The following is a 47,933-nucleotide window of genomic DNA, read 5'->3' as shown; positions in this document are numbered from 1 at the left end:
TGCGTTCCACGCCCTGGGTGATGGCCAGCAGGCCGGCGAGCGCGCCGACGGTCTGCCAGTCGACCAGGCGCAGCCAGTCCATGGGCGCGCGCGGGCGCAGGAAGGCGAACAGCACCGCCACGGCGACCAGCACCCACAGCAGGCCGTTGCCGCCGCCGCCGTGGTCGGGCGCTGCCCCCGCGCCGGTGTCAGCGGACGGCGAGTTCACGAAGCTCGCGCTTGAGCACCTTGCCGATCGCGCTGCGTGGCAGCTCGTCGATGAAGGCGAGGCGCGCCAGGCGCTGTGTCTTGCCGACCTGGGCATTGGCCCACTGCAGCAGTTCCTCTTCGCTCGTGGCGTCGCCCTCGCGGCGCACCACGAAGGCGGCGGGCGTCTCGCCCCACTGCTCGGAGGGCACGCCCACCACCGCCACGTCGGCCACCGCCGCATGGCCGCGCAGCACGGCCTCGAGGTCGCTCGGGTAGATGTTAAAGCCGCCGCTGATGATCATGTCCTTCTTGCGGTCGAACAGCGTGAGGAAGCCGTCGGCGTCGAAGCGGCCCACGTCGCCGGTGCGGATGAAGCGCTTGCCGGTGGCGTCGAACCACTCGGCCTCGCGCGTCTTCGCGGGCTGGCGGTGGTAGCCGGTCATCATGCCGGCCGAATGGCCCACCACCTCGCCGGCCACCTCGGTGTCGCCGCGCGGCAGTTCGTTGCCTTCCTCGTCGATCAGGCGGATGTCGCTGCCCTCGGCGGGCCGGCCCACGGTGTGCAGCTTGGTGGGGTTCAGGTGCGCCTCCAGGATGCAGGTGCCGCCGCCCTCGGTCATGCCGTAGAACTCGACCAGCCCGCCGGGCCAGCGCTTGAGCACGTCGGCCTTCAGCGCGGCGCCGAAGGGTGCGCTGGTGCTGAACTTGTGCCTGTACGAAGACAGGTCGTGCTCGTCGAAGCGCGGGTGCGCCATCAGCCGCTGGTACTGCACCGGCACGAGCATGGTGTGCGTCACGCGGCGCTGCTGTGCTAGTTGCAGGTAGCCCAGCGCGTCGAACTTGGGCATCAGCACCACGCAGCCGCCGAAGGCCAGCGTGGGGAAGAACACCACCAGCGTGGTGTTGGAATACAGCGGCGTCGACAGCAGCGTGACCGAGTCGGGCCCGTACTCGTACTTCGCGCCGCGCTGCACGTGGGCCCAGCGCATGCCGTGGCCCTGCACGATGCCCTTGGGCTCGCCCGTGGTGCCCGACGAATAGATGATGTTGAAGGCCCAGCCCGGCTGCACGTCCACAGGCTCGGGACGCGCGCCGGCGGGCGCCAGCCATTCGTCGATGCCGCGGCCGACCTGCGAGCCGTCGAGCGCCACGCGCGCGATGCCGCCTTCCTTCGCGGGGCCGATCACTTCGGCCGCCGATGCGTCGCTGAACAGGATGCGCGCCTCGGCATCCTCGATCATGCGCGCCAGGCTCGCGGGCGCGGAACCTGGGGCCAGCGGTGCCACCGCGACGCCCGCGCGCAGCGCGCCCAGGAACACGGCCGCGTAGTTCACCGACGACGAGGCGCAGATCGCGATCGCGTCGCCGGCCTTGAGCCCGTCGCGCTGCAGGCTGGCCGCGACGCGGTCCATCAGCGTGTCGAGCGAGCGGTAGTCCAGCGTGCGGTTCGCGTCCGACAGCGCGGCGTGGTCGGGCGTGTGTTGCGCGTGGAGGCGGACCAGGTCGGCAATGGCGCCGAAACTGCGCTCCATGGCGGCTTGGACGGCAGGGTGCGTTTGCAAAGTCATCTCTTCCTTCTTCTTGGCCAGCCGGCAGGATAGCGAAATGCTCCCGCTTCCAGCCAGCGCCTTGGCGACCGCGCGGCTGCAGGACGGCGCGCCGTCAGTTGGCGCTCAGGAAGGCGGGAACACGATCCCCGGGCGCTGTCCGCCAAGCAGCGGCGGCGCTTGCCGTCACCAACAGGGAGCTACCGTGCAGATCATCTGGACGATTCTGATCGGCTTCATCGCCGGGCTCCTGGCCCGCGCCATGCTGCCAGGCAACAACTCGATGGGGTTCATCCTCACGGCGGTGCTCGGCATCGCCGGCTCGCTGGTCGCCACCTATGCGGGGCAGGCCATGGGCTGGTATGCGGCGGGCGCGGGAGCGGGCTTCATCGCCTCGGTGGTCGGCGCGGCCGTGCTGCTCGGGGTCTGGCACCTCGTGAGCCGTTGAGGCAGTCCGTTCCCGTTACAAGGAGTCATCCATGGGTCTACTCGACATCCTCCAGCAGGCCATCGGCAACAACGACAACGCCGAGGCCCACATCGACCAGGTCGCGCAGCACGCCTCGCCCGGCGAACTGGGCGCGGGGCTCGCCGCGGCGATGCGCTCGGACCAGACGCCGCCCTTCGGCGACACCGTGGGCCAGCTGTTCGGCCAGTCCTCGCCGGCACAGCAGGCCGGCGTGCTCAACCAGATCCTGGCCACGCTGGGCCCCGCGGCCGCCTCGGCGCTGGCCGGCGGCGTGCTCGGGCGCATGCTGCAGCCGGGCCAGACGCAGGTCACGCCCGACCAGGCCTCGCAGCTCTCGCCCGCGCAGGTGACCGAGATCGCCACGCATGCCGAGCAGCAGCACGCGGGTGTGATCGATGAGGTGAGCCAGTTCTATGCGCAGCACTCGGGGCTGATCAAGACGCTGGGTGGCGCGGCCATCGCCATCGCGCTGGCGAAGATGAAGGAGAACGCGACGCGCGGTTGAGCCGTGTCGCTGGAGCGCCTCATCGGTTTCGCGCACTCGATTCCGCGGTGTCCCGAGAAGAGGCCGCGCCGGACTTTCTAGCCGCCGGCGTCCAGCGCGAGGCTGCGCAGGTTCCAGGCGTGCATCGACGCCGCGCGCAGCGGCGTGTGCTGCGTGGGAAAGTGCACGAAGTGGCTGTCGCCGGTGGCGTAGATCACCGGGGCGTCGAGCGACAGGGCATCGACCACCTGCGCCTGCGTGATGAGGCCGCGCGCCCTGAACGCGTTCGCGAAGTAGGTCTGGTCGCCGCCGTTGGCGTGGATCGACGAGCGGTCGGGCGCATTCTCGATCTGCCGGCAGACGTCCTCGACCAGCGCATGCATAGCGGGCGTGTTGCGCACGCCGACCACGCTGGAATTCATGTTCCACGCCGTGTGGTCGTTGCCCACCAGGGCTTCCCGCCCCTCGACCAGCGGCTCCATGCGCAGCGACTGGTTCATCGCGATGATGTCCGCGTCGACCCACAGCAGGAACTCGTGCTCCGCGAGGTGGCGCCGCATCACGTGCGGCTTGGCCCACGAGCCCGTCAGCCCGTTCGCGAACTCCGGCACCTTGCGGTAGAGGTGGTAGCCGTAGCCATGGCGCAGGCAGTAGCGCGCGAAGCTCTCCTCGTGGATGCGGCCGTAGCTCGCGATGTGGTGCGTGTAGATGCTCACGAAGGCGATGCGCGCGCCGGGGTTCAGGTGCAGCTCGTCGCCGTCGGGCAGCGCGGCTTCGGCGAGCGCAACGCTGGGCGGCTGCTCGCCGGCGGCCAGCGCCGCGGCCTCGTCGACCAGGTTCTGCACGCCGCGGAAGTCGTAGTCCAGCGTCGGCGTCCACCGGTTGGCGGGGCCTGCGCGGTGCCAGGTGGGCGCGTCGCTGGCCACCAGCGGCCGCACGCCGCGGATGGAGTCGTGATAGCCGCCACCGGGCCAGCTGGCCTGCACGTTGGGGTAGGCGCCGTTGGGCAGCGCCAGTCCGCAGGGGCGCGGCGGAAAGACATGCGCGACCAGCGAGTTCTCAGGCTGCTCGTCGTCTTCCAGGATGCGCACCGCCCAGTGGGAGACATGGTCGACCAGCTGGCGAAGCTTCTCGCGCACCTCGGCCGTGTTGCGCAGCAGGAGCATGCTGGTGTTGCACAGCGCGTCGTCGTCGGGCTGCGCGCTGACCAGCGCGTCGATGCCCTCGAAAGTCTCTTCCAGCGCACGGGGCTCGTACACGACCGCGAACTGGTCGAGCACCAGCAGCAGGCCGCCTTCGGCGATCCGCGGCAGGTGGTGGTAGATCGCGTGGTAGCGGAAGTAGACCGGCTGGCGCGGGCCCCACACGTGGGTGCTCTCGACGACGTGGTGCGCGTAGCCGTGCCGGCGCGCATAGGCCGCGTGGTTCTCGACTAGGCCGGGGACGGGGCGGGTCGAGAGGGTGGTCGGGACGGTGGCTGGCATGTCGTCGGATGCTGGTCGCCCGGGGCGCGGGCTGCTTGCCGTACGGCATCGATGATGTATCCGATTTCCTCGTCGTCGAGCATCGGGTAGAGCGGCAATGCGAGCGAACAGCCGGCCAGCCTTTCGCTGTGCGGCAGGGCACCACGGTCGCCGTGCCAGGGCTGCAGCGCCTCGTGCAGGTGAAGCGGCTGCTCGTAATAGATGCGGGTGGCGATGCCTGAAGCGGCCAGCCGGGCCGCTACGTTCCCGCGCTCGAGTGGTCCGGGCAGCTGGACGACGAAGTAGTTCCAGGCGTGGCCGGCCGAGTCTTTAGGAAGGCGCATCGGCAGGTCCGACCAGGCCGCGAGATAGCGCGCGGCAATGGCGCGTCGCCGCGCCAGGCTCGCGGGGAAATCGTCGAGTGCGGCATGGAGCAGGCAGGCCTGCAGTTCGTCCATGCGGCTGTTGTGCCCGAGGCAGCGATGAAGGCCGTCACGGTAGCCGTGGTTGCGCAGCAGCCGGGCCTTGTCCGCGTGGCGCGGGTCCTTGAAGGCCAGCGCACCGGCGTCGCCGGCGGCGCCCAGGGTCTTGGTCGGATAGAAGCTCATCGCGGCGGCATCGCCCCAGGTGCCGGCGTGGCCTGCCGCGGTGGCGTCGCCGTCCCGGGCTCCGAGACACTGCGCCACGTCCTCGACCAGCAGCAGCCCCTCGTCGCGGCACCAGTCGGCAAGCTCGGGCAGGCCGCCCGCATCGCCGAACAGGCCCACCGCCAGGATCGCGCGCGTGCGAGGCGTGCGGGCTTTGCGGAAATCCGCCGGCATGGGGATGAAGTCGTCAGGCGCGCTGTCGACGAAGACCGGCCGCGCGCCGGCGGCGAGCACCGCTTCCGCGCAGGCGACGAAGGTGTAGGCCGGCACAAGGACTTCGTCCAGCGCGTCGCCGCCGCCCGCGCTTCCGATGCCGAGGCTCTTGAAGGCCAGCAGCAGTGCCTCGGAGCCCGATCCCACGGCCACCGTCTCGCGGCCTTGCAGCAAGGCCGACAGCCGCGCCTCCAGCGCCTGGACCTGCGGACCGAGGATGTACGTGCCGCTGCGCAGCACGCCGGCGAGGGACTGGGCCAGGCGCGCCGCCGTCGGTTCGGCGGAAGCCGCCGGCCGGAACAGCGGGATCTTCATGCGTGCAGTATCTGGCAGGCGCGGGTGACGGCCGCCAGCCCATCCGCGCCGGACGCGATTCGGCTGGGCTCGCCCAGCACCGCGCGCCGGAAGCCCCGGTACTGGCGCGCCAGGGCGTCATCGCCGCCGGCTGCCGCTGTCGACGCCGCGCCGCGCAGGTCCAGCCATTGCTCGCGATGGCCGTCGCACAGCTGCAGCCGGGCCGCGGGCAGGCTGCCGTAGCCGCTCTCGAACTCGGCGACGAGCGCATCGAGCCGGACGCGGGCGCGCACGCCGTGCGCATCGACATGCAGCGCGAGCAGTTCCAGCGGCGCCTCGGCGGGAATCGCGCACAGCCATGCGAACAGGTCGAGGTCGTGCACCATCAGGTCCAGCACGCTGTCCCTGGCCGTGGCGATGCGGGTCGAGCAGCGCCGGAACCGCATGAGCGGCTGCGTGCCCCGGCCCCTGCGATGGTTCGCGGCCGCATTGCGCAGGCGGTGCAGGAGCGCCTCGTCGAACACCGGGTTGAAGCGCTCGATGTGCCCGGTGCCGAGGGTGACGCCGCACTGCCGCGCCGTGAGGATCATCTGCGCGCCTTCATGCCGGTCGATGCACAGCGGCTTTTCCACCAGCACGTGGCAGCCGCGCCGCATCAACGCCATCGCGACTTCGGCATGCGCATCGTCGCAGGTGGCGACGGTGGCCGAGGCGATGTCCTGCGGCATGTCGTCCAGGCTGGACAGCAGCGGCAGTGCGGCAAGTTCGCCGGCGGCGCGGGCCGATGGCGAGCAATCGACCAGCGCGCGCAGATGGAAGCCTGGCATGGAGAGGAGCTTGCGGGCATGCACGCACCCGAAGCGGCCGATGCCCACGACCGCATGGGAAAGCGCCGTATCGGCGGCCAGCGGGACCGGTTCGTTGACGATGGGCTCGGAGGCTGATTCGGCGATGGTCGCCGTGCTGCCGTCGTCGCTGGAGGGCGTCGTGAAGATCATCATCGCGGCGTCTTCGCTGGCTGCTGCGTCAGGTCACCGGCGCGTGGCGCCGCGCAGTCGATCGGCCACGGCCTGCAGGTGGGAGCCGCGGATCACGTGCTTGTAGACGCCGGCTGCAACGCGCTCTTCGCCGAAGACTTCGAAGGCGGGCTTGCCCGCGGGTGGCTGCGCCAGTTCGTAGCGTGTGGGCTGCGCGGCGAAGAGGCATTCGCGGCCATAGGCCTGGGCGCCGAACTCGGCGATGAAACCCGCGAGTTCCTGCTCCAGCTGGCCGCCGAAATGGCGCGCGTAGCCGTGCATGTCGTCCAGCTTGGCCTGAAGCTCGTTCGCGTCGAGCTCGACCATGACGTGGCGCTCGGACGCCAGCCGTGCTGGCGGGCTGGGATGGCCCACAGTGGGATAGCCGAGCGAGACGACCTCGCGGCCGCGCGCTGCGGCCTGCGCGGCGACCTGGTTGGCCATCAGGCGGCACATGTCGTGCGAAGGGTTGTAGTCTTCCGCTTCGTCGGCAACGATGCAGTCGATGCCCCGCTCGACGACGTGCGCGGCCAGTGCATCGACCCATCGCGCGAAGAGGCTCGTGTCGCCTTCGAGAAGTGCCCGGTAGATGTCGGCGTCGGCGACCGGCTGCACCACCTCCGGAATCCAGCGGGCACCGGCGCGCGAGAGGTTGTCGACCGTCGGTTCGAGGCGCGCCACGCCGGTCGATCCGGCGCCGTTGGTCAGTACCACGAAGTCGGGCCGCTCGTTGCGCAGCCACTTCCACAGCAGCAGCTCGTGCCCCGAATGGGCGGCGATCACCAGTGCCTTCATGCCTGCGATCCGCCGGGACGAACCAGGGTGTAGATGCGGCGCAGCGGCCCGGTCACCCGCCATGACTTGCTGGCGTAGACGTCGCGCAGCTGCGCCTGGAGCAGGGCGAGTTCGGTGCGCGCCTGCTGCAACTGCCGCTCGGCTTCGGCCAGCCCTGCGTTGAGATGAGCACTCGCTTGTGCCGCCTGCGACGCTTGCGCAGCCTGGGTGGCCATGTGTTGTTCCGCCTGGCGCTGCGCCTCGGCCTGCATCGCCTCGATCCGGCCCTGGTACATGTGCTGGTGGTCGTTGAAGGACTGCTGCAGCCACGCGACATGCTGGTGCAGGGCTGCGATGCTCAACTGCGTCGCCGAGGGATTGCCGCGCCGGATCCAGTCCTGCATGTAGCGGGCCATCTCGTCCGCTCGCTGGCCGGCGGGAATCTCGATCACCGGACGCTGCCGGACCATGCGCTGCACGCAGCTCTCGAGTGCGCCGAGCGTGGCGTCCAGGCTGCCGTGCGTGCGCATCCATTCGCCGGAGCTGGCGGCATCTTCGGCGTCGTAGCGGTCGAGTTCGGCGCCCACGCTTTCCCGCGTGATCGGACGGATCAGCAGCGCCCGGCCGAAATTCCAGCGCCGCGCGTGGGCGATGGTGGCGGCCGTCACCATCTCGCCCATGCCCCAGGCCGGATCGAGCACCACCACCGCATTGCCGGTGCACAGCGCCTCGGTGGCGCAGCGGCCCTTGCCGAAGACGATGTCGTAGCGTCCCAGCGCGTCGGCCGGGTCGGGCAGGTGGTTGCCGGTGCCGCTGCCGATCACGTCCAGCGACAGCCCACGCTGCACGCAGGCGGCGCGGATTTCCTCCAGCTGTGCGTTGTGCGAGGCGTAGTTGCTGAAGAGCAGCGCCGTGCGGGGCCGCTGCGGCAATGCGGCGCGCCTGGGAAAGCGCGCGAGGTCGACGCCGTTCTGGATCAGCTCGATGCGTTCGCGCGCGATGCCGAATTCGTGCACCAGCCGCTCCGCACAGTTCTCGTCGACCGCCACGTGGCGCACGACCTGCGCGAACTGCGCGGGCCGCCCGTGGTCGTCGCTGCGGTCGTGGCAGATCGTGATGACCGGCACGTCATGGAAGTGCAGCAGGGCGCGAACCGTCTCTTGGTGCGTGTTGCCGACGATCACGTCTGGGCGCGCCGCCATGTCGGCCAGGTCTGTGACGCAGGCTATGGAGGCGAAGCGCAGTTCGTTCGCCATGTCGCCGAAGGCCGTCGCGAAGATCGTGACGGCGTGCCCGCGGCGACGCAGCCACATCGCCAGGTCGCGCGTGAACATCTCCGCGCCCGTGCGGTGCAGCAGGTAGCACATCGCCAGCAGGATGTGCAGGGGCTTGCCGGACTGCGCGGAGTCCGGGGTGGAGGCGGCCTCCGGAGGGCTCAATCGAGCGCCGGCGCGCCGGCCAGAACGTGCTCCGCCTGCTGATCCGCGTGATAGCTCGACCGCACCATCGCACCCACTGCCGCGTGGCTGAAGCCCATCTTGTAGGCCTCTTCCTCGAACATCTTGAAGGTGTCGGGGTGCACGTAGCGGCGCACCGGCAGGTGCGAGCCCGACGGCGACAGGTACTGGCCGATGGTCAGCATGTCGATGTCGTGGGCGCGCATGTCGCGCATGACCTGCAGGATCTCCTCGTCGGTCTCGCCCAGGCCGACCATGATGCCGCTCTTGGTCGGCACGCTGGGGTGCAGCGCCTTGAACTTCTTGAGCAGGTTCAGGCTGAACTGGTAGTCGCTGCCGGGGCGCGCTTCCTTGTAGAGGCGTGGCGCGGTTTCCAGGTTGTGGTTCATCACGTCCGGCGGCGCGGCCTTGAGGATCTCGAGGGCGCGGTCGTCGCGGCCGCGGAAGTCGGGCACGAGGATCTCGATCTGCGTGGTGGGCGAGAGCTCGCGGATGTTCCTGATGCAGTCGACGAAGTGCTGGCTGCCGCCGTCGCGCAGGTCGTCGCGGTCGACGCTGGTGATCACCACGTACTTCAGGCGCAGCTTGGCGATGGTCTTGGCGAGGTTGATCGGCTCGTCCTTGTCGAGCGGATCGGGGCGGCCGTGGCCCACGTCGCAGAACGGGCAGCGGCGCGTGCACTTGTCGCCCATGATCATGAAGGTGGCGGTGCCCTTGCCGAAGCATTCGCCGATGTTGGGGCACGAGGCCTCTTCGCAGACGGTGTGCAGGTTGCTCTCGCGCAGGATCTGCTTGATCTCGTAGAAGCGCGTGGTGGGGCTGCCGGCCTTGACGCGGATCCAGTCGGGCTTCTTGAGCACTTCGCCGCTTTGCACCACCTTGACGGGAATGCGCGACAGCTTGGCTGCCGCCTTCTGCTTGGCCAGGGGGTTGTAGGTTTCGGCGCTTTGCGCCTCTCTCACTACGGGTGCGGGGACGACTTCGGTGGTGCTCATTGGTGTGTCAAGGCGCCAGGAAGGTGCAGAGCTTCTGGCCCAGCACCGCGGCGGCTTCTTCCCATGTGGTTTGGATGCCGATTGTAGAAAGATCGACCGTCTGCAGCCCCGCGTAGCCGCAAGGGTTGATGCGCGAGAAGGGTTCGAGGTCCATCCGCACGTTGAGCGCCACGCCGTGATAGGTGGCGTGGCGGCTCACCTTGATGCCCAGCGCCGCGATCTTGCCGAGCCCGCGGAACGGGTCGGCCGCGGGCATCGGGCCGGTCAGCGCCGCGTGCGAGAACGGGTCGTCCAGCCGCACGTAGATGCCTGGGGCGCCTGCCACGCGGTGGCCCGTGACGCCGAAGTGCGCCAGCGTGCGCAGCACCGATTCCTCGATGCGGTAGACGTATTCCTTGACGAAGTAGCCCGCGCGGCGCAGGTCGATCAGCGGATAGGCCACCACCTGGCCGGGGCCGTGGAAGGTGACCTGCCCGCCGCGGTCGGTCTGCACGACGGGGATGGCGCCGGGGTTCAGGATGTGGTCCTGCCTGCCCGCGATGCCCTGCGTGAAGACCGGCGCATGCTCGCAAATCCATAGCGCGTCGGGCGTCTCGGGTGTGCGCTCCAGCGTGAACTGCTTCATCGCCGCGAAGGTGTCGGCGTAGTCGACGCGGCCCAGAGGGCGCAGTTCGATGGCGGGGACGTCGATGGCGGCTGTGGCTGTCATTGCATGGCCTGCCGCGCGGACGGCTCCCGGATCAAAGCACGACCTTGACCATCGGATGCGAGGACAGCGCGCGATACAGGTCGTCGAGCTGCTCGCGGCTGGTGGCCGTGACGGTGATGGTCACGCCGAGGTAGTTGCCGGCCTTGCTGTCGCGCAGCTCGACGGTGGTGGCGTCGAAGGTGGGGTCGAAGCGCTCGGCGATCTGCGTGACGGCGTGCACGAAGCCGTCGACCTTGGCGCCCATCACCTTGATCGGGAACTGCGAGGGGTACTCGATCAGCGATTCCTTGCGCGGATCGGGGATCGAGGTGGTTTCGGTGGCGGGGGTGTTGCTGTCGGTCATGCCGGGGCTCCGTGTTTCTGCTCTTGCTGCTTGCGCGCGTTGTGTACCTTGGCCTCCTGGTAGGCCTCGTACAAGCTCTCGTAGATGGGGCCGGGGCGGCCATTGCCAATAGGCTTGCCGTCCAGCGTGACGACCGGCAGCAGCTCCTTGCTGGCCGAGGAGATCAGCACTTCGTCGGCGGCAAACACTTCCTCGCGTGAGATCGGGCGCAGTTCGAAGGGAATGCCGAGCGTCCTGCTCATGCGCTCGAAGAGGCCGTAGCGGATGCCCGTGAGCACGAGGTTGTTCTTGGGCGGGCCCATCAGCTTGCCGTCCTTCACGATCCACACGTTGCTCGACGAGGCCTCGCTGAGCCAGTCGTCGCGGAACATGATGGTCTCGGCCGCGCCGGCCTCCACGCTGATCTGCCGCGCGAGCACCGCACCCAGCAGGCTGGTGCTCTTGATGTGCGCCTTCTGCCAGCGGAAGTCGGCCGCGGTGACGCAGGCCACGCCCTTGGCGCGGACGGCCTCGGAGATGGGCGGCAGCGGGTTCACCATCACGAACACGGTGGGGCGGATGCCGCGCACCATCGCATGGTCGCGCGGGGCCACGCCGCGAGTGACCTGAAAGTACACTGACTGCGGCGCCTCGCCTGCGGGTGCGACGAGGCGCATCACGATCTCGCGCCACTGCGCAAGCGAGAGCGGGTTCTCGATCTGCAGCTCGGCAAGAGAGCGGTCGAGGCGGGCCATGTGCTCCTCGAAGCAGAAGGGCTGGCCGAAGTAGACGGGGACGTATTCGTAGATGCCGTCGCCGAAGATGAAGCCGCGGTCGAGGACGCTGATCTTCGCGTCGCGCAGTGCGGTGTACTCGCCATCGAGGTAACAAAGCGTGGCGGGCAGGGCGTCGGTGATAGGGTGCATGCCGGAATTATGGTTGCGCACGCCACGTCGGGCTCCGGTCAGGGAATGCGGCAGCGTTTTGCGTGCGCGACAGCACGGGTGGCGGGACAGGCTGGGTTTTTACTTATAATCAATGGCTTTGTAGAAATTCTGGGTCGTCATCCGGGCTTCATTCGAAATGAAAACAATCGCCCGTCATGACTCGGAGGCCAGAGAAAACGGTGAAGGCCTCGACACGGAATTCAAGCCGCTGACCGCCGATGAGGCGCGTGAGCTGCGAGCAAAGAACCCATCGATCTCCCCTTGGCGGGTGATCGCGGGGCAGTTGGTTGTCGGTCTGGTGGTGGCTCTGGCCGCCTGGGGGCTGACGGGGAGGCAAAATCTGGGCTGGTCCGCCGCATATGGCGCGATCGCGGTGGTTGTTCCATCGGCGGTCTTCGCGCGCGGGTTGACCGGCCGGTTTTCCTCCCTGAATCCGGGCACTGCGGTGTTCGGATTCTTCCTGTGGGAAATGGTCAAGATGGCCTTGTCGATGGCGATGCTGATCGCTGCGCCAAGGCTTATTACGGCGCTGAGCTGGCCAGCAATGCTGATCGGCCTGGTGGTGACAATGAAGGCGGCCTGGTTGGCGGTGATGTTCTCGCCCCGGCGCCGGAAACTGAGAGACGAGTAACGGAATGGCTGCTGAAAACGCTGCGGAACATGGTCAGACCGCGGGTGAATACATCGTTCACCACTTGACGCACCTGCAAAGCTCCAAGCCCGGAGGTGTGGCCGACTTCTCGGTTTTCAACTTTGACTCTCTCTTCTTCTCGATCACGCTCGGCATCCTGGGTTGCTGGCTGCTCTGGCTGGCTGCCCGCAAGGCCACTTCGGGTGTTCCCGGCCGTTTTCAAGCGGCTGTCGAACTGCTCGTCGAAATGGTCGACCAGCAGGCCAAGGGCATCGTCCACAACGCCACGAGCCGCAAGTTCGTCGCACCGCTGGCCCTGACCATCTTCGTCTGGATCTTCCTGCTGAACGCAATGGACCTGTTCCCGGTCGATTTGTTCCCGGCGATCTGGGCCAAGATCTTCCACATCGCCGGCGAAGACCCGCACCACGCCTACCTGCGCGTCGTGCCCACCGCCGACCTGTCGGTGACCATGGGCATGTCGGTGGCGGTGCTGCTGATCTGCATCTACTACAACATCAAGATCAAGGGTGCCGGCGGCTGGGTCCACGAGCTGTTCACCGCGCCGTTCGGCAATCACTGGGCTCTGTACCCCTTCAACTTCGCCATGCAGATGATCGAGTTCGTCGCCAAGACGGTCTCGCACGGCATGCGGTTGTTCGGCAACATGTACGCCGGCGAACTGATCTTCCTGCTGATCGCCCTGATGGGCGGTGCCTGGTCCATGTCGGCCACCGGCATCGGCCTGGCCATCGGCCACATCATCGCGGGCACGGCCTGGGCCATCTTCCACATCCTGATCATCACGCTGCAAGCCTTCGTGTTCATGATGCTGACGCTGGTCTACATCGGCCAGGCCCACGATCACCACTGATCGTCAGTTTTCGTTCTTGTTTTTGTTTTTCTCTTCAACCAAAGTCCTCTAGGAGTCATCATGGAAGTTATTAGCTTTGTTGCACTGGCCGCCGGCCTGATCATCGGTCTGGGCGCTGTGGGCGCATGTATCGGCATCGGCATCATGGGCAGCAAGTACCTCGAGTCGGCCGCACGTCAGCCCGAACTCATGGGTGAACTCCAAACCAAGATGTTCCTGCTGGCTGGTCTGATCGACGCCGCGTTCATTATCGGCACCGGTATCGCCCTGTGGTTCGCAACGGCCAACCCGTTCCTGTCGCAAATCGCCAACCTGCCGAAGTAAGTCTTTCTCGTCGGACCTGCGTCGTCGTTCCCTGGCCCTGCTAGCGAATGGCTTCGATTCAATCCCATAGAGAGGGTGAAAAGTGAGCATTACCGGTACCCTGATCGTTCAGATGATCGTGTTCCTGATCCTGGTCGGGTTCACGATGAAGTACGTGTGGCCGCCGATCGCGAAGGCGTTGGACGACCGCGCCGCGAAGATCGCCGAAGGCCTCGCTGCCGCCGACAAGGCCAAGTCCGAGCTGTCCGCCGCCAACAAGCGCGTGGAAGCCGAACTGGGCCAGGCGCGCAACGAGTCCGCGCAACGTCTTGCCGACGCCGAACGTCGCGCCCAGGCCATCGTTGAAGAGGCCAAGGCCCGCGCGACCGAGGAAGGCAACAAGATCGTTGCAGCCGCACGCGCCGAAGCCGAACAGCAGGCACTGAAGGCCCGCGAAGCCCTGCGCGAGCAGGTCGCCGCACTGGCCGTCAAGGGCGCGGAGCAGATCCTGCGCAAGGAAGTGAATGCGGGCGTTCACGCCGACCTGCTCGCCCGTCTGCAGACCGAACTCTGATAGAAGCCATGGCAGAACTCGCCACCATTGCACGCCCCTACGCCGAGGCGCTCTTCAAGGCGTCGTCGTCCGCGTCCTCCGATCTGGCCGGAACCAGCGCCTGGCTCGAAAAGATTGCCGCCATCGCGGCCAATCCGGAGCTCCAGCAGTTCGCCGACAACCCCAAGGCCACGGCCGAACAGGTGATCGGCGTGGTCGCCGGTGCATTCGGTGCACCGCTGGCCGCTCCTGCCCAGAACTTCCTGTCCGCACTCCTCGAGAACGGGCGCTTTTCGGTGCTGCCGGAAATTGCGAAGCAGTTCCGGGCACTGGCCAACGCGAAGAGCGGTTCGTCCGACGCAGTGGTCTACAGCGCCTTCCCGATCGAAGCCGCGGCACTGGCCAACGTGTCTGCCGCGCTCGAGAAGCGCTTCGGTCGCAAGCTCCAGGTCACGGTTCGGCAAGAGCCTGAACTGATCGGCGGCATCCGTGTGGTGGTCGGCGACGAGGTGCTCGACACCTCCGTCAAAGCGCGCCTTGAACAAATGAAAGTTGCGCTGGCGGCCTGACGGTTTCCAGCCCTCTACTTGTAGCCTCAAAGAAAGAAGGAAAGAGTCATGCAACTCAATCCCGCAGAAATTTCCGAACTGATCAAGAGCCGCATCGAGGGCCTCGGGGTCAGCGCCAACATCCGTAACGAAGGCACCGTGGTGTCGGTGACGGACGGCATCGTGCGCGTGCATGGCCTGTCCGACGCGATGCAGGGCGAAATGCTCGAGTTCCCGCCCACGGCAGACGGCACGCCGTCGTTCGGCCTGGCGCTGAACCTCGAGCGCGACTCGGTCGGCGCCGTGATTCTGGGCGAGTACGAGCACATCTCCGAAGGCGACACAGTCAAGTGCACGGGCCGCATCCTGGAAGTGCCGGTGGGCCCCGAGCTCGTCGGCCGCGTGGTGAATGCCCTGGGCCAGCCGATCGACGGCAAGGGCCCCATCAACGCCAAGATGACCGACGTGATCGAGAAGGTCGCCCCTGGCGTGATCGCCCGTAAATCGGTCGACCAGCCGATGCAGACCGGCCTGAAGTCCATCGACTCGATGGTGCCCGTCGGCCGCGGCCAGCGCGAGCTGATCATCGGCGACCGCCAGACCGGCAAGACGGCTGTGGCGATCGACGCGATCATCAACCAGAAGGGTCAGAACATGACCTGCGTCTACGTCGCGATCGGCCAGAAGGCTTCGTCGATCAAGAACGTGGTGCGCGCTCTGGAACAAGCCGGTGCCATGGACTACACGATCGTGGTCGCGGCCTCCGCTTCGGAATCGGCAGCCATGCAATACGTCGCGGCCTACTCTGGCTGCACGATGGGCGAATACTTCCGCGACCGCGGTGAAGACGCACTGATCGTCTATGACGACCTGTCCAAGCAGGCCGTTGCCTACCGCCAGGTGTCGCTGCTGCTGCGCCGTCCCCCGGGCCGCGAAGCCTACCCCGGCGACGTGTTCTATCTGCACAGCCGTCTGCTCGAGCGCGCAGCCCGCGTGAACGCCGACTACGTCGAAGCCTTCACCAAGGGTGAAGTCAAGGGCAAGACCGGTTCGCTGACCGCGCTGCCGATCATCGAAACGCAAGCCGGCGACGTGTCCGCCTTCGTTCCGACCAACGTGATCTCGATCACCGACGGCCAGATCTTCCTGGAAACCAACCTGTTCAACGCAGGTATCCGCCCCGCCATCAACGCCGGTATCTCGGTGTCGCGCGTGGGTTCGTCGGCCCAGACGAAGATCATCAAGGGCCTGTCCGGCGGTATCCGTACCGACCTGGCCCAGTACCGTGAACTGGCTGCGTTCGCGCAGTTCGCTTCCGACCTCGACGAAGCCACCCGCAAGCAGCTCGACCGCGGTGCCCGCGTGACCGAACTGCTGAAGCAGCCGCAATACAGCCCGCTGTCGATCTCGCTGATGGGCGCGTCGCTGTTCGCGGTGAACAAGGGCTTCATGGACGATCTCGAGATCAAGCAGGTGCTGCCGTTCGAACATGGCCTGCACCAGTTCCTGAAGTCCAGCCACGCCGCGCTGCTCGACAAGATCGAGAAGGCCAAGGCACTGGACAAGGAATCGGAAGCCGAACTGCTGGCCGCCGTCACCGCGTTCAAGAAGTCGTTCGCCTGATCGACGCCTTGACCGACGCAAGAAGGAGCTCACATGGCAGCTGGTAAGGAAATCCGCGGCAAGATCAAATCGGTGGAGAACACCAAGAAGATCACCAAGGCCATGGAAATGGTCTCGGTTTCCAAGATGCGCAAGGCGCAGGATCGCATGCGTGCCGCTCGCCCCTACAGCGAAAAGATCCGCAACATCGCAGCCAACCTCGGCAAGGCGAACCCGGAGTACACCCACGCGTTCATGAAGACGAACGACGCCAAGGGCGTCGGCTTCATCATCGTGACCAGCGACAAGGGGCTGTGCGGCGGCTTGAACACCAACCTGCTGCGTGCCGTCACCGGCAAGCTGCGCGAAGCGCAGTCGGCCGGCAGCGTGGTGGAGTCGGTCGCCATCGGCAACAAGGGCCTGGGTTTCCTGAACCGCATCGGCGCCCGCGTGGTGGCCCATGTGACTCAACTGGGCGACACGCCGCATCTGGACAAGCTCATCGGGCCGGTCAAGACGCTGCTGGACGCCTATGCCGAAGGCAAGCTGTCGGCGGTGTACCTGTGCTACACGAAGTTCATCAACACCATCAAGCAGGAGCCGATGGTGGAGCAGCTGCTGCCGCTGAAGGCCGAGACGCTGCAGGCCGATCCGGCACATCACTCGTGGGACTACATCTACGAGCCCGATGCGCAGAGCGTGATCGACGAGCTGCTGGTGCGCTACGTGGAGTCCCTGGTCTACCAGGCCGTGGCCGAGAACATGGCCTCCGAGCATTCGGCGCGCATGGTGGCCATGAAGGCCGCGACCGACAACGCGGGCAACGTGATCAACGAGCTGAAGCTGGTCTACAACAAGACCCGCCAGGCCGGCATCACGAAGGAGCTCTCGGAAATCGTGTCCGGCGCGGCTGCAGCCGCAGGCGTTTGATTCAGGCAATGCAACAGGCCGCGTTGCTGATCGGGTGCGTTCCGCGCGCCCGGTAACCCAAGGCCTTTTTTAGGGGACTCTGCGCAAAATGAAAAAGATGCTTGCTCTGGTGGCTGTTGCTGCCGCTCTGACCGCCTGCTCGAAGAAGGAAGAGGCGCCTGCGCCTGCACCGGCTCCCGCTGCTGCACCCGCTCCGGCTCCCGCGCCCGCTCCTGCAGCAGCGCCGGCGGCAGCTCCCGCCGCAGCGCCGACGGCTTCCGCCGACCTGCCGCAGGAATGCAACGACTACCTGGCCAAGGTGCAGACCTGCGTCGCTTCGCAAAGCGGTGCTGCAGCCGACGCCATGAAGGCAAGCCTCGACCAGACGAAGGCCACCTGGGCTTCGATGGGCGCCGACAAGGCTGCGCTGGGTCAGGCCTGCAAGGCTGCTTCCGACGCCTTCGCCGCGCAGGCGACGGCCATGAAGTGCTGATGGGAAACTGACAGCAGAACATTCAAGGGTGCCGGCCCCGCCGGCATTCTTGCAAAAGCGGCCCGTTTTGGCACCAGGACGCTTCTGCAAGAACCTGTCGCAAATTTATTGAGATCCATCCAGAAGGAAACGCCATGGCTGAAGGAAAAATTGTCCAATGTATCGGCGCCGTGGTCGACGTGGAGTTCCCGCGTGACCAGATGCCCAAGGTGTACGACGCCTTGAAATTCGAAGGCAGCGCGCTGACTCTCGAAGTTCAGCAGCAGCTCGGCGACGGCGTGGTGCGCACCATTGCACTGGGCTCGTCCGACGGCCTGCGTCGCGGCCTGATCGTGACCAACACCGGCGCTCCCATCACCGTGCCGGTCGGCAAGGCCACCCTCGGCCGCATCATGGACGTGCTCGGCGCGCCCATCGACGAGCGCGGCCCCGTGGGCCAGGAGCTCACCGCTTCGATCCACCGCAAGGCTCCCGCGTACGACGAACTGTCGCCCTCGCAGGACCTGCTGGAAACCGGCATCAAGGTGATCGACCTGGTCTGCCCGTTCGCCAAGGGCGGCAAGGTGGGTCTGTTCGGCGGCGCCGGCGTGGGCAAGACCGTGAACATGATGGAACTCATCAACAACATCGCCAAGGCTCACTCGGGTCTGTCGGTGTTCGCAGGCGTGGGCGAACGTACCCGCGAAGGCAACGACTTCTATCACGAGATGGCCGACTCCGGCGTCGTGAACCTCGAGAAGCTCGAGGACTCGAAGGTGTCCATGGTCTACGGCCAGATGAACGAACCCCCGGGCAACCGTCTGCGCGTGGCGCTGACCGGCCTGACCATCGCCGAGTCGTTCCGCGACGAAGGCCGTGACGTTCTGTTCTTCGTGGACAACATCTACCGCTACACGCTGGCCGGTACCGAAGTGTCGGCTCTGCTGGGCCGCATGCCTTCCGCCGTGGGCTACCAGCCGACGCTGGCCGAGGAAATGGGCCGCCTGCAGGAGCGGATCACGTCGACCAAGGTCGGCTCGATCACCTCGATCCAAGCCGTGTACGTCCCTGCCGACGACTTGACCGACCCGTCGCCCGCCACCACCTTCGCCCACCTGGACTCCACCGTGGTGCTGTCGCGTGACATCGCTTCGCTGGGTATCTACCCCGCCGTGGACCCACTGGACTCGACCTCGCGCCAGCTCGACCCGAACGTGGTCGGCGAAGAGCACTACAACGTGGCTCGCGCCGTGCAGGGCACGCTGCAGCGCTACAAGGAACTGCGCGACATCATCGCGATTCTGGGCATGGACGAACTGGCTCCGGAAGACAAGCTGGCCGTGGCCCGCGCCCGCAAGATCCAGCGTTTCCTGTCGCAGCCGTTCCACGTGGCCGAAGTGTTCACGGGCTCGCCCGGCAAGTACGTGCCGCTGGCCGAAACCATCCGTGGCTTCAAGATGATCGTGAACGGCGAAGCCGACCACCTGCCCGAGCAGGCGTTCTACATGGTCGGCACCATCGACGAAGCGTTCGAGAAGGCCAAGAAGGTCGCTTAAGAAGGAATCACCATGGCAGGCACCATTCATGTGGACGTGGTCAGCGCGGAAGAGTCGATCTTCTCGGGCGAAGCCAAGTTCGTCGCGCTGCCCGGTGAAGCCGGTGAGCTCGGCATCTTCCCGCGCCACACCCCGCTGATCACGCGCATCCGCCCCGGCGCCGTGCGCATCGAAACCGCCGACGGCAAGGAAGAGTTCGTCTTCGTGGCCGGCGGCATTCTCGAAGTGCAGCCGAACGCCGTCACCGTGCTGTCCGACACCGCGATCCGCGGCAAGGACCTCGACGACGAGAAGGCCAACCAGGCCAAGGCCGCGGCCGAAGAAGCGCTGAAGAACGCGAAGAGCGACATCGACATCGCGATGGCCCAATCCGAGCTGGCCGTGATGGCCGCACAGATCGCGGCGCTGCGCAAGTACCGTCAGAAAAAATAAGCTCCTTCGTCGGAGCGCAAGAAGCCGCCCTTCGAGGCGGCTTTTTTTCGTCTAGTGACTCTCCAGAAGCAACCCTATTCGACCTGAATAAGGTCGAAGTTCGGCCTTGTCCGGCTGAAGCCCGCCACCTAGTATTCGCCTTCGTCCAGCGGCAATGACCGCAGGCGCAAGACAAAGAACACCGGAGACAAGGCGCGTGGCACCCTGGAGTGGCATCACTGCGGACGAAATGCGTTTGCTGGAAACGACCTTCTGGTCGGCCGGCGGCTCGCGCCATGCCATGGCGGAGCAGCTGGGCTTTTCCAAGAGCAAGGCCAATGGCCTGATCGCCGGCCTCGTCGACCAGGGCCTGCTCGCCGAAGCCGGCCTGCAGCGCTCCTCAGGCGGGCGTCGCCCCGAAAACCTCCAGCTGCATGCCGGGCTCGGCGTGCTCGTCGGCGTGGACATCGGCGCTACCAGCCTCGACGTGGCCGTGCTGCGGCCTGACCTCAGCGTGCTCGCCCAGCACGACGAACCCGCCGACGTGCGCGAAGGCCCGGCGGTGGTGCTGGCCCGTGTGCGCGTGCTGATGCGCGAGCTGCTGGCCCGATGCGGCCATGGCCCCAAGGACGTGCTCGGCATCGGTATCGGCGTGCCCGGCCCGGTCAACTTCGAGATCGGCCAGCTCGTCAATCCGCCGCTGATGCCGGCCTGGGACAGCTTCTCGATCCGCGACTACCTGCGCGAGGACTACGCCGCACCCGTCTTCGTCGACAACGACGTGAACCTCATGGCGCTCGGCGAGCTGTGGCGCCTGAAGCGCTCGCTGAGTAACTTCCTCGTCATCAAGATCGGCACCGGCATCGGCTGCGGCATCGTGTGCCACGGCGAGGTGTACCGCGGCGCCGCCGGATCGGCCGGCGACGTGGGCCACATCTGCGTCGACCAGGAAGGCCCGCGCTGCCATTGCGGCAACCTCGGCTGCGTCGAGGCGATGGCCGCCGGCCCGGCGATCACGCGCATGGCGGTGCAGGCTGCGGAAGCGGGCGAGAGCGCCGCACTTGCCGAAGTGCTGCGCCAGCACGGCCGCATCGACGCCGTCGACGTGGGCCAGGCCAGCCGCGGCGGCGACACGGCGGCCAACGCCATCATCCAGCGCGCGGGCAGCCTGATCGGGCAGATGCTCGCGTCGGTCGTCAACTTCTTCAATCCGTCGCATGTGTTCATCGGCGGCGGCATCACGCGCATCGGGCCACTGTTTCTCGCTGCCGTGCGGCAAAGCGTCTACCAGCGCTCGCTGGCGCTTTCCACGCGGCACCTGGAGATCCAGTACACGCCGCTGGGCATGCAGGGCGGCGTGATCGGCGCCGGGGTGCTCGCGATGCAGGAAACCCTGAAGGCACGCGGGGTGGCGCCATGACAGATGCGGGTATGAGCGGCAAAGGCAGCGTCGCCGTCGAGTTCGAGGGCATCGTGAAGGCCTTCGGCCCGGTGCAGGTGCTGCACGGCGTGAGCTTCGCGCTCGTGCCTGGCTGCGTGTACGGCCTGCTCGGCGAGAACGGCGCGGGCAAGTCCACGCTGATGAAGATCCTCTCGGGCTATGAGTCGCCCACCGGCGGCACGCTGAAGATCAACGGGCAGCCGCGGCAGTTCGCGAGTTCGCGCGACGCCGAGGCGCTGGGCATCGTGCTGATCCATCAGGAGTTCAACCTCGCAGAGGACCTCAACGTGGCCCAGAACGTCTTCCTCGGCCATGAAAAGAAGAAAGGCTGGCTGCTCGACGATGCCGCCATGGAGCGCGACGCCGCCTCCGCGCTCGCGGCGGTCGGCCTGAACATCGATCCGCGCACCAAGGTGCGCCGGCTCATCGTCGCCGAGAAGCAGCTCGTCGAGATCGCGAAGGCCATCGCCCGCCGCGCACGCCTGCTGGTGATGGACGAGCCCACCGCCACGCTCACACCCGGCGAGACCGAGCGCCTGTTCAAGCTCATCGCCCAGTTGCGCGCCGACGGCGTGACCATCGTCTACATCTCGCACAAGCTCGACGAGGTGGAGCGCGTGACCGACGATGTCATCGTCATGCGCGACGGCCGCTTCGTCGCTCGCGCGCCGACGGCCGAGGTCACGCGCCAGCAGATGGCCAACCTGATGGTGGGCCGCGAGCTGGCCGACCTCTATCCGCCGCGCGACCCCGTCACCACCGCGAGCGCCCCCGCGATGCGCGTGCAGGGCTTCAGCGTGCCCGGCTGGGCGCAGGACGCGAGCTTCGAGGTGCGACCTGGCGAGATCCTCGGCTTCGCAGGTCTTGTCGGCGCGGGCCGCACCGAGCTCTTCGAGGGCCTGCTGGGCCTGCGACCTGCCAGCGGCGGCAGCGTCGAGATGCTCGGCCAGCCCGTGCCGCACGGCAAGGGCTGGCGCAACCCGCGCGACGCTGCGCGGCACGGCCTCACCTACCTGAGCGAAGACCGCAAGGGCAAGGGCCTGCACGTCGATTTCGGCCTGCGCCAGAACCTCACGCTGATGGCGCTCGAGCGCTACGCCCAGCCCTGGCTCAAGCCCGAGGCCGAGCGTGGCGCGCTGGCCGAGGCGGTGAAGGACTACGGCATCCGCACCGGCTCGCTCGACGTCAAGGCCTCGTCGCTGTCGGGCGGCAACCAGCAGAAGCTCGCGCTCGCCAAGGTGCTGCAGCCGAAGCCGAAGGTGGTGGTGCTCGACGAGCCCACGCGCGGCGTGGACGTGGGTGCCAAGCGCGACATCTATTTCCTGATCCAGCGACTCGCCCGCGAAGGGCTCGCGGTGATCGTCGTCTCGTCGGAGCTGATGGAGCTGATCGGCCTGTGCCACCGCGTCGCGGTGATGCGCGCGGGCCGCATCGTTGCCACGCTCGACGCCGACCATCTGACAGAAGAGGAGCTCATCGCTCATGCCACCGGAACCAGATGAGCTAACCCCCAGGCTGCGCGCACTTCGTGTCGCTTCGCCAACCCCCTTGCAGGGGGCAACACCAGCGGCCCGGCAAAGCCGGTTCCGCGGTGTTCCCCGAACGAGCTTCGCTGCGCTCGCTGCCAAGTTGCTATTACATGCCCTGACGAATCGATAAAGACATGGCTTCCCCTACCGATTCCGCTGAAACCACGCACCGCAGCGAGGCTGCGCCGCGCTGGACCGAGCGCTTGCACGGCCTCGGCCCGGTCATCGGCCTGGTGCTGCTGTGCATCGCCGGCACGCTGCTGAACGGCGACTTCGCCACGCTGGACAACGCGATGAACGTGCTCACGCGCACGGCCTTCATCGGCATCATCGCGGTGGGCATGTGCTTCGTGATCATCTCGGGCGGCATCGACCTGTCGGTGGGCTCGATGGCGGCGCTGATCGCGGGCAGCGTGATCATGTTCATCAACTGGGCCGGGCCGGCCTCGGGCTCGCCGCTGCTGGCGGTGGTGATGGGCGCGGTGCTCGCGGTGGTGCTCGGCGCGGTGTTCGGGCTCGCGCACGGGCTGCTCATCACCAAGGGGCGCATCGAGCCCTTCATCGTGACGCTGGGCACGCTGGGCATCTTCCGCGCCTACCTCACGTACTTTGCCGACGGTGGCGCGCTCACGCTCGACAACGAGCTGTCGGACCTCTATGCGCCCGTGTACTACGCGAGCCTCGCGGGCATCCCGGTGCCGGTGTGGGTGTTCGTGATCGTCGCCATCGTGGGCGGCCTCATCCTCAACCGCACGGCCTACGGGCGCTACGTGCAGGCGATCGGCTCCAACGAGCAGGTGGCGCGCTACGCGGCGGTGGACGTCGACCGCGTGAAGATCCTCACCTACGTGCTGCTCGGCGTGTGCGTGGGCATCGCGACGCTGCTGTACGTGCCGCGCCTGGGCTCGGCCTCGCCGACCACCGGCCTGCTGTGGGAGCTGGAAGCCATCGCCGCGGTGATCGTCGGCGGCACGGCGCTCAAGGGCGGCGCGGGCAGCATCACCGGCACGGTGGTGGGTGCGGTGCTGCTCTCGGTCATCAGCAACATCCTGAACCTCACCAGCATCATCAGCGTGTACCTCAACGCGGCGGTGCAGGGCTTCGTGATCATCATCGTCGCGTTCCTGCAGCGCGGCCGGCGCTAGTTCTTTCCCGTTCCGTTCCATCAACCAAGAGGAGACATCCAGCATGACGACTTTCACCCGACGCCTCGCTCTCACGGCGGTTGCCGCCGCAGCGTTCGCCAGCCTGCCCGCGCTCGCCGCGGAGAAGGTCAATCTCGGCGTTTCGATTCCCGCGGCCACGCACAGCTTCATGGGGGGCATCAACTACTGGGCCAACCAGGCGAAGAAGGACCTGGAGAAGGAACACAAGGACCTGAAGATCACCATCAAGACGGCCGCCAACGCGCCCGAACAGGCCAACCAGCTGCAGGACCTCTCGACGGTCACCAAGATCAACGCGCTGGTCGTGTTCCCGTTCGAATCCGCAGCGCTGACCAAGCCCGTGGCGCAGGTCAAGGCCAAGGGCGCCTACGTGACCGTGGTCGACCGCGGCCTCACCGACACCAGCGCGCAAGACGCGTACGTGGCCGGCGACAACACCGCCTTCGGCAGGATCCCGGCCGAATACATCGTGAAGCAGCTGGGCGGCAAGGGCAACGTGGTGGCGCTGCGCGGCATCGCGACCACGCTGGACAACGAGCGCATGGACGCCTTCAACGCGGTGCTCAAGAACAGCCCCGACATCAAGCTGCTCGATGCCAAGTACGCCAACTGGAACCGCGACGACGCCTTCAAGGTCACGCAGGACTACCTCACGCGCTTCAAGAGCATCGACGCCATCTGGGCCGCCGACGACGACATGGCCGTGGGCGTGCTCAAGGCCATCGAGCAGGCCAAGCGCGACGACATCAAGATCATCTTCGGCGGTGCAGGCGCCAAGGGCATGGTCAAGACCATCATGGACGGCAAGGACAAGCGCATCACGGCCGACGTGAGCTACTCGCCCAAGTTCATCTACGACGCGATCAAGCTCACGGCCGAAGCGCGCCTGAAGGGCGAGAAGCTGCCGGCGACGACGATCATTCCTTCGGTGCTGATCACCAAGGAAAACGCGAAAGACTTCTACCACCCGAACTCGCCTTTCTGAGTTCTCCCCCAGGCTTCGCGCACTTCGTGTCGCTACGCCAACCCCCTTCCGGGGGCAACACCTGCGGCCCGGCGAAGCCGGTTCCGCGGTGTTCCCTGAAAGACACGACATGACCGACACACCTCCTCGCAAACTGCGCTACGCCATGGTCGGCGGCGGCCGCGACGCCTTCATCGGCGCCGTGCACCGCAAGGCCATGGCGCTCGACGGGCAGATCGAGCTCGTCGCGGGCGCGCTCTCGTCCAGCCCCGAGAAGGCGCGCGCCTCGGGCCGCGACCTCGGCCTGGTCGACGGCCGCAACCACGGCGACTGGCAGGCGCTGCTGGCCGACGAGCTGAAGCGCCCGGAGGGCGAGCGCATCGACTTCGTGTCGATCGTCACGCCCAACCACGTGCACTTTCCGGTGGCGCAGGCCTTTGCCGAAGCGGGCTTCCACGTGGTGTGCGACAAGCCGCTGGTGCACACGCGCGAGCAGGCCGACGCGCTGGTCGCCACGGTCGCGAAGAAGGGCACGGTGTTCGGCGTCACCTACAACTACACCGGCTATCCGATGGTCCGGCAGGCGCGCGAGATGGTGCGCTCGGGCCTGATCGGCGAGGTGCGCAAGGTCGTCGTCGAATACAACCAGGGCTGGCTTGCGAGCCATGTCGAAGGCAGCGGCGGCAACAAGCAGGCCGACTGGCGCACCGACCCCGCGCGCAGCGGTGCGGCCGGCGCCATCGGCGACATCGGCTCGCACGCCGAGAACCTCGTGGCCACCGTCACCGGCCTGCGCATCGAGAGCCTGTGCGCCGACCTCGGCGCGCTGGTGCCGGGCCGCATGCTCGACGACGACGGCAGCCTGCTGCTGCGCTTCGAGGGCGGCGCACGCGGCGTGCTCGTGGCCTCGCAGATCAACACCGGCCTGGAGAACGACCTGCGCCTGCGCGTGTCGGGCACGCTGGGCACGCTCGAATGGCATCAGGAGCAGCCGAGCCGGCTGGTGCACCTGCCGCACGACGGGCCGCTGCAGGTGCTCACGCGAGGGGCGCCATGGCTGTGCGAGTCCGCGCAGCGTGCGAGCCGGCTGCCGGCGGGGCACCCGGAAGGCTTCATCGAGGCCTTCGCGAACGTGTACGCGGGCGTGGCGGCGGACATCCGCGCCAGGCTCGCCGGACAACCGGCCGATCCGCTCGTCGCCGACTACCCGCGCGTGGAGGACGGCGCGCGCGGCGTGCGCTTTATTGAACGCACGGTGGCTTCGGCGAAAAGCGAATTAAAGTGGACGCCCTGGTAGCGCGCGGCGCGCTGCCCGGGCTGCCATGACACCTCCAGCGTCCGACGCCACGTCCTCCACCCCTTCGTCTTCTGCTGCTGCTGCTGCTGCTGCTGCATCGTCTCCATCGGCGGTGCCGTCATGGCTCGCGGCCCTGTGGAAGCGCAGCATCACGCTGTTCCCCCTGAAGCTGGTCGGCAACACCATCGCCACGCTCGGCTTCTTCCCGCTGTACTTCTGGATCATGAAGAACGCGGGCCAGGCCTGGGTGCTGCCGCTCACGCCCATCGACGGGCTCATCGCCTTCTGGCCGTGGCTGCTGCCGGTGTATCTGTCGCTCTGGGGCTACATCGCGCTGCCGGTGCTGCTGGCCAGGGACATGCGCGAGCTGCAGGGCTTCTCGCTGGGCTGCGCGGCGATGACGCTGCTGGCGCTGCTCGTGTTCTGGTTCATGCCCACGGCAATTCCCAACTTCGTGGTCGAGACCACGCCGGGCACCTCGCTGCAGTTCCTCAAGATGGTGGATTCGGCGGGCAATGCCTTCCCGTCGCTGCACGTTTCGTTCTCGGTGTTCACCTGCGTCGCCCTGGCGCGGCAGCTGCGGGCGGTGGGCGCGCCGGCCTGGCTGCGCGTTGCCAACGTGGCGTGGGCCGCGGGCATCGTCTATTCGACGATGGCGGTGCGCCAGCATGTGCTGATCGACGTGCTGGGCGGCTTCGCGCTGGGCGTGGCCTTCGGCCTCGCCACGCGTGAGCGCGCCGCGGCGGCCGCACCGGCTTAGGCCGATTGCGATATACCGCCGCGCCGGCGCGCGCGGTACAAACCGGGCATCGTCGTCCAGTGCCCGGGGGAGCCTGCCATGAACATCCGTCTTTCCGCCGTGGTGGCCTGCGTGGCGGCCGGTGCCCTCGCGGGCCCCGTGCTCGCGCTCGACTTTCCCGCACGCAAGCCCGGCCTCTGGGAGATCCGCACGGGAGACGGCACCGGCAAGGACGCCGCGGCCGGCCACACCATGCAGCAGTGCATCGACGCGGCCAGCGACAAGGCGCTGCGCGACATGGGCCAGGGCATGGGCAAGGACATGTGCTCGAAGCAGGAGCTGAGCGCGGACGGCGGCAGGCTGGTCATGGACTCGGTCTGCAAGATCGGCAACACCGTCGCCACCTCGCACGCGGTGATGAGCGGCGACTTCAGCACCGCCTACCGCATGGAGAGCAAGTCGAGCTACAACCCGCCGCTGATGGGCCGCGCCGAGGGCCACAGCGTGATGGAGGCCAAGTGGATCGGCCCCTGCAAGGCCGACCAGAAGCCTGGCGACATGGTCATGCCCAACGGCATGAAGATGAACGTGCTCGACATGGCGAAGAACCGCCCGAAGCGCCCCTAGGGTAGGCGCCCGCCCACAACGCTTTGCGCCCGCCGCGCGGCGGCGCCAAACCCCGGCAGCGCCTACGATGGCGTGCCATGCCTCCCGCAAAGCAGGAAGAAGACCTCCTCGTCGTCGCCAGGCCCGAGGGCCTGTACTGCCCGCCCGGCGATTTCTACATCGACCCGTGGCGGCCGGTGGCGCGCGCCGTCATCACGCATGCGCATTCCGACCACGCGCGCGCCGGGCACGGGCACTACCTCGCCCACACCGACAGCGCCGGCACGCTGCGCGCGCGCCTGGGCAGCGACATCGCGCTGCAGACGCTGCCCTACGGCGAGGTCATCGAGCACCACGGCGTGCGCGTCTCGCTGCACCCTGCCGGCCATGTGTTGGGCTCGGCCCAGGTGCGGCTGGAGCACGGCGGGCGCGTGTGGGTGGCCTCGGGCGACTACAAGACCGAGCCCGACGGCACCTGCCCGCCGTTCGAGCCGGTGCCCTGCGACACCTTCATCACCGAATCGACCTTCGGCCTGCCGGTCTACCGCTGGCCCACGCAGCCGGTGCTGTTCGCGCAGATCGACGCCTGGTGGCGCGCCAACGCCGAAGCCGGCCGCGCCTCGGTGCTGTTCTGCTATGCCTTCGGCAAGGCGCAGCGCATCCTGCACGGCGTGGACGCGAGCATCGGGCCCATCGTCGTGCATGGCGCGGTGGAGCCGCTCAATGCCGTCTACCGGGCGGCCGGCGTGGCATTGCCGCCGACCTTGCGCGTGGGAGACGAAGGCGTCGATGCCGCGCTGCTGAAGCGTTCGCTGGTGCTTGCGCCGCCTTCCGCGCAGGGCTCGCCATGGATGAAGCGCTTCGGCAACTACGCCGATGCCTTCGCCAGCGGCTGGATGCAGCTGCGCGGCGCGCGCAGGCGGCGCGGCGTGGACCGGGGCTTCGTGATGTCCGACCACGCCGACTGGCCCGGGCTTCAGCAGGCCATCGCCGGCACCGGGGCCGGGCGCGTGTTCGTCACGCATGGCAGCGTGCAGGTGATGGTGAGGTGGCTCACCGAGAACGGGCTCGATGCGCAGTCGTTCAAAACCGAGTACGGCGACGAGGACGATCAGGGGGCTCCTTCTGTCTCCGAGGGAGAACCAGGGAAGGGGGAAACAGCGCTCGATGCGGACGCCGGCAGCCCCCATCCCGACCTTCCCGCAGAGGGGGAAGGAGAGAAACCATGAAGGCCTTCGCCGCGCTCTATCACGAGCTCGACGCCAGCACGTCGAGTCTCGCCAAGCAAGCCGCATTGCAGCGCTACCTGCGCGAGGCCGATCCGGCGGATGCGGCCTGGGCCGTCTACTTTCTCGCGGGCGGCAAGCCGCGCCAGCTGGTGCCCGTCAAGCTGCTGCGGCTGCTCGCGCAGGAGGCGGCGGGCCTGCCCGAGTGGCTGTTCGACGAGAGCTACGACGCCGTGGGCGACCTGGCCGAGACCATCGCGCTGCTGCTGCCGCCGCCCACCGACGCGCACGACCTGGGCCTTGCCGCATGGGTCGAGCAGCACCTGCTGCCGCTGCGCGATGCTGCGAAGAACGCCCCCGACGAGCTTGCCGGCCGCCTGCGCGCGCAGTGGCGGCAGCTCGCGCCCGAGGAGCGGCTGGTGTACTTCAAGCTCATCACCGGCGCGTTCCGCGTCGGCGTTTCGAAGCTGCAGGTCACGCAGGCGCTCGCGGCGGTGGGCGGCATCGACGCCAAGCGCGTGGCGCAGCGGCTCATGGGCTACACGCATATCGGAGGAAGGCCGCGGGCCGCCGACTACCAGGCGCTCATCGCACCCGAGTCGGGCTCCGAGCAGGAGCAGAAGACCAGCGGCCAGCCGTACCCCTTCTTCCTTGCGCATCCCTTCAACCTGCCGCTGGAGCAGTTCGACGCGGTGCTGGGGCCGCCCTCGGACTGGATCGTCGAATGGAAGTGGGACGGCATCCGCGCGCAGCTGGTCAAGCGCGCGGGCGCGGCGTGGGTGTGGTCGCGCGGCGAGGAACTGGTGACCGAGCGCTTCCCCGAACTCGCCGCGCTCGGCGAGGCGCTGCCCGACGGCACGGTGCTCGACGGCGAGATCGTCGTATGGCGTGAAGGCCGCGTGCAGCCCTTCGCCGAGCTGCAGAAGCGCATCGGCCGCAAGACGCTGGGCACCAAGCTGCTGCGCGACATACCGGTGGTGCTGCTGGCCTACGACATCCTCGAATGGGAAGGGCGCGACCTGCGCGCGCTGCCGCAGTCGGAGCGCCGCGTGCTGCTCGACGAGCTGGTCGGGCGCATGGACCATCCCTCGCTGCTGCCGAGCCCCGTGCTCGCCGGGGCAGACTGGCCCGACCTCGCGCGCCAGCGTGAAGCGGCGCGCACCATGGGTGTCGAAGGGATGATGCTCAAGCGCCGCGACGCGCAGTACGGCGTGGGCCGCACCAAGGACGTGGGCGTGTGGTGGAAGTGGAAGATCGATCCGCTGAGCGTCGACGCGGTGCTGATCTACGCGCAGCGCGGCCACGGCCGGCGCGCCAGCCTCTTCAGCGACTACACCTTCGCCGTGTGGGACGGCTCGCCCGGGCAGGAAGACCGCAAGCTCGTGCCCTTCGCCAAGGCCTACTCGGGCCTCACCGATGCCGAGATGGCGCGCGTGGACGCGATCATCCGCAAGACCACCGTCGAGAGCTTCGGGCCGGTGAAGAGCGTGAAGCCCACGCTGGTGTTCGAACTCGGCTTCGAAGGCATCGCGCGCAGTACGCGCCACAAGAGCGGCATCGCGGTGCGCTTTCCGCGCATGCTGCGCTGGCGCGAGGACAAGCCGGTGGACGAGGCCGATACCCTGCAGACACTCGCTGCGTTGTTGCCCGCATGAGCAGCAAGCCGCAAGCCCAGTCTTCGCTTCCCGCCCCTCCGGGGGAGGGCAGGGGCACGCGGCGTATCGAGAAGGCGCTGCCCGGCGACGGCCGCGTGCCCCCATCCCGACCTTCCCCTAGAGGGGGAAGGAGCAAGGCGGTCAAGGCTGCGCTCGATGCGTGGTTCGTCGAGCGCGGATGGAAGCCGTTCAAGTTCCAGCGCGAGGTCTGGAAGGCGATCGCCGATGGCAGGTCGGGCCTGCTGCATGCCACCACCGGCGCGGGCAAGACCTACGCCGTATGGCTCGGTGCATTGCAGGCCTTCGTGCGGGCGCGCAAGGCCAACGCGCCCGCAACCGCACGGCCAGTTGCCGATCCGCTCACCGTGCTGTGGCTCACGCCGATGCGCGCGCTGGCGGCCGACACCTTGCGCGCGCTGCAGCAGCCGCTCGAAGCCCTGGGCGCGGAAGTGCATCCATGGAGCGCCGGCGCGCGCAGCGGCGACACCACGTCCGCCGAGCGCAGCGCGCAGAACCAGCGCCTGCCTACGGTGCTCGTCACCACGCCCGAGAGCCTTTCGCTGCTGCTCGCGCGTGCCGACGCGCGCGAGGTGCTCGGGCATGTGCGCATGGCGGTGGTCGACGAATGGCACGAACTGCTGGGCAACAAGCGCGGTGTGCAGGTGCAGCTGGCGCTCGCGCGGCTGCGGCGCTGGAACCCGGGCCTCGCGGTCTGGGGCATGTCGGCCACGCTGGGCAACCTGCACGAGGCGATGCATGCACTGCTGGGCCATGAGGACGGCGTGCTCGTGCAGGGCCAGGTGCCGAAGAAGCTCGTCATCGATTCGCTGCTGCCCGGCGTGGCCGAGCGCTTTCCGTGGGGCGGGCACCTGGGCCTCACGATGCTGCCGCAGGTGATCGAGGAGATCGCTGCGAGCAGCACCACGCTGGTCTTCACCAACACGCGCTCGCAGGCGGAGATCTGGTACCAGGCGATGCTCGAAGCCAAGCCGGAGTGGGCGGGGCTCATCGCGCTGCATCACGGCTCGCTCGACCGCGAGGTGCGCGAGTGGGTCGAGCTGGGACTGAAGAGCGGCGAGCTGAAGGCGGTGGTCTGCACCTCCAGCCTCGACCTGGGCGTGGACTTCCTGCCGGTGGAGCGCGTGCTGCAGATCGGCTCGCCCAAGGGCGTTGCTCGGCTGCTGCAGCGCGCGGGCCGATCGGGCCATGCGCCGGGGCGGCCTTCGCGCATCACGCTCGTGCCCACGCACAGCGTGGAGATGGTGGAAGGCTCGGCCGCGCGCACCGCCATCGCGGCCGGCCACATCGAGGCGCGCCACACGCCCGAGCAGCCGCTCGACGTGCTGGTGCAGCACCTGGTGACGGTGGCGCTGGGCGGCGGCTTCGTGCCCGACGAGCTGTACGAGGAGGTGCGGGGCACGGCCGCCTACGAAAACCTCTCTCGCGAGAACTGGCAGTGGTGCCTGGAATTCGTCGCGCAGGGCGGACCGTCGCTCGCGGCCTACCCCGACTACAAGCGCGTGGTGCCCGATGCCGAGGGCGTCTGGCGCGTGCCCGATGCGCGGCTCGCGCGGCGGCACCGCATGAACATCGGCACCATCGTGAGCGACGCGAGCATCTCGGTGCAGTACGTCGGCGGCACGAAGATCGGCAGCGTGGAAGAGAGCTTCGTCGCCCGCATGAAGCCCGGCGACTGCTTCCTGTTCGGCGGTCGCATGCTCGAACTCGTGCGCATCCACGACATGACGGCCTGGGTGCGGCGCGCGAGCGGCAAGCGGGCCGCGGTGCCGCGCTGGGGCGGCGGGCGCATGCCGCTGTCGAACACGCTGGCCGACGCGGTGGTGCAGCAACTCGCGCAGGCCGGCGAGGGCCGCTACGACTCGCCCGAGCTGCAGTGCGTGCGCCCGCTGCTGGAGATTCAGCAGCAGTGGTCGGCGCTGCCCACGCCGCAGACGCTGCTGGCCGAGACGCTGAGCACGCGCGAGGGCGCGCACCTGTTCCTGTATCCCTTCGCGGGCCGGCACGTGCACCTCGGGCTCGCGAGCCTGCTGGCCTGGCGCGTCGCGCAGCACGAGGCGCGCACCTTCTCGATCGCGGTCAACGACTACGGCTTCGAGCTGCTGAGCGCGACCGAGGTCGACTGGCCCACGCTGCTACCCCAGGTGCTGACGCTGCCCCAGGGCAATGGCGAAGACCAGCGCGCGGCGCTGCTGCACGAGGTGCTGGCATCGCTCAACGCGGGCGAGCTCGCGCAGCGCCGCTTTCGCGAGATCGCGCGCGTCTCGGGCCTCATCTACCAGGGCTATCCGGGCGAGAAGCGCAGCAGCAAGCAGCTGCAGGCCTCGTCGTCGCTCTTCTGGGAAGTGTTCCGCAAGTACGACCCCGGCAACAGGCTGCTGCAGCAGGCCGAGCAGGAGCTGCTGGCGCAGGAACTCGAGATCGGCCGCCTGCGCGCGAGCCTCGAGCGCATCGCCACGCAGCGGCTGGTGCTGAAGCCGCTCGTGCGCCCGACGCCGTTCTCATTTCCGCTGATGGTCGAGCTGTTCCGCGAGAAGCTGTCGAACGAGAACGTGGCCGACCGCATCGCGCGCATGGTCGAGCAGCTCGAGAAGGCAGCGGGCGGCGTGGTCACGGCCGGCGGCGTGGAGCGCGTAAAAGGAACGCTCGCCTTCGGGCAGGAAGGGCCGGGCAAGCCGCCGAGGCCGGTGGGACAGCGGCGCGACCGCAGGCGGCCGTCGCGCCCGTCACGGCCGCTGCCGCCGCTCTGATGCGAGGGTCAGCCGGCGCCGTGCGCCTTCACCCACCGCACGATGTCCGCCGCGCCCATCGCGCCGGCCTGCCGCGCCACTTCGCGGCCGCCGCGGAACAGCGCCAGCGTCGGGATGCTGCGGATGTTGAAGCGCGCGCCCAGCGCGGGCACCGCCTCGGTGTCGACCTTGGCGAGCCGCACGTGGGGCTCGAGCTGCGCGGCCGCCTGCTCGTAGCCCGGCGCCATCTGCCGGCAGGGACCGCACCAGGGCGCCCAGAAATCGACCAGCACCGGGATCTCGTTGCGGGAGATGTGGCGGTCGAAGGTGGCGGCATCCGCCAGTGCCGTCGAATGGCCGGTGAACAGCGGACGATGGCAGCTGCCGCAGTCGGGCGCGCTGCCCAACTGCGCCGCGCGCACGCGGTTGGTCGTGTGGCAGTGCGGGCAGACGATGTGCAGCGGGGGTGATTCGGTCATTGCAGGCATTTGGGGGCTCTGGAGGGCCTTTGCAAGGCAATCGCAGGTTTTGCGACACTGGCCGGGTGAGATTCCCCGATACGTCCACCGCGCCGCTCGCCGTCCACTGGGCGGGCGAACTGCTGCACCTGCTGCCCCAGCGGGCCCTCTGGTGGCCCGGCCAGCGCGTGCTCTTCGTGGCCGACCTGCACCTGGGCAAGGCCGCGACCTACCGCGCGCTCGGCCAGCCGGTGCCCGTCGGCACCACGCAGCAGAACCTCGCGCGGCTCGATGCGTTGATCGAAAGGCACGAGCCCGGGCGCATCGTGTTCCTCGGCGACTTCCTCCACGCGGCGCAGGCGCGCACGGTGCTCGCCGCCGTCGAGCCCTGGCGCGCGCGCCATGCGGCCATCGCCATGACGCTGGTGCGCGGCAACCACGACAGCCGCGCGGGCGACCCGCCGCCGGAACTCGGCATCGAGGTGGTCGACGAGCCGTTCCTGCTGGGCCCCTTCGCCTGCTGCCACCATCCACAGACGCATGCCACGCACTTCGTGCTCGCCGGGCATCTGCATCCCGTCTGCAGGCTCCACGGCCGGGGCCGCGACAGCGTGCGGCTGCCCTGCTTTGCGAGCGACGGGCAGCAGGCGGTGCTGCCGGCCTTCGGCGAGTTCACGGGTGGGTGGCTGATGGAATCTGCGCCGGGCCGGCGCTTCCATGCGGTGGGCGGCGATGCCGTCTGGGCGCTGCCGGTCCAAGAGTGACGCTTGCTCCTTCCCCCTCTGGGGGAAGGCTGGGATGGGGGCAGGCAGAGCGCCGATTTGATGCGCCGCGTGCCCCCACCCCCGACCCTCCCCCCAGCAGGGGAGGGAGAAAGAATCAGAGCACGACCGGCTCGTCGGGCAGCTCGTTCACGTCGAGCTCGCCTTCGGCCAGGGGAAAGTGCTCGACCAGCAACGCGGAGATTTCTTCCAGCGCCTGCGTGAGCCCGTCCTCGAAGCGGCCTTCGCGGAAGGCGGCGCTCATGCGCTGCGCCATGGCGGCCCATTCGGCATCGTCGACATGCGCGTCGATGCCGCGGTCGGCCACGATCTCGATGGCGTGTTCGGCCAGCAGCAGGTAGATGAGCACACCGTTGTTGTGTGCCGTGTCCCACACGCGCAGCTTGCCGAACAGCGTCACGGCGCGCTCGCGCGGCGGCGCGTGGCGCCACAGGTACGACATCGGCAGGCCGGCCTCGACGCAGATGCGGATCTCGCCGCTGTGGCGCCGCTCGCTCGCCGTCACGCGGTGCGCGAGGCGCTCCAGCGCGGCCGGGGGAATCGCGCGCCGGACCTCGGATTCGTCGATCCAGCGGTGGCGCCAGATGCGGCCCAGCTTCGTGAAGAGGCCTGCGTCGTCCGGTTTGGTGTTCGTGGTCCGCATCGTGTTCACCAGTCCCCCGACGCGCCGCCGCCGCCGAAATTGCCGCCGCCGCCGGAGCTGAAACCACCGCCTCCACCTCCGCCGCTGAAGCCGCCGCCACCACCGCCCCAGCCCCCGCCGCCGGAACTCCAGCCGCCACCCCCACCGCCGCCCGGCCGCCCCGTGCCGGCGACCAGCGACACGATGAGCGCCACCAGAGCCGCGATCACCGCGATGGCGATGCTGGTGGTGATGAAGAACACCACCACGCCCACGCCGCCGCCGATGAACATCGTGCCCAGCTTCTTGCCGAAGATGGCCCGCGCGATCGGCGCGCCGACGAAGACGCCCACGAAAAGGAAAATTGCGAGGTTCTCCCAGTCGAAGCCCCCGTTGCCGCCACTACCGCCACCGGTGTTGCGCGAGGGCTCCGGCAGCGGCTCGCCGTCGACCAGCCCGATGAGCCGGTCCACCGCAGCGTTCAGCCCGCCCGCGAAGTCGCCGTTGCGAAAGCGCGGCTTCATCTCCTCGTCGATGATGCGCGCGGCCGCGAGATCGGGCACCGCGCCTTCGAGCGCCTTGGCCGTGGCGATGCGCATCTTGCGGTCGTCCTTGGCCACCACCACCAGCAGGCCGTCGCCGACGTCCTTGCGGCCGATCTTCCAGGCATCGCCCACGCGCTGCGTGTAGCTGGCGATGTCCTCGGGCGCGGTGGTCGGCACCATCAGCACCACGATCTGCGAACCCTTGCGCTGCTCGAAAGCCGCGAGCTTGGTCTCCAGGCCGTTGCGCTGCGCGCCGTCGAGCGTGCCGGTCTGGTCGATCACGCGCGCAGTGAGCGCGGGAATCGGCAGTAGGCTTTGCGCGAGCGCGCTGCCCGTTGCCAGCAGCATCCAGACAGCGACGACGGCCGAAAAAACACGCGCGAACAGTTCCAGGAACACCGCGGATCCGGCTTCGCCGGTCCGCAGGTGTTGCCCCCGGCGAGGGGGTTGGCGAAGTGACACGAAGTGCACGAAGCCTGGGGGAGTTACTTTTTCGGAGTGCTGAAATCGACCGTCGGGGGCGTCGAGATCTGCGCTTCGTTCTGCACCGAGAAGTTCGGCTTCGGCGCATAGCCGAAGATCTTGGCCGTGAGGTTGGTCGGGAAGCTGCGCGCGAGCACGTTGTACTCCTGCACGCTCTCGATGTAGCGGTTGCGCGCCACGGTGATGCGGTTCTCGGTGCCTTCCAGCGTCACGCGCAGGTCGCGGAAGGCCTGGTTGGCCTTGAGCTCGGGATAGCGCTCCGACACCACCATCAGCCGCGACAGAGCTGAAGAAAGCTCGCCCTGCGCCTGCTGGAACTTGTTGAACGCTTCGGGGTTGTTGAGCGTCTCGGGCGTCACCTGGATCGAGGTGGCCTTGGCGCGGGCCTCGATCACCTTGGTGAGCGTGTCCTGCTCGAAGCTCGCCTCGCCCTTGACGGTGGCCACGATGTTCGGCACGAGGTCGGCGCGCCGCTGGTACTGGTTGAGGACCTCGCTCCAGGCCGACTTGCTGGCCTCGTCGAGGGACTGGAACTGGTTGTAGCCGCATCCGCTCAGGGAAACGACCGCCGCAAGGATCAGGAACCAGCGCTTCATCATCATTTGCATTACCTCCGCAGAAGATGCGGAAGGTAGCATAGGCGGCTTCATGGCCCTCGATCCGCTGCAAGCCCTGCAAGCCGCCAACCGTGCGGTATTGCCCGTCGCCTCCTCCGCCTTCGGCACGCTGCTGATCGCGGGAGCGACCGGCGCGCTGGGCGCCGAGCTGCTGCGGCGGCTGGCGGGCAGCCACCGCCATGCGCACACCCGCGTGCTGGCGAAGGAGCCGATCCGCGACGGGCTGCGCGGCGTCGAGACCTACCTGAGCCCCGCCCTGCCCATCGCGCAGTGGCCGCCGACCTCGGCCCACACGGCCATCATCGCCTTCGACCCGCCGCGCCTGTACCACGACCGCGAGCGCGCGCTGTGGGCGCCCGAACCGTCCGACCTGCCCGGACTGGCCCGCTGGCTGCGTTCATGCGGCGTGCAGACGCTGGCCATCGTGCAGCCGCACGACCAGGGCCGGCTGCCCGAGGCGCTCAAGCGCGGTCTCGCCAGCCTCGACGAGCAGGCCGTGGTGGCCTGCGGCTTCGAGCGCGTGATCCTCGTGCGCTCGGCGCGCAAGCCGGCCAATGCGAAGCTCGCCAACCCCTTCGAGCGCGTGGCCGCGTGGATGCTGTCGGTGGTGCGCTTCATGGTGCCCAGCAGCGAGCAGCCGGTGCGCGCGGCCAAGGTGGCCGAACTGGTCGACGTGGCGCTGCGCATCGCGCCGCCGGGCGTGCACGTGGCGGCGCCCGAGATGGTGTGGCGCGCGTCGCAGGGCGACATGGAGGCCGGGGCGCGCGCGTGGCTGCGGCCCGAGGCCCCGCCCCCTCTGCCCTGACCTGACTCAACCGAAACGCAGCGAGCGCAGCCCCACAGTGCGATCCACGCAGACCACCGCCACCAGCGTGACCACGATGCTCACCGTCGACACGGCCGCCGCCGTCGGGTCGAAGTCCCAGCGCAGGTAGTCGAACAGCTGCAGCGGCAGCGTCGTCATGCCGATGCCCTTGAGCAGCAGCGACATGTTGAACAGGTCGAACGAGATCACGAACGCGAACAGGGCGCCCGTGATGATGCCCGGCTTGATCAGCGGCAACGTCACACGCACGAATGCACGCCACGGCGATGCACCCAGGCTGCGTGCGGCCTGCTCCAGCGTGCCGTCCTGGTTGTAGAGCGACGACGCGACGTTGGTGAACACATAGGGCAGCGTGACCAGCACGTGCCCCACCACCAGCCCGAACATCGTGCGCGTGCCGATGCCGCTCGCGTACAGGAAGAACAGCAGCGCGATCGCCGTGAGGATCTCCGGCAGCATGAGCGGAAGCATCAGCATCGTGCGCAGCCCCTCGCGAAGCCGCGTGGCATGGCGCACCACGTAGAGCGCACCGGCCACGCCGATGATGGTCGAGCACACCGTCGCGATGGCCGCCACCTGCAGCGAGGTGCCGATGGCGCGCATGAAGGCTTCGTTGGCGAAGAGCGCGCCGAACCAGCGCAGCGAGATTCCCTGCGGCGGAAAGGTCAGGAACTCGCCCGCGTTCAGAGACATCAGCACGATCACCGCGATCGGCAGCAGCAGGAACCCGTACACCGCGCCGACGTAGGCCAGGCCCATGGCATCGGCCACGCGCGCGGGCAGGGGTTTGCGCTTCATCGTCATTGCAGGCCTTTCATGAAGCGTCCGGTGAGGCGGGCATACAGCCACACGGCCACCATGCCGCAGGCCGACAGCACCAGTGCCTGTGCGGCTCCGGCGGGCCACTGGAAGTTGTCGATCAGGTTCTGCACCACCAGCACCGACATCGTCTTGACCTGGGCGCCTCCGAGCATCACCGGCGTCACGTAGGCGCTCAGCGTGAGCACGAAAACGAGGATGGTGCCGGCCTGGATGCCGGGCCACGACATCGGGAGAACCAGCCGCCAGAACACCCTGAGCCGAGAGGCGCCCAGCGAGCGCGCCGCCTGTTCCAGCGTCGGATCGATGCTCTGGATCACACCCACCAGCGGCAGGATCATGAAGGGCAGGAACACGTGCACCAGCGCGACCGTCACGCCCAGCCGGTTGTTCATGAGCTGCAGGGCCGTCGATATCAGCCCGAGATCGATCAGCGCCCGGTTGATGACGCCGTTGCCCGACAGCAGGATCAGCCAGCCGAAGCTGCGCACCACCACGCCGACCAGCAGCGGCGACAGCACCAGCACGTACAGCAGGCTGCCCCAGCGCGAACGAGTGCGCGCCAGGTGGTAGGCGACGGGGTAGCCCAGCAGCAGGCAGATGGGCACCGTGGTGACGCCGAGCAGCAGCGTGTCCGCCAACACCCCGAGGATGTAGCCGTCGCCCAGCGCATTGGCATAGTTGGCGAGCCTGAAGCCCGCGCCGTAGGGCGCGCCCACGGCGGTGGGCCGCAGGCTCATGCCGATGATGTTGAGGTACGGCAGCACCAGGAAGACGCCGATCAGCACCAGCGCGGGGGCGATCAGCCAGAAAGCGCCGCGGCCCGGGCGCCCCTTGCGTGCCTTGCGTCCATGGAGCCGGTCGGTGCCGTGCACCGGCGCGTCGGCCGTCATCACGGCATTCATGGCGCAGCCGCAATGATCCAGGCGTGGCCCGGGTCGAAGGCGAAGGCCGCCTGGGCACCGGCTTCCGCGCGCTGGCCCGGCGAGGTCTGCACCAGCAGGCTCTGGCCGCCGGCGCACTGCACCGTGTGCTCCACCGTGCTGCCGAGGAAATAGGCCGACTGCACCAGCCCGGCATAGGGGCCGTCGTTGCGCCAGCGGATGGCCTCCGGACGGATCGTCACGTGCACCGGCTGGCCCGTCGCCAGCGGCTGGTCGTGGCTTGCCGGCACGCTGCCGAGCGCCGTGCTCACGCGGTAGGTCGGGTACGGGCCGGGCTCGTCGGTGAGCCCTTCGACGCGGCCTTCGATGAGGTTCGAGCGGCCGATGAAGCGCGCCACCTCCACGCTGCGCGGACGCATGTAGATCGCCTCGGGCACGTCGAACTGCAGCAGCCGTCCGCCGAGCATCACCGCCACGCGGTCGGACATCACCATCGCCTCCGACTGGTCGTGCGTGACATACAGGGTGGTGATGCCCACGCGCTTCTGCAGCTCGCGGATGAACACGCGCATGTCTTCGCGCAGCACCGCGTCCAGGTTGGCGAGCGGCTCATCGAGCAACAGGAGCCGCGGCTCGATGACCAGTGCGCGCGCCAGCGCTACGCGCTGCTGCTGGCCGCCCGAGAGCTGGCGCGGGTAGCGCTCGGCCATGGCGGTGAGCTGCACCATCGCGAGCACGTCGTCGATGCGGCGCTTGCACTCGGCCTTGCCGATGCCCCGCATCTCCAGGCCGAAGGCGAGGTTGCGCCACACCGTGAGGTGCGGGAAGAGCGCGTAGTTCTGGAACACCATGCCGATGTCGCGCTTCTCCGGCGGCAGGTCGGTGATGTCCTCGTCGTTCAGGCGTACGCGGCCTTCGTCGGGAAACTCGAACCCCGCCACGCAGCGCAGCGTGGTGGTCTTGCCGCAGCCGCTCGGGCCCAGCAGCGAGATGAATTCGCCTTCCTCGGTCTTCAGGTCGAGGTGCGCGATGGCGGGTGCCGGCGCGTTGTCGAAGCGCTTGCGCAGGCCGTCGAGCGACACCCGCGTGGTGCGCCGGCCGGTCGCCGCGCGGGTGGGGGTGGAGGCGTTCACTTCATCTCCCGGTTCCAGCGGTCGGTGATGGCCGCCACCTGCGGGTTGACCTTGGCCCAGTCGAACTGGAAGATCGACTTCATGCGCTCCCCGCTCACCGGCACGTCCTTGGCGAGATCGGGCGGGAGCTTGGAACGCGCATTGGTCGGCGAGGTGAAGAATTCCTTGGCCATCATTTCCTGCACGTCGGCGCGCAGGATGAAGTCGAGGTACTTGTAGGCCTCTTCCTTGGCGGGCGCATTCTTCAGCACGTTGAACGACTGCTCGAAGGCCAGCACGCCTTCGGTGGGCACCACCATCTCCACGGGCACGCCCTTCTTCTGCAGCGCCACGATCTCGGGGAAGTCGATCACCGCCACGGTCACGTCGCCGCGCGTGAGCATGGTCGACAGCGTTCCGCTCCAGTCGGCCTGCGTGAACGGCAGCAGCTTCTTGATCTCGACGAAGGCGCGGTCGATGGCGTCCTGCGAGCCGCCGTAGAGCTTGGCCGTCATCAGCAGGAACAGCATCGCGGCCGTGTTGCCGATCTGGTAGAGGCCGATCTTGCCCTTGAACTCGGGGTTGCTCCACAGGTCGGACCACGACTTCGGCGGCGTCTTCACCAGGTCCTTGCGGTAGCCGATGCCGATGGTCGAGACGATGCCGCGCACCCCGTTGTCGTCGGGGTTGCGCAGGATCGGGTACACGTTCGCGAGGTTGGGCACCTTGGCCGCGGGAATGGGCTCGAAGTAGCCTTCGGCGCGCACCAGGCTCGCGATGTTCTCGTTGACCATCAGGATGCTGTAGGGCGGCTTCGCGACGCCGGCCGCGCGCAGGTTGGCGACGAAGTTCTTGCCCAGGCCCACGTCGAGCGTGGTGTCCACGCCGGCCGACTTCGTGAACATCGGCATCAGGTCGGAGCGCCAGAATTTCTCCCAGCGCCCGCCGTAGGTGTTGACGACGAGGTTCTGCGCGGCGAGCGACATGCCGGGCATTGCCAGTGCGGACATGCCGGCCGCTGCCGCCATGGCCTGCAGGCAGTCGCGGCGAGAGAAGTTTTTCATGGTGAAGATCCTGGGAAGATGAAAGAAGGAGCGGCTCAGGCGTTCGCCTGCTTGCGGTAGGCGTAGTTCTTGTCGAGGCGCTCGAGCAGGTACTCGCCGTAGGTGACGGGCTCGTAGCGCGGCGGATGCTGCGCGTCGGTGCAGGTGGGCAGGCACTCGATCAGCGCGTCCATCCCGGGGTCGAGGAAGTAGGGCAGCGAGTAGCGGTCGCCCCCGGAGCGGTTGATGACGCGGTGCGGCGTGGACACGAAGCGGTCGTTGGTCCAGCGTGCAAGCATGTCGCCGACGTTGAGCACGTAGGTGTCCGGAATAGGCGGCGCCTCGATCCAGTCGCCGCCGCGCGGACGCACCTGCAGGCCGCCGGAATCGTCCTGCGCGAGCAGCGTGATGATCCCGTAGTCGGTGTGCGGCGCCGAGCCCATCTGGTCGTCCTCCACGGGCGGCTGCGGAGGGTAGTGCAGCGCGCGCAGAAATGTGGTCGGGCGCTCGAAATGGTGGTCGAGCGCGTGCGCCTCCAGGCCGAGGCTCATGGCGATCAGGCGCACGATGTAGCGGCCCAGCGCATCAACTTCGCTCACGTACGCGGTCATCGCCGGCTTGAAGCCCGGGAGCCATTCGGGCCACTGGTTGGGGCCCTGCATCGGCAGGCCGGCGAGCAGGCCCGGGTCGTCGGGCGGCAGCTCGTGCATGAGCATCAGCGATTCGCTCATGTTCGGCCGCGTGACCTTGGCCACCGACGAGGTCACGATGGTCGAGGTGGCCATGCCCATGTAGCCGCGATGGAAGGCGTTGATCGCGAGCGAGCGCTTCTGATCGAGCGTGGAGGCGTGGAATTCGCGGGAAGCCGCGAAGGCCGCGTCCCGCGTGGCGCGCCGCACCGTGTGGCCCGAGATGTAGGCGAAGCCGATGGTGCTCAGCGCTTCGTGCAGCTGCAAGGCGGAGGCCTTGGCCGCGGGGGTGTTCGGGTCGAGGTTGCCGCCGAGGTCGACGAGGGGAATGGAGTTCGGCATCGGGCGTCGGATTTCAGGAAAGGGATAGGGAAGAAGAGGCGCCATGGCGCAGCGCGCCGCGCCATTGGTCGAGCAGCTCGCGCGAATCCATCACCAGCCCCAGGTGCAGCGACACCATCGCGAGCGCCGCGCCTTCCAGGTGCGCATCGGTGCCGCGCACCAGGTCGCGCAGCACGATCACGCGGTAGTTGCGGTTGCTCGCGTCGAAGGCGGTGTTGAGCACGCAGCAGTCGGTGAAGCCGCCGTCGAGGACCACGGTCTCGATGCGCTGGTTGCGCAGCAAAAAGTCGAGGTCCGTCGGGTAGAAGGCCGAGAGCCGGCGCTTGCCGTCCACGCGCATGTCGCCGGGCTCCACGCGCGTGACCCACTCGGTCCACTTCGAGCCTTCGATGGCGTGCGCGTCGGCGTTCGGGATCTCGCCCACATGCAGCGGGAAGGTGCGCCGCCATGCGGACGGAATGCCGTTGATGTCGTCCACGCCGCCGGGCCGCAGCACCGACCTGACGTGCACGATGCGCACGCCCAGCGCGCGCACCGCGTCGTGGAAGCCGTCGATGGGCGCCACCACGTCGCGCGCACGCGGCGCGGGGCAGGGGCAGTCGGGGCTGTCGTCCAGGTGGCCGCGGTGCATGTCGATGGAGACGACCGCGGTGGTGGCGGGGTTGAGGTAATCGGCGAACTTCGCCGCGTCGAGCTCGCGCTCCTCGTTGTAGACCCAGGCCTTCATCGGCGCTCTTCTCTCACGTAGGGTTGGCCCAGCGCGCCGGGCTCTTCATCGGCGCCACGCCGCGAGAGCGCGACCCACACCATCACGCCGAGCGTCACCGCATACGGCGTCATCATCACGAAGTACTGCGGCAGCTGCACGCCGGCAGCGGCCAGTTGGGGAATCAGCGCCTCGATGCAGCCGAAGAGCAGCGCACCGACGAGCGCCTTCCACGGCGACCAGCGCGCGAAGATCACCAGTCCCACGGCGATCCAGCCGCGACCGCCGGTCATGCCCGCGATCCACAGCTTGGTGCTGACCACCGAGATGTAGGCACCCGCCAGCCCCACCAGCGCCGAGCCCGCAAGCACCGCCGCGAAGCGCCATGCCGTCACGCGGATGCCCGCCGCATCGGCCGCCTGCGGGTTCTCGCCCACCGCACGCAGCCGCAGGCCGGCCGAGCTGCGCGCGAAGAACCACGCCACCGCGCCGAAAATCGGCAGCGTGAGCCACACCATCGCGTTCTGCTCGAAGATCCGTCCCACTCCCGGCAGCAGCGACAGCGGCCACAGGCCCATCGCGCCGATGCCTTCGGTCGCATGGTTGGTCCACTCGGCCATCGAGCCGACCAGCGCGGTGAGCCCCTGGCAGAAGAACACCAGCGCGAGCCCGGCGATCACCTGGTTCACGCGCAGCCAGATCACCATCACCGCGAACAGCACCGACACCACGCTGGCCGCCAGCATTGCGAGCACCAGCGACACGGCCGGCTGGCCGATGGCGATCTGCGCGCCGATGCCGGCCAGCGCGCCGACCAGCATCAGCCCTTCGGCGCCGAGCGCGAGCACGCCCGCGCGCTCGGAGACGATGAGCCCGAGCGCTGCCAGCGCATAAGGCACCGCGAAGTCGGGCGTGCTCGCCAGCCAGTTCAGAACGATGCCGCCGTTCATTGCGCGGCCTCCCCGCCCACGCGGCGCAGCCGGTGGCGGATGAAGAAGTCGCTCGACGCCACGCACACCACGATCACCGCCTGGATCAGCTGCACCATCGAGAACGGCACCTGGTAGAACACCTGCAGGCTGCGCCCGGTGACGAAGAGCGCCGCCACCAGCAGCGCCACCACCGTGGCCGCCAGCGGGTTGTTACGTGCGAGGAAGGCGATGAGGATGCCCGAGAAGCCGTAGCCCTGGTAGAAGGCTTGCGTGAGGCGGCCTTCCTGCCCCGCCGCCACCGCGAAGCCCGCGAGCCCGGCCATCGCACCCGACAGCAGCACCGCGCCGTAGATGGTGCGCCGCACAGGCACGCCGCTGGCGTGCGCCATGCGCGGGTTGGCGTCGACGAAGCGCAGGTACAGGCCCATGCGGCTCACGCTCGCGAGCCACCATGCCAGCAGCGCGACGATGCCCGCCAGCAGGATCGAGCTGCCGATGCCCGCGCCCAGCTCAGGCAGGCGCTCGAACACGCGGAACTGCGGCGAGTAGGGAAAGTTGTCCTTCGGGTCCTTCCAGCTGCCGTAGACCAGGTGCAGCAGGAAGTTGGCCGCCATGTAGTTGAGCATCAGCGTGGAGATGATCTCGTTCACGCCGAGCTTGAGCTTGAGCCACGCGGGCCCCAGCACCCACAGCAGCCCGCAGCCGATGGCGGCGATGAACATCAGCGGCAGGCGCAGGTTCTCGGGGCCGATCTGCCACATCGAGACGGCGGTCGCGCCGATGGCGCCCCAGATCATCTGGCCTTCGAGCCCGAGGTTCCAGAAGCGCGCGCGGAAGGCGACACAGCCCGCAAGGCCGACGAGGATCATCGGCGCGGCCTGGAAGAGCACGGCGCGGAAGTTCTGGCCGTCGAAGAAGGTCTGGGTCACGAACTCGTTGGCAAGCTCGTCGGCGGGCACGCCCGCCGCGATGAGGATCGCCGCCGAGATCGCAAAGCCCGCGAGCAGTGCGGCCGCAAGGATCAGTGCCTGCCAGCGCCACGGCATGTGCTGGCGGATCTCGAGTGCGTAGCGGCGGCGGGCCAGCGGTTGGGGCTGGCGCGTGTGCGCTTGGTGTTGGGTCGTGTGCGGTTGCTGTGCCATGTCGGCCATGAGGGATGCGTCAGCCATGGTCCACCATCGCCTGTCCGATGGCCTGCCGGTCCGCGGGCTGCGCGAACTCCCCGGCGATGCGCCCGCGCGTCATCACGCCGACGCGGTCGGCGAGCTGCAGCACCTCGTCGAGGTCCTCGCTGATGAGCAGCACCGCCGCGCCGCTGTCGCGTGCGGCGCGCAGCCTGGCGTGCACCTCGGCGCTGGCGCGCACGTCGAGCCCGCGGCTCGGGCTGTGCGCGAGCACCAGCGTGGGTGACTTGCCGAATTCGCGCGCGAGCACCAGCTTCTGCGCGTTGCCGCCCGAGAGCAGCGCGGCCTTCTGCGCGACCGAGCGCACGCCCTGTACGTCGAAGGCGCGCACCGCTTCCTGCGTGTCGCTCTGGATTCTGCTGCGGCGCAGGCGCCACACGGGGCCGTAGCGGCCGGTGTGCACACGGCCGATGGCGTAGTTCTCGGCCACCGAGAGGCCGCCCGCGAGCGCGAGCCCGTAGCGGTCGGCGGGAATGGCCGCGATGCCGATGCTCCGGCGCACCGAGGCAGGCATGGTCTTGAGGTCGCCATGGCCTTCGAGCCGCATCTCGCCCTCGGTGGGCTCGCCTTCCAGGCCCATGATCGCGCCCGCCAGTTCGCCCTGTCCGTTGCCGCCCACGCCGGCGAGGCCGTAGATCTCGCCCGCATGCAGGTCGAGGTCCACCCCGTCGAGCACGCGGCGGCCCTCGGGCGATGCGGGCGTGCGCAGCCCGCGCACCGAAAGGCGCACCGGCCCGCGCGGCGTAGCCGAGGGCTGGAAGCCCTGCGCGGCGATCGATTCGCCCACCGTGAGCTTCACCAGCTCGGCGACCGATGCTTCTTGCGGCTTCAGCGTGGCCACCGTGCGGCCGCCGCGCATCACAGTCACGCGGTCGGCGTAGGTCTTCACGTCGGCCATCTTGTGCGTGACGAGCACCACCGCCGCGCCCTTGCGCGCCAGGCCCTGCACCGTCTGAAGCAAGCGCGCGGCCTCCTGGTCGGTCAGCACGGCCGTGGGCTCGTCGAGGATCAGGATGCGCGCGCCCGCCAGCAGCACCTTGAGGATTTCCACGCGCTGCTGCTCGGCGACCGACAGCGCATCGACGCGCTTCGCCGGATCGATGTCGAAGCCCAGCTCCGCCGCCTTGTTGCGGATGTCGCGCGTGATCTCGCGCAGCCGCTCGCCGTGGCTTTGGAACTCCGCCGGCGGCGGCGCCGTAAGCAGGATGTTCTGCGCCACGGTGAAAGGCCGCACCAGCTTGAAATGCTGGTGGACCATGCCGATGCGGTGCTTCGCCGCGTCGCGCGGCCCGGCGAACCGCACCGCGTTGTCGTCCACCAGCAGCTGCCCGGCCTCGGGTGCGTAGAGCCCGGCCGCGATGTTCATGAGCGACGACTTGCCCGCGCCGTTCTCGCCGAGCAGCGCGTGCACCTCGCCCCAGCGCGCTGCGAAGTGGGCGTCGGTCAGTGCCGCGAAGCCGTCGAAGGTCTTGCGGATGCCGGTGAGTTCGAGCGCGTTGGGCATGTGCGGCCTTGCCTTGTCTGCGGGCCTACTTCTGCGTGACCACGCCCTTGACGAACCAGTCCATCTTCCAGAGGTCGGCGTCCGAAAGAACGGCGCCCTTGGCCACGCGCTCCTTGCCGTCGCGGTCGGCGAGCGGGCCGGCGTAGACCTGCTTGCCCTTCATGATCGCGTCGCGCTCGGCGGTGATGAGCGCGGCCTTGTCCTTGGGCACGGCCGGGCCGAAGCCGGCGATGTCGGTGCCGCCGTCCTTCATCTCGATGAAGGCGCCGTACTGAGCGGGCTTCCAGCCGCCGGCCATGATCTTCTTGAGCTCCGGCGTCAGGAAGCGGTCCCACACCCACACGGAGGAGCACAGCGTGGCCTTGGGCGCGAACTGGCGCAGGTCGCGGTGGTGGCCGGTGCCGTACACGCCGCGCTCCTGCGCGACGATCTGCGGCGTGGGGCTGTCCACGTGCTGGCCGATCACGTCGGCGCCCTGGTCGATGAGCGCGGCTGCCGCTGCGCGTTCCTTCACCGGGTCGTTCCACGCGCCGGTGTAGATCACGTTGACGGTGGCGTTGGGGTTCATCTTCTGCGCGCCGAGCGCGAAGGCGTTGATGGTCCAGTTCACCACGCCGAAGGGGTTGGCCGCGACGAAGCCGAGCTTGCCGGTCTTCGATGCGGCACCGGCGGCCATGCCGCAGAGGTACTGGCTCTCGTAGGTGCGGCCGTAGAACGACTCGAGGTTGCTGCCGTTGGTGGTGCCCGAGCCGTTGAGGAAGGCCACGTCGGGGTACTTGGCGGCCAGGTCCTTGAAGCTGTCGGAGTAGCCGAAGGCGGTGCCGATCACGATGTTGGCGCCGCGCTGGATGAACTTCTCCGCCGCGGGCTTGATGGCCGACGCGTCCTCGGGCACGTTCTCCACGAACTGGATCTTCTGGCCGATCTCCTTCTCGATCTTCACGCGGGCCTCGTCGAAGGCCTGCGTCCAGCCGCCGTCGTTCTTGGGGCCGAAGTAGAGCATCGCGATCTTCGGCTTGTCCTTCAGCGTGAAGCCGTCGGCGGCGGCCGGCAGCGAGAACGAGGCGCCGCAGGCTGCGAGCGTCAGTGCGAGGCCGAGGGCCGGACCGTTGGAGGAAATGCGCGCCATGGAGCAACCTTTCGTGAGGAGCGTGAAGACGAGGGAGAGGAAAGCAGAAGCGAGAGAAGAGGAAGAAGAGACGGAAGGCCGCGCGCCGCTACATCATGAAGTTGATGCGGAACACGTTGCCTTCGGGATCGAGCAGCACCGACTGGTACCAGTTGTAGTAGGTGACGTAGGGCGGCTTCACGAGCGTGGCGCCGGCCTCGAGCGCGACGGGCACCATGCGGTCGACGTCGGCCTGGCTGTCGACGTCGATGTTCAGCAGGAACTTCACGCCGCGCGTGTCGGAGAACTCGCTCAGGTGCAGCAGCTCGTAGGCATCGAGCGCGTTGAAGCCGAGGCTCGACTTGCCGGTGTCCAGCCCGCGGAAGATGGGCGAGCGGATCGCCTCGATCTCCTTGAAGCCGAACACGCGCTGGTAGAAGCCGCTGAGCGCGACCACGTCCTTGGCGAAGACGTTGACGTAGGAGAGATGGGCCATGGATTCGGATGGGCTCAGGCCGCGAC

The 47,933-nt window shown here is 68.3% G+C and carries 50 protein-coding genes and 1 pseudogene (1 of these 51 running past the window's edge); 24 read left to right on the top strand and 27 right to left on the bottom strand.

What is annotated here, in order from left to right; genetic code table 11:
* Both FHT32_RS31525 and FHT32_RS31520 read right to left on the bottom strand, forming a co-directional pair.
* A pseudogene (locus FHT32_RS31525) lies at positions 1 to 208 on the bottom strand (citrate transporter); the annotation flags it as partial.
* A complete protein-coding gene (locus FHT32_RS31520) occupies positions 189 to 1,721 on the bottom strand; it encodes a class I adenylate-forming enzyme family protein (protein WP_176668487.1) in 1,533 nt (510 codons plus the stop codon). The pseudogene FHT32_RS31525 and the gene FHT32_RS31520, both read right to left, overlap by 20 nt.
* A 220-nt stretch (positions 1,722 to 1,941) precedes the next feature.
* Between FHT32_RS31520 and FHT32_RS31515 the strand changes: the two genes are divergently transcribed.
* Both FHT32_RS31515 and FHT32_RS31510 read left to right on the top strand, forming a co-directional pair.
* Entirely contained in the window at positions 1,942 to 2,184 is a 243-nt protein-coding gene (locus tag FHT32_RS31515) for a GlsB/YeaQ/YmgE family stress response membrane protein (protein ID WP_176668475.1), read from the top strand.
* Between the two features lie 31 nt (positions 2,185 to 2,215).
* Positions 2,216 to 2,710 (top strand): hypothetical protein, encoded by a 495-nt coding sequence (locus tag FHT32_RS31510; RefSeq protein ID WP_176668474.1) that lies wholly within the window; start codon positions 2,216 to 2,218, stop codon positions 2,708 to 2,710.
* 77 nt (positions 2,711 to 2,787) lie between these two features.
* On the opposite strand, the gene FHT32_RS31505 is transcribed toward FHT32_RS31510, so the two are convergent.
* From FHT32_RS31505 to FHT32_RS31465, 9 genes are read right to left on the bottom strand one after another with little or no spacing between them, the layout of a single operon-like run.
* Positions 2,788 to 4,173 carry a hypothetical protein gene (locus FHT32_RS31505; RefSeq protein ID WP_176668473.1) on the bottom strand — a complete coding sequence of 462 codons (1,386 nt, stop codon included), beginning with the start codon at positions 4,171 to 4,173 and terminating at the stop codon, positions 2,788 to 2,790.
* Positions 4,122 to 5,327, bottom strand: a complete 1,206-nt coding sequence (locus tag FHT32_RS31500; RefSeq protein ID WP_176668472.1) for a DegT/DnrJ/EryC1/StrS aminotransferase family protein — start codon at positions 5,325 to 5,327, stop codon at positions 4,122 to 4,124. The genes FHT32_RS31505 and FHT32_RS31500 overlap by 52 nt, the downstream gene beginning before the upstream one ends.
* The gene (locus FHT32_RS31495; RefSeq protein WP_256099234.1) at positions 5,324 to 6,307 is read right to left on the bottom strand and encodes a Gfo/Idh/MocA family protein; all 984 of its coding nucleotides are present in this window, start codon (positions 6,305 to 6,307) and stop codon (positions 5,324 to 5,326) included. The genes FHT32_RS31500 and FHT32_RS31495 overlap by 4 nt, the downstream gene beginning before the upstream one ends.
* A gap of 30 nt (positions 6,308 to 6,337) precedes the next feature.
* Positions 6,338 to 7,117, bottom strand: a complete 780-nt coding sequence (locus FHT32_RS31490) for a hypothetical protein (protein WP_176668471.1) — start codon at positions 7,115 to 7,117, stop codon at positions 6,338 to 6,340.
* Entirely contained in the window at positions 7,114 to 8,535 is a 1,422-nt protein-coding gene (locus FHT32_RS31485; RefSeq protein ID WP_176668470.1) for a glycosyltransferase family 4 protein, read from the bottom strand. Before FHT32_RS31485 ends, FHT32_RS31490 begins: the two co-directional genes overlap by 4 nt.
* Positions 8,532 to 9,548 (bottom strand): lipoyl synthase, encoded by a 1,017-nt coding sequence (gene lipA / locus FHT32_RS31480; protein ID WP_176668469.1) that lies wholly within the window; start codon positions 9,546 to 9,548, stop codon positions 8,532 to 8,534. Before lipA ends, FHT32_RS31485 begins: the two co-directional genes overlap by 4 nt.
* Positions 9,549 to 9,555: 7 nt before the next feature.
* Positions 9,556 to 10,257, bottom strand: a complete 702-nt coding sequence (gene lipB / locus FHT32_RS31475; protein WP_176668468.1) for a lipoyl(octanoyl) transferase LipB — start codon at positions 10,255 to 10,257, stop codon at positions 9,556 to 9,558.
* Between the two features lie 31 nt (positions 10,258 to 10,288).
* On the bottom strand, positions 10,289 to 10,600 hold the full coding sequence (locus tag FHT32_RS31470) for a YbeD family protein (protein WP_019657645.1): 312 nt from the start codon (positions 10,598 to 10,600) through the stop codon (positions 10,289 to 10,291).
* A complete protein-coding gene (locus FHT32_RS31465) occupies positions 10,597 to 11,505 on the bottom strand; it encodes a D-amino acid aminotransferase (RefSeq protein ID WP_176668467.1) in 909 nt (302 codons plus the stop codon). Before FHT32_RS31465 ends, FHT32_RS31470 begins: the two co-directional genes overlap by 4 nt.
* Positions 11,506 to 11,662: 157 nt before the next feature.
* Here FHT32_RS31465 and FHT32_RS31460 point away from each other — a divergent pair, with 157 nt between their 5' ends.
* The 20 genes from FHT32_RS31460 (at position 11,663) to FHT32_RS31365 (ending at position 32,776) form a co-directional block, all read left to right on the top strand.
* A complete protein-coding gene (locus FHT32_RS31460; RefSeq protein WP_176668466.1) occupies positions 11,663 to 12,157 on the top strand; it encodes an ATP synthase subunit I in 495 nt (164 codons plus the stop codon).
* A 4-nt stretch (positions 12,158 to 12,161) separates the two neighbouring features.
* Positions 12,162 to 13,031, top strand: a complete 870-nt coding sequence (atpB, locus tag FHT32_RS31455) for a F0F1 ATP synthase subunit A (RefSeq protein WP_093206375.1) — start codon at positions 12,162 to 12,164, stop codon at positions 13,029 to 13,031.
* Positions 13,032 to 13,091: 60 nt separating this feature from the next.
* The gene (gene atpE / locus FHT32_RS31450; protein WP_019657641.1) at positions 13,092 to 13,355 is read left to right on the top strand and encodes a F0F1 ATP synthase subunit C; all 264 of its coding nucleotides are present in this window, start codon (positions 13,092 to 13,094) and stop codon (positions 13,353 to 13,355) included.
* Positions 13,356 to 13,437: 82 nt separating this feature from the next.
* On the top strand, positions 13,438 to 13,908 hold the full coding sequence (locus FHT32_RS31445; RefSeq protein WP_093206376.1) for a F0F1 ATP synthase subunit B: 471 nt from the start codon (positions 13,438 to 13,440) through the stop codon (positions 13,906 to 13,908).
* An 8-nt stretch (positions 13,909 to 13,916) separates the two neighbouring features.
* Positions 13,917 to 14,456: a F0F1 ATP synthase subunit delta gene (locus FHT32_RS31440; RefSeq protein WP_176668465.1), complete on the top strand. Its 540-nt coding sequence runs from the start codon at positions 13,917 to 13,919 to the stop codon at positions 14,454 to 14,456.
* Positions 14,457 to 14,504: 48 nt separating this feature from the next.
* Complete coding sequence (gene atpA / locus FHT32_RS31435) at positions 14,505 to 16,058, top strand: F0F1 ATP synthase subunit alpha (RefSeq protein ID WP_176668464.1); 1,554 nt, start codon at positions 14,505 to 14,507, stop codon at positions 16,056 to 16,058.
* Between the two features lie 33 nt (positions 16,059 to 16,091).
* Positions 16,092 to 16,967 carry a F0F1 ATP synthase subunit gamma gene (gene atpG, locus FHT32_RS31430; RefSeq protein WP_176668463.1) on the top strand — a complete coding sequence of 292 codons (876 nt, stop codon included), beginning with the start codon at positions 16,092 to 16,094 and terminating at the stop codon, positions 16,965 to 16,967.
* A gap of 88 nt (positions 16,968 to 17,055) precedes the next feature.
* A complete protein-coding gene (locus FHT32_RS31425) occupies positions 17,056 to 17,439 on the top strand; it encodes a hypothetical protein (RefSeq protein ID WP_176668462.1) in 384 nt (127 codons plus the stop codon).
* Between the two features lie 134 nt (positions 17,440 to 17,573).
* Positions 17,574 to 18,974, top strand: coding sequence for a F0F1 ATP synthase subunit beta (gene atpD / locus FHT32_RS31420; protein WP_176668461.1), 1,401 nt, complete (start codon positions 17,574 to 17,576; stop codon positions 18,972 to 18,974).
* A 12-nt stretch (positions 18,975 to 18,986) separates the two neighbouring features.
* On the top strand, positions 18,987 to 19,406 hold the full coding sequence (locus FHT32_RS31415) for a F0F1 ATP synthase subunit epsilon (protein WP_019657634.1): 420 nt from the start codon (positions 18,987 to 18,989) through the stop codon (positions 19,404 to 19,406).
* 229 nt (positions 19,407 to 19,635) lie between these two features.
* A complete protein-coding gene (locus FHT32_RS31410) occupies positions 19,636 to 20,805 on the top strand; it encodes an ROK family protein (protein ID WP_176668460.1) in 1,170 nt (389 codons plus the stop codon).
* Positions 20,802 to 22,328, top strand: coding sequence for a sugar ABC transporter ATP-binding protein (locus FHT32_RS31405; RefSeq protein ID WP_176668459.1), 1,527 nt, complete (start codon positions 20,802 to 20,804; stop codon positions 22,326 to 22,328). Before FHT32_RS31410 ends, FHT32_RS31405 begins: the two co-directional genes overlap by 4 nt.
* A 161-nt stretch (positions 22,329 to 22,489) precedes the next feature.
* Positions 22,490 to 23,500 carry an ABC transporter permease gene (locus tag FHT32_RS31400; RefSeq protein ID WP_176668458.1) on the top strand — a complete coding sequence of 337 codons (1,011 nt, stop codon included), beginning with the start codon at positions 22,490 to 22,492 and terminating at the stop codon, positions 23,498 to 23,500.
* 43 nt (positions 23,501 to 23,543) lie between these two features.
* The gene (locus FHT32_RS31395) at positions 23,544 to 24,506 is read left to right on the top strand and encodes a substrate-binding domain-containing protein (protein WP_176668457.1); all 963 of its coding nucleotides are present in this window, start codon (positions 23,544 to 23,546) and stop codon (positions 24,504 to 24,506) included.
* Positions 24,507 to 24,615: 109 nt separating this feature from the next.
* Positions 24,616 to 25,782, top strand: coding sequence for a Gfo/Idh/MocA family protein (locus FHT32_RS31390; RefSeq protein ID WP_176668456.1), 1,167 nt, complete (start codon positions 24,616 to 24,618; stop codon positions 25,780 to 25,782).
* A 25-nt stretch (positions 25,783 to 25,807) separates the two neighbouring features.
* On the top strand, positions 25,808 to 26,542 hold the full coding sequence (locus FHT32_RS31385; RefSeq protein WP_256099233.1) for a phosphatase PAP2 family protein: 735 nt from the start codon (positions 25,808 to 25,810) through the stop codon (positions 26,540 to 26,542).
* 78 nt (positions 26,543 to 26,620) lie between these two features.
* Positions 26,621 to 27,148, top strand: a complete 528-nt coding sequence (locus tag FHT32_RS31380; protein ID WP_176668455.1) for a DUF3617 family protein — start codon at positions 26,621 to 26,623, stop codon at positions 27,146 to 27,148.
* 77 nt (positions 27,149 to 27,225) lie between these two features.
* Positions 27,226 to 28,356 (top strand): ligase-associated DNA damage response exonuclease, encoded by a 1,131-nt coding sequence (locus tag FHT32_RS31375; RefSeq protein ID WP_176668454.1) that lies wholly within the window; start codon positions 27,226 to 27,228, stop codon positions 28,354 to 28,356.
* Positions 28,353 to 30,008 carry an ATP-dependent DNA ligase gene (locus FHT32_RS31370; RefSeq protein WP_176668453.1) on the top strand — a complete coding sequence of 552 codons (1,656 nt, stop codon included), beginning with the start codon at positions 28,353 to 28,355 and terminating at the stop codon, positions 30,006 to 30,008. The genes FHT32_RS31375 and FHT32_RS31370 overlap by 4 nt, the downstream gene beginning before the upstream one ends.
* Complete coding sequence (locus FHT32_RS31365) at positions 30,005 to 32,776, top strand: ligase-associated DNA damage response DEXH box helicase (RefSeq protein WP_176668452.1); 2,772 nt, start codon at positions 30,005 to 30,007, stop codon at positions 32,774 to 32,776. Before FHT32_RS31370 ends, FHT32_RS31365 begins: the two co-directional genes overlap by 4 nt.
* A gap of 8 nt (positions 32,777 to 32,784) precedes the next feature.
* On the opposite strand, the gene trxC is transcribed toward FHT32_RS31365, so the two are convergent.
* The gene (gene trxC / locus FHT32_RS31360; protein WP_176668451.1) at positions 32,785 to 33,234 is read right to left on the bottom strand and encodes a thioredoxin TrxC; all 450 of its coding nucleotides are present in this window, start codon (positions 33,232 to 33,234) and stop codon (positions 32,785 to 32,787) included.
* Here trxC and pdeM point away from each other — a divergent pair.
* Positions 33,222 to 33,977 carry a ligase-associated DNA damage response endonuclease PdeM gene (pdeM, locus tag FHT32_RS31355; RefSeq protein WP_371132300.1) on the top strand — a complete coding sequence of 252 codons (756 nt, stop codon included), beginning with the start codon at positions 33,222 to 33,224 and terminating at the stop codon, positions 33,975 to 33,977. The two genes, trxC and pdeM, sit on opposite strands and share 13 nt — an antisense overlap.
* A gap of 115 nt (positions 33,978 to 34,092) precedes the next feature.
* Here the strand turns inward: pdeM and FHT32_RS31350 are convergent, their stop codons facing one another.
* The 3 genes from FHT32_RS31350 to FHT32_RS31340 all read right to left on the bottom strand — a co-directional run bounded on the left by FHT32_RS31350 (position 34,093) and on the right by FHT32_RS31340 (position 36,247).
* Positions 34,093 to 34,638: a TPM domain-containing protein gene (locus FHT32_RS31350; protein WP_176668449.1), complete on the bottom strand. Its 546-nt coding sequence runs from the start codon at positions 34,636 to 34,638 to the stop codon at positions 34,093 to 34,095.
* 5 nt (positions 34,639 to 34,643) lie between these two features.
* The gene (locus FHT32_RS31345; RefSeq protein ID WP_176668448.1) at positions 34,644 to 35,561 is read right to left on the bottom strand and encodes a YgcG family protein; all 918 of its coding nucleotides are present in this window, start codon (positions 35,559 to 35,561) and stop codon (positions 34,644 to 34,646) included.
* A gap of 86 nt (positions 35,562 to 35,647) precedes the next feature.
* Complete coding sequence (locus FHT32_RS31340) at positions 35,648 to 36,247, bottom strand: LemA family protein (protein ID WP_176668447.1); 600 nt, start codon at positions 36,245 to 36,247, stop codon at positions 35,648 to 35,650.
* A gap of 46 nt (positions 36,248 to 36,293) precedes the next feature.
* Between FHT32_RS31340 and FHT32_RS31335 the strand changes: the two genes are divergently transcribed.
* Entirely contained in the window at positions 36,294 to 37,067 is a 774-nt protein-coding gene (locus tag FHT32_RS31335; RefSeq protein WP_176668446.1) for a hypothetical protein, read from the top strand.
* Positions 37,068 to 37,073: 6 nt separating this feature from the next.
* Here FHT32_RS31335 and FHT32_RS31330 read toward each other — a convergent pair whose 3' ends face one another.
* The 12 genes from FHT32_RS31330 to FHT32_RS31275 form a co-directional block, all read right to left on the bottom strand.
* Positions 37,074 to 37,886: an ABC transporter permease gene (locus FHT32_RS31330; protein ID WP_256099232.1), complete on the bottom strand. Its 813-nt coding sequence runs from the start codon at positions 37,884 to 37,886 to the stop codon at positions 37,074 to 37,076.
* Positions 37,887 to 37,888: 2 nt separating this feature from the next.
* Complete coding sequence (locus FHT32_RS31325) at positions 37,889 to 38,812, bottom strand: ABC transporter permease (RefSeq protein ID WP_256099231.1); 924 nt, start codon at positions 38,810 to 38,812, stop codon at positions 37,889 to 37,891.
* Positions 38,809 to 39,924, bottom strand: a complete 1,116-nt coding sequence (locus FHT32_RS31320) for an ABC transporter ATP-binding protein (protein WP_176668445.1) — start codon at positions 39,922 to 39,924, stop codon at positions 38,809 to 38,811. The genes FHT32_RS31325 and FHT32_RS31320 overlap by 4 nt, the downstream gene beginning before the upstream one ends.
* Positions 39,921 to 40,967, bottom strand: coding sequence for an ABC transporter substrate-binding protein (locus tag FHT32_RS31315; RefSeq protein ID WP_256099230.1), 1,047 nt, complete (start codon positions 40,965 to 40,967; stop codon positions 39,921 to 39,923). The genes FHT32_RS31320 and FHT32_RS31315 overlap by 4 nt, the downstream gene beginning before the upstream one ends.
* A 35-nt stretch (positions 40,968 to 41,002) precedes the next feature.
* Positions 41,003 to 41,977, bottom strand: coding sequence for an isopenicillin N synthase family oxygenase (locus FHT32_RS31310; RefSeq protein WP_176668444.1), 975 nt, complete (start codon positions 41,975 to 41,977; stop codon positions 41,003 to 41,005).
* 13 nt (positions 41,978 to 41,990) lie between these two features.
* Entirely contained in the window at positions 41,991 to 42,704 is a 714-nt protein-coding gene (locus FHT32_RS31305) for a cysteine hydrolase family protein (RefSeq protein ID WP_176668443.1), read from the bottom strand.
* The gene (locus tag FHT32_RS31300; protein WP_176668442.1) at positions 42,701 to 43,633 is read right to left on the bottom strand and encodes an ABC transporter permease; all 933 of its coding nucleotides are present in this window, start codon (positions 43,631 to 43,633) and stop codon (positions 42,701 to 42,703) included. The genes FHT32_RS31305 and FHT32_RS31300 overlap by 4 nt, the downstream gene beginning before the upstream one ends.
* On the bottom strand, positions 43,630 to 44,784 hold the full coding sequence (locus FHT32_RS31295; RefSeq protein ID WP_218088496.1) for an ABC transporter permease: 1,155 nt from the start codon (positions 44,782 to 44,784) through the stop codon (positions 43,630 to 43,632). The genes FHT32_RS31300 and FHT32_RS31295 overlap by 4 nt, the downstream gene beginning before the upstream one ends.
* On the bottom strand, positions 44,777 to 46,303 hold the full coding sequence (locus tag FHT32_RS31290; protein ID WP_176668441.1) for an ABC transporter ATP-binding protein: 1,527 nt from the start codon (positions 46,301 to 46,303) through the stop codon (positions 44,777 to 44,779). Before FHT32_RS31290 ends, FHT32_RS31295 begins: the two co-directional genes overlap by 8 nt.
* A 25-nt stretch (positions 46,304 to 46,328) precedes the next feature.
* Positions 46,329 to 47,432, bottom strand: a complete 1,104-nt coding sequence (locus FHT32_RS31285; RefSeq protein WP_176668440.1) for a BMP family ABC transporter substrate-binding protein — start codon at positions 47,430 to 47,432, stop codon at positions 46,329 to 46,331.
* Positions 47,433 to 47,520: 88 nt separating this feature from the next.
* Positions 47,521 to 47,907: a VOC family protein gene (locus FHT32_RS31280; RefSeq protein ID WP_093079022.1), complete on the bottom strand. Its 387-nt coding sequence runs from the start codon at positions 47,905 to 47,907 to the stop codon at positions 47,521 to 47,523.
* Positions 47,908 to 47,921: 14 nt separating this feature from the next.
* Positions 47,922 to 47,933, bottom strand: partial view of an isopenicillin N synthase family oxygenase gene (locus FHT32_RS31275; RefSeq protein ID WP_176668439.1) — the 3' portion only. Its footprint extends 990 nt past the window's final position; the window shows 12 of its 1,002 coding nt (coding positions 991-1,002); its start codon lies off the right edge, out of view; the stop codon is at positions 47,922 to 47,924.

It is taken from the genome of Variovorax sp. SG517 (genome assembly GCF_013376045.1).
GTDB lineage: Bacteria > Pseudomonadota > Gammaproteobacteria > Burkholderiales > Burkholderiaceae_C > Variovorax.
Note: the sequence above shows the minus strand (reverse complement) of the source record. Positions and strands in the feature narration are given on the sequence as shown.

Coding starts and splice junctions, on each gene's coding strand:
- FHT32_RS31520 (WP_176668487.1), bottom strand. CDS start 1,721: ATGGAGCGCAGTTTCGGCGCCATTGCCGACCTGGTCCGCCTCCACGCG.
- FHT32_RS31510 (WP_176668474.1), top strand. CDS start 2,216: ATGGGTCTACTCGACATCCTCCAGCAGGCCATCGGCAACAACGACAAC.
- FHT32_RS31505 (WP_176668473.1), bottom strand. CDS start 4,173: ATGCCAGCCACCGTCCCGACCACCCTCTCGACCCGCCCCGTCCCCGGC.
- FHT32_RS31500 (WP_176668472.1), bottom strand. CDS start 5,327: ATGAAGATCCCGCTGTTCCGGCCGGCGGCTTCCGCCGAACCGACGGCG.
- FHT32_RS31495 (WP_256099234.1), bottom strand. CDS start 6,307: ATGATGATCTTCACGACGCCCTCCAGCGACGACGGCAGCACGGCGACC.
- FHT32_RS31490 (WP_176668471.1), bottom strand. CDS start 7,117: ATGAAGGCACTGGTGATCGCCGCCCATTCGGGGCACGAGCTGCTGCTG.
- lipA (WP_176668469.1), bottom strand. CDS start 9,548: ATGAGCACCACCGAAGTCGTCCCCGCACCCGTAGTGAGAGAGGCGCAA.
- lipB (WP_176668468.1), bottom strand. CDS start 10,257: ATGACAGCCACAGCCGCCATCGACGTCCCCGCCATCGAACTGCGCCCT.
- FHT32_RS31470 (WP_019657645.1), bottom strand. CDS start 10,600: ATGACCGACAGCAACACCCCCGCCACCGAAACCACCTCGATCCCCGAT.
- FHT32_RS31465 (WP_176668467.1), bottom strand. CDS start 11,505: ATGCACCCTATCACCGACGCCCTGCCCGCCACGCTTTGTTACCTCGAT.
- FHT32_RS31460 (WP_176668466.1), top strand. CDS start 11,663: ATGAAAACAATCGCCCGTCATGACTCGGAGGCCAGAGAAAACGGTGAA.
- atpB (WP_093206375.1), top strand. CDS start 12,162: ATGGCTGCTGAAAACGCTGCGGAACATGGTCAGACCGCGGGTGAATAC.
- atpE (WP_019657641.1), top strand. CDS start 13,092: ATGGAAGTTATTAGCTTTGTTGCACTGGCCGCCGGCCTGATCATCGGT.
- FHT32_RS31440 (WP_176668465.1), top strand. CDS start 13,917: ATGGCAGAACTCGCCACCATTGCACGCCCCTACGCCGAGGCGCTCTTC.
- atpA (WP_176668464.1), top strand. CDS start 14,505: ATGCAACTCAATCCCGCAGAAATTTCCGAACTGATCAAGAGCCGCATC.
- atpG (WP_176668463.1), top strand. CDS start 16,092: ATGGCAGCTGGTAAGGAAATCCGCGGCAAGATCAAATCGGTGGAGAAC.
- FHT32_RS31425 (WP_176668462.1), top strand. CDS start 17,056: ATGAAAAAGATGCTTGCTCTGGTGGCTGTTGCTGCCGCTCTGACCGCC.
- atpD (WP_176668461.1), top strand. CDS start 17,574: ATGGCTGAAGGAAAAATTGTCCAATGTATCGGCGCCGTGGTCGACGTG.
- FHT32_RS31415 (WP_019657634.1), top strand. CDS start 18,987: ATGGCAGGCACCATTCATGTGGACGTGGTCAGCGCGGAAGAGTCGATC.
- FHT32_RS31410 (WP_176668460.1), top strand. CDS start 19,636: ATGCGTTTGCTGGAAACGACCTTCTGGTCGGCCGGCGGCTCGCGCCAT.
- FHT32_RS31405 (WP_176668459.1), top strand. CDS start 20,802: ATGACAGATGCGGGTATGAGCGGCAAAGGCAGCGTCGCCGTCGAGTTC.
- FHT32_RS31400 (WP_176668458.1), top strand. CDS start 22,490: ATGGCTTCCCCTACCGATTCCGCTGAAACCACGCACCGCAGCGAGGCT.
- FHT32_RS31395 (WP_176668457.1), top strand. CDS start 23,544: ATGACGACTTTCACCCGACGCCTCGCTCTCACGGCGGTTGCCGCCGCA.
- FHT32_RS31390 (WP_176668456.1), top strand. CDS start 24,616: ATGACCGACACACCTCCTCGCAAACTGCGCTACGCCATGGTCGGCGGC.
- FHT32_RS31385 (WP_256099233.1), top strand. CDS start 25,808: ATGACACCTCCAGCGTCCGACGCCACGTCCTCCACCCCTTCGTCTTCT.
- FHT32_RS31380 (WP_176668455.1), top strand. CDS start 26,621: ATGAACATCCGTCTTTCCGCCGTGGTGGCCTGCGTGGCGGCCGGTGCC.
- FHT32_RS31375 (WP_176668454.1), top strand. CDS start 27,226: ATGCCTCCCGCAAAGCAGGAAGAAGACCTCCTCGTCGTCGCCAGGCCC.
- FHT32_RS31370 (WP_176668453.1), top strand. CDS start 28,353: ATGAAGGCCTTCGCCGCGCTCTATCACGAGCTCGACGCCAGCACGTCG.
- FHT32_RS31365 (WP_176668452.1), top strand. CDS start 30,005: ATGAGCAGCAAGCCGCAAGCCCAGTCTTCGCTTCCCGCCCCTCCGGGG.
- trxC (WP_176668451.1), bottom strand. CDS start 33,234: ATGACCGAATCACCCCCGCTGCACATCGTCTGCCCGCACTGCCACACG.
- FHT32_RS31350 (WP_176668449.1), bottom strand. CDS start 34,638: ATGCGGACCACGAACACCAAACCGGACGACGCAGGCCTCTTCACGAAG.
- FHT32_RS31340 (WP_176668447.1), bottom strand. CDS start 36,247: ATGATGATGAAGCGCTGGTTCCTGATCCTTGCGGCGGTCGTTTCCCTG.
- FHT32_RS31335 (WP_176668446.1), top strand. CDS start 36,294: ATGGCCCTCGATCCGCTGCAAGCCCTGCAAGCCGCCAACCGTGCGGTA.
- FHT32_RS31330 (WP_256099232.1), bottom strand. CDS start 37,886: ATGAAGCGCAAACCCCTGCCCGCGCGCGTGGCCGATGCCATGGGCCTG.
- FHT32_RS31325 (WP_256099231.1), bottom strand. CDS start 38,812: ATGAATGCCGTGATGACGGCCGACGCGCCGGTGCACGGCACCGACCGG.
- FHT32_RS31315 (WP_256099230.1), bottom strand. CDS start 40,967: ATGAAAAACTTCTCTCGCCGCGACTGCCTGCAGGCCATGGCGGCAGCG.
- FHT32_RS31310 (WP_176668444.1), bottom strand. CDS start 41,977: ATGCCGAACTCCATTCCCCTCGTCGACCTCGGCGGCAACCTCGACCCG.
- FHT32_RS31305 (WP_176668443.1), bottom strand. CDS start 42,704: ATGAAGGCCTGGGTCTACAACGAGGAGCGCGAGCTCGACGCGGCGAAG.
- FHT32_RS31300 (WP_176668442.1), bottom strand. CDS start 43,633: ATGAACGGCGGCATCGTTCTGAACTGGCTGGCGAGCACGCCCGACTTC.
- FHT32_RS31295 (WP_218088496.1), bottom strand. CDS start 44,784: ATGGCTGACGCATCCCTCATGGCCGACATGGCACAGCAACCGCACACG.
- FHT32_RS31290 (WP_176668441.1), bottom strand. CDS start 46,303: ATGCCCAACGCGCTCGAACTCACCGGCATCCGCAAGACCTTCGACGGC.
- FHT32_RS31285 (WP_176668440.1), bottom strand. CDS start 47,432: ATGGCGCGCATTTCCTCCAACGGTCCGGCCCTCGGCCTCGCACTGACG.
- FHT32_RS31280 (WP_093079022.1), bottom strand. CDS start 47,907: ATGGCCCATCTCTCCTACGTCAACGTCTTCGCCAAGGACGTGGTCGCG.